Annotated in this window: 53 protein-coding genes (1 of these 53 only partly in view); 27 read left to right on the top strand and 26 right to left on the bottom strand. The window is 65.1% G+C overall.

Annotation, left to right across the window (positions count from 1 at the left end):
* Window positions 1–1,332, bottom strand: the 5' portion of a protein-coding gene (gene gpmI, locus E8M84_RS00265; protein ID WP_137109175.1) for a 2,3-bisphosphoglycerate-independent phosphoglycerate mutase. It extends 186 nt beyond the left edge of the window; the window shows 1,332 of its 1,518 coding nt (coding positions 1–1,332); the start codon lies at window positions 1,330–1,332; its stop codon lies off the left edge, out of view.
* Between the two features lie 151 nt (window positions 1,333–1,483).
* On the opposite strand from gpmI, the gene E8M84_RS00260 reads away from it, so the two are divergent.
* The gene (locus E8M84_RS00260; RefSeq protein WP_137109174.1) at window positions 1,484–1,996 is read left to right on the top strand and encodes an immunoglobulin domain-containing protein; all 513 of its coding nucleotides are present in this window, start codon (window positions 1,484–1,486) and stop codon (window positions 1,994–1,996) included.
* On the opposite strand, the gene E8M84_RS00255 is transcribed toward E8M84_RS00260, so the two are convergent.
* Entirely contained in the window at window positions 1,930–2,886 is a 957-nt protein-coding gene (locus E8M84_RS00255) for a DMT family transporter (protein ID WP_137110781.1), read from the bottom strand. The genes E8M84_RS00260 and E8M84_RS00255 overlap by 67 nt on opposite strands.
* A 358-nt stretch (window positions 2,887–3,244) precedes the next feature.
* Here E8M84_RS00255 and E8M84_RS00250 point away from each other — a divergent pair, with 358 nt between their 5' ends.
* Window positions 3,245–4,774 (top strand): ATP-binding cassette domain-containing protein, encoded by a 1,530-nt coding sequence (locus tag E8M84_RS00250; protein WP_137109173.1) that lies wholly within the window; start codon window positions 3,245–3,247, stop codon window positions 4,772–4,774.
* 14 nt (window positions 4,775–4,788) lie between these two features.
* On the opposite strand, the gene E8M84_RS00245 is transcribed toward E8M84_RS00250, so the two are convergent.
* Window positions 4,789–5,367, bottom strand: coding sequence for a heme-binding protein (locus tag E8M84_RS00245; protein WP_240790250.1), 579 nt, complete (start codon window positions 5,365–5,367; stop codon window positions 4,789–4,791).
* 219 nt (window positions 5,368–5,586) lie between these two features.
* On the opposite strand from E8M84_RS00245, the gene leuC reads away from it, so the two are divergent.
* A complete protein-coding gene (leuC, locus tag E8M84_RS00240) occupies window positions 5,587–7,002 on the top strand; it encodes a 3-isopropylmalate dehydratase large subunit (protein ID WP_137109172.1) in 1,416 nt (471 codons plus the stop codon).
* Window positions 7,003–7,035: 33 nt separating this feature from the next.
* Here the strand turns inward: leuC and E8M84_RS00235 are convergent, their stop codons facing one another.
* The gene (locus E8M84_RS00235) at window positions 7,036–8,322 is read right to left on the bottom strand and encodes a glycosyltransferase family 4 protein (RefSeq protein ID WP_137109171.1); all 1,287 of its coding nucleotides are present in this window, start codon (window positions 8,320–8,322) and stop codon (window positions 7,036–7,038) included.
* A gap of 135 nt (window positions 8,323–8,457) precedes the next feature.
* On the opposite strand from E8M84_RS00235, the gene leuD reads away from it, so the two are divergent.
* The 6 genes from leuD (at window position 8,458) to E8M84_RS00205 (ending at window position 12,914) form a co-directional block, all read left to right on the top strand.
* On the top strand, window positions 8,458–9,063 hold the full coding sequence (gene leuD / locus E8M84_RS00230) for a 3-isopropylmalate dehydratase small subunit (RefSeq protein ID WP_137109170.1): 606 nt from the start codon (window positions 8,458–8,460) through the stop codon (window positions 9,061–9,063).
* Window positions 9,064–9,326: 263 nt separating this feature from the next.
* Entirely contained in the window at window positions 9,327–9,788 is a 462-nt protein-coding gene (locus tag E8M84_RS00225) for a RidA family protein (protein ID WP_137109169.1), read from the top strand.
* Window positions 9,785–10,558 (top strand): glycerophosphodiester phosphodiesterase family protein, encoded by a 774-nt coding sequence (locus tag E8M84_RS00220; RefSeq protein ID WP_137109168.1) that lies wholly within the window; start codon window positions 9,785–9,787, stop codon window positions 10,556–10,558. The genes E8M84_RS00225 and E8M84_RS00220 overlap by 4 nt, the downstream gene beginning before the upstream one ends.
* Before the next feature lie 46 nt (window positions 10,559–10,604).
* Window positions 10,605–11,762, top strand: coding sequence for a GNAT family N-acetyltransferase (locus E8M84_RS00215; RefSeq protein ID WP_137109167.1), 1,158 nt, complete (start codon window positions 10,605–10,607; stop codon window positions 11,760–11,762).
* Between the two features lie 41 nt (window positions 11,763–11,803).
* Window positions 11,804–12,169: a 4a-hydroxytetrahydrobiopterin dehydratase gene (locus tag E8M84_RS00210; protein WP_137109166.1), complete on the top strand. Its 366-nt coding sequence runs from the start codon at window positions 11,804–11,806 to the stop codon at window positions 12,167–12,169.
* 64 nt (window positions 12,170–12,233) lie between these two features.
* Complete coding sequence (locus E8M84_RS00205; RefSeq protein ID WP_137109165.1) at window positions 12,234–12,914, top strand: class I SAM-dependent methyltransferase; 681 nt, start codon at window positions 12,234–12,236, stop codon at window positions 12,912–12,914.
* Between the two features lie 2 nt (window positions 12,915–12,916).
* Here E8M84_RS00205 and E8M84_RS00200 read toward each other — a convergent pair whose 3' ends face one another.
* Both E8M84_RS00200 and E8M84_RS00195 read right to left on the bottom strand, forming a co-directional pair.
* Window positions 12,917–13,546 carry an HAD family phosphatase gene (locus E8M84_RS00200; protein ID WP_240790320.1) on the bottom strand — a complete coding sequence of 210 codons (630 nt, stop codon included), beginning with the start codon at window positions 13,544–13,546 and terminating at the stop codon, window positions 12,917–12,919.
* 46 nt (window positions 13,547–13,592) lie between these two features.
* Window positions 13,593–15,554, bottom strand: a complete 1,962-nt coding sequence (locus E8M84_RS00195; RefSeq protein WP_137109163.1) for a bifunctional 2',3'-cyclic-nucleotide 2'-phosphodiesterase/3'-nucleotidase — start codon at window positions 15,552–15,554, stop codon at window positions 13,593–13,595.
* 224 nt (window positions 15,555–15,778) lie between these two features.
* Here E8M84_RS00195 and nudC point away from each other — a divergent pair, with 224 nt between their 5' ends.
* Window positions 15,779–16,729, top strand: coding sequence for an NAD(+) diphosphatase (gene nudC / locus E8M84_RS00190; protein WP_137109162.1), 951 nt, complete (start codon window positions 15,779–15,781; stop codon window positions 16,727–16,729).
* A gap of 55 nt (window positions 16,730–16,784) precedes the next feature.
* Window positions 16,785–17,261, top strand: coding sequence for an SRPBCC family protein (locus tag E8M84_RS00185; RefSeq protein ID WP_137109161.1), 477 nt, complete (start codon window positions 16,785–16,787; stop codon window positions 17,259–17,261).
* Here E8M84_RS00185 and E8M84_RS00180 read toward each other — a convergent pair.
* Window positions 17,258–18,091, bottom strand: coding sequence for a prephenate dehydratase (locus tag E8M84_RS00180; RefSeq protein WP_137109160.1), 834 nt, complete (start codon window positions 18,089–18,091; stop codon window positions 17,258–17,260). The two genes, E8M84_RS00185 and E8M84_RS00180, sit on opposite strands and share 4 nt — an antisense overlap.
* 123 nt (window positions 18,092–18,214) lie before the next feature.
* Here E8M84_RS00180 and E8M84_RS00175 point away from each other — a divergent pair, with 123 nt between their 5' ends.
* From E8M84_RS00175 to E8M84_RS00150, 6 genes are all read left to right on the top strand, one after another.
* Window positions 18,215–18,751, top strand: a complete 537-nt coding sequence (locus E8M84_RS00175; protein WP_137109159.1) for a cytochrome c family protein — start codon at window positions 18,215–18,217, stop codon at window positions 18,749–18,751.
* Between the two features lie 153 nt (window positions 18,752–18,904).
* The gene (locus tag E8M84_RS00170; protein ID WP_137109158.1) at window positions 18,905–20,818 is read left to right on the top strand and encodes an extracellular solute-binding protein; all 1,914 of its coding nucleotides are present in this window, start codon (window positions 18,905–18,907) and stop codon (window positions 20,816–20,818) included.
* 19 nt (window positions 20,819–20,837) lie between these two features.
* Window positions 20,838–22,001, top strand: a complete 1,164-nt coding sequence (locus tag E8M84_RS00165; protein WP_137109157.1) for a microcin C ABC transporter permease YejB — start codon at window positions 20,838–20,840, stop codon at window positions 21,999–22,001.
* Complete coding sequence (locus E8M84_RS00160; protein WP_137109156.1) at window positions 22,001–23,110, top strand: ABC transporter permease; 1,110 nt, start codon at window positions 22,001–22,003, stop codon at window positions 23,108–23,110. Before E8M84_RS00165 ends, E8M84_RS00160 begins: the two co-directional genes overlap by 1 nt.
* The gene (locus E8M84_RS00155) at window positions 23,107–24,690 is read left to right on the top strand and encodes an ABC transporter ATP-binding protein (protein WP_137109155.1); all 1,584 of its coding nucleotides are present in this window, start codon (window positions 23,107–23,109) and stop codon (window positions 24,688–24,690) included. The genes E8M84_RS00160 and E8M84_RS00155 overlap by 4 nt, the downstream gene beginning before the upstream one ends.
* A gap of 3 nt (window positions 24,691–24,693) precedes the next feature.
* On the top strand, window positions 24,694–25,917 hold the full coding sequence (locus tag E8M84_RS00150; protein WP_137109154.1) for a glycosyltransferase: 1,224 nt from the start codon (window positions 24,694–24,696) through the stop codon (window positions 25,915–25,917).
* Between the two features lie 6 nt (window positions 25,918–25,923).
* On the opposite strand, the gene hemN is transcribed toward E8M84_RS00150, so the two are convergent.
* Window positions 25,924–27,279 (bottom strand): oxygen-independent coproporphyrinogen III oxidase, encoded by a 1,356-nt coding sequence (gene hemN / locus E8M84_RS00145; protein WP_137109153.1) that lies wholly within the window; start codon window positions 27,277–27,279, stop codon window positions 25,924–25,926.
* Between the two features lie 63 nt (window positions 27,280–27,342).
* Here hemN and fnrL point away from each other — a divergent pair, with 63 nt between their 5' ends.
* The 4 genes from fnrL (at window position 27,343) to E8M84_RS00125 (ending at window position 31,192) form a co-directional block, all read left to right on the top strand.
* Window positions 27,343–28,080 carry a transcriptional regulator FnrL gene (gene fnrL, locus E8M84_RS00140; protein ID WP_137109152.1) on the top strand — a complete coding sequence of 246 codons (738 nt, stop codon included), beginning with the start codon at window positions 27,343–27,345 and terminating at the stop codon, window positions 28,078–28,080.
* Window positions 28,081–28,359: 279 nt separating this feature from the next.
* Complete coding sequence (locus E8M84_RS00135; protein WP_137109151.1) at window positions 28,360–29,139, top strand: hypothetical protein; 780 nt, start codon at window positions 28,360–28,362, stop codon at window positions 29,137–29,139.
* Complete coding sequence (locus E8M84_RS00130) at window positions 29,136–30,401, top strand: glycosyltransferase family 2 protein (RefSeq protein WP_205914552.1); 1,266 nt, start codon at window positions 29,136–29,138, stop codon at window positions 30,399–30,401. The genes E8M84_RS00135 and E8M84_RS00130 overlap by 4 nt, the downstream gene beginning before the upstream one ends.
* A gap of 11 nt (window positions 30,402–30,412) precedes the next feature.
* Window positions 30,413–31,192: a hypothetical protein gene (locus E8M84_RS00125; protein ID WP_137109150.1), complete on the top strand. Its 780-nt coding sequence runs from the start codon at window positions 30,413–30,415 to the stop codon at window positions 31,190–31,192.
* A gap of 9 nt (window positions 31,193–31,201) precedes the next feature.
* Here E8M84_RS00125 and E8M84_RS00120 read toward each other — a convergent pair whose 3' ends face one another.
* From E8M84_RS00120 to hspQ, 8 genes are all read right to left on the bottom strand, one after another.
* Window positions 31,202–32,824: an FMN-binding glutamate synthase family protein gene (locus E8M84_RS00120; protein ID WP_137109149.1), complete on the bottom strand. Its 1,623-nt coding sequence runs from the start codon at window positions 32,822–32,824 to the stop codon at window positions 31,202–31,204.
* A gap of 63 nt (window positions 32,825–32,887) precedes the next feature.
* Window positions 32,888–33,556, bottom strand: a complete 669-nt coding sequence (locus tag E8M84_RS00115; RefSeq protein ID WP_240790249.1) for an RluA family pseudouridine synthase — start codon at window positions 33,554–33,556, stop codon at window positions 32,888–32,890.
* The gene (locus E8M84_RS00110) at window positions 33,549–34,439 is read right to left on the bottom strand and encodes a homocysteine S-methyltransferase family protein (RefSeq protein WP_137109148.1); all 891 of its coding nucleotides are present in this window, start codon (window positions 34,437–34,439) and stop codon (window positions 33,549–33,551) included. Before E8M84_RS00110 ends, E8M84_RS00115 begins: the two co-directional genes overlap by 8 nt.
* A 104-nt stretch (window positions 34,440–34,543) precedes the next feature.
* Entirely contained in the window at window positions 34,544–35,002 is a 459-nt protein-coding gene (locus E8M84_RS00105; protein ID WP_240790319.1) for a GAF domain-containing protein, read from the bottom strand.
* 7 nt (window positions 35,003–35,009) lie between these two features.
* Window positions 35,010–36,590 carry a gamma-glutamyltransferase family protein gene (locus tag E8M84_RS00100; RefSeq protein ID WP_240790248.1) on the bottom strand — a complete coding sequence of 527 codons (1,581 nt, stop codon included), beginning with the start codon at window positions 36,588–36,590 and terminating at the stop codon, window positions 35,010–35,012.
* A 416-nt stretch (window positions 36,591–37,006) separates the two neighbouring features.
* Window positions 37,007–37,453, bottom strand: coding sequence for an ATP-binding protein (locus E8M84_RS00095; protein WP_240790247.1), 447 nt, complete (start codon window positions 37,451–37,453; stop codon window positions 37,007–37,009).
* Complete coding sequence (locus E8M84_RS00090) at window positions 37,446–37,787, bottom strand: STAS domain-containing protein (protein WP_137109146.1); 342 nt, start codon at window positions 37,785–37,787, stop codon at window positions 37,446–37,448. The genes E8M84_RS00095 and E8M84_RS00090 overlap by 8 nt, the downstream gene beginning before the upstream one ends.
* A gap of 75 nt (window positions 37,788–37,862) precedes the next feature.
* Window positions 37,863–38,189, bottom strand: a complete 327-nt coding sequence (hspQ, locus tag E8M84_RS00085; RefSeq protein WP_137109145.1) for a heat shock protein HspQ — start codon at window positions 38,187–38,189, stop codon at window positions 37,863–37,865.
* Window positions 38,190–38,404: 215 nt separating this feature from the next.
* Here hspQ and E8M84_RS00080 point away from each other — a divergent pair, with 215 nt between their 5' ends.
* The gene (locus E8M84_RS00080; protein WP_137109144.1) at window positions 38,405–38,986 is read left to right on the top strand and encodes a lytic transglycosylase; all 582 of its coding nucleotides are present in this window, start codon (window positions 38,405–38,407) and stop codon (window positions 38,984–38,986) included.
* A 15-nt stretch (window positions 38,987–39,001) separates the two neighbouring features.
* Here the strand turns inward: E8M84_RS00080 and E8M84_RS00075 are convergent, their stop codons facing one another.
* Window positions 39,002–39,610, bottom strand: coding sequence for an outer membrane lipoprotein carrier protein LolA (locus E8M84_RS00075; RefSeq protein ID WP_137109143.1), 609 nt, complete (start codon window positions 39,608–39,610; stop codon window positions 39,002–39,004).
* 243 nt (window positions 39,611–39,853) lie between these two features.
* Here E8M84_RS00075 and E8M84_RS00070 point away from each other — a divergent pair, with 243 nt between their 5' ends.
* Both E8M84_RS00070 and E8M84_RS00065 read left to right on the top strand, forming a co-directional pair.
* Window positions 39,854–41,158, top strand: a complete 1,305-nt coding sequence (locus E8M84_RS00070) for a D-amino acid dehydrogenase (RefSeq protein ID WP_137109142.1) — start codon at window positions 39,854–39,856, stop codon at window positions 41,156–41,158.
* A gap of 133 nt (window positions 41,159–41,291) precedes the next feature.
* Window positions 41,292–42,116 (top strand): acyltransferase family protein, encoded by an 825-nt coding sequence (locus E8M84_RS00065; RefSeq protein ID WP_137109141.1) that lies wholly within the window; start codon window positions 41,292–41,294, stop codon window positions 42,114–42,116.
* 8 nt (window positions 42,117–42,124) lie between these two features.
* Here E8M84_RS00065 and E8M84_RS00060 read toward each other — a convergent pair whose 3' ends face one another.
* From E8M84_RS00060 to E8M84_RS00020, 9 genes are all read right to left on the bottom strand, one after another.
* Window positions 42,125–43,891 carry an IlvD/Edd family dehydratase gene (locus E8M84_RS00060; protein WP_137109140.1) on the bottom strand — a complete coding sequence of 589 codons (1,767 nt, stop codon included), beginning with the start codon at window positions 43,889–43,891 and terminating at the stop codon, window positions 42,125–42,127.
* On the bottom strand, window positions 43,888–45,051 hold the full coding sequence (locus E8M84_RS00055) for a fumarylacetoacetate hydrolase family protein (RefSeq protein WP_137109139.1): 1,164 nt from the start codon (window positions 45,049–45,051) through the stop codon (window positions 43,888–43,890). The genes E8M84_RS00060 and E8M84_RS00055 overlap by 4 nt, the downstream gene beginning before the upstream one ends.
* 13 nt (window positions 45,052–45,064) lie before the next feature.
* The gene (locus tag E8M84_RS00050) at window positions 45,065–46,018 is read right to left on the bottom strand and encodes an ABC transporter permease (RefSeq protein ID WP_137109138.1); all 954 of its coding nucleotides are present in this window, start codon (window positions 46,016–46,018) and stop codon (window positions 45,065–45,067) included.
* The gene (locus tag E8M84_RS00045) at window positions 46,015–47,046 is read right to left on the bottom strand and encodes an ABC transporter permease (protein WP_137109137.1); all 1,032 of its coding nucleotides are present in this window, start codon (window positions 47,044–47,046) and stop codon (window positions 46,015–46,017) included. Before E8M84_RS00045 ends, E8M84_RS00050 begins: the two co-directional genes overlap by 4 nt.
* Complete coding sequence (locus E8M84_RS00040) at window positions 47,046–48,551, bottom strand: sugar ABC transporter ATP-binding protein (RefSeq protein WP_137109136.1); 1,506 nt, start codon at window positions 48,549–48,551, stop codon at window positions 47,046–47,048. Before E8M84_RS00040 ends, E8M84_RS00045 begins: the two co-directional genes overlap by 1 nt.
* Before the next feature lie 58 nt (window positions 48,552–48,609).
* A complete protein-coding gene (locus E8M84_RS00035) occupies window positions 48,610–49,746 on the bottom strand; it encodes a sugar ABC transporter substrate-binding protein (protein ID WP_137109135.1) in 1,137 nt (378 codons plus the stop codon).
* A 76-nt stretch (window positions 49,747–49,822) separates the two neighbouring features.
* Window positions 49,823–50,539, bottom strand: a complete 717-nt coding sequence (locus E8M84_RS00030) for a FadR/GntR family transcriptional regulator (protein WP_137109134.1) — start codon at window positions 50,537–50,539, stop codon at window positions 49,823–49,825.
* Window positions 50,540–50,713: 174 nt separating this feature from the next.
* Window positions 50,714–51,307 carry a DJ-1/PfpI family protein gene (locus tag E8M84_RS00025; protein WP_137109133.1) on the bottom strand — a complete coding sequence of 198 codons (594 nt, stop codon included), beginning with the start codon at window positions 51,305–51,307 and terminating at the stop codon, window positions 50,714–50,716.
* A 79-nt stretch (window positions 51,308–51,386) separates the two neighbouring features.
* Entirely contained in the window at window positions 51,387–52,073 is a 687-nt protein-coding gene (locus E8M84_RS00020) for a GntR family transcriptional regulator (RefSeq protein ID WP_137109132.1), read from the bottom strand.
* A 127-nt stretch (window positions 52,074–52,200) separates the two neighbouring features.
* Here E8M84_RS00020 and E8M84_RS00015 point away from each other — a divergent pair, with 127 nt between their 5' ends.
* From E8M84_RS00015 to E8M84_RS00005, 3 genes are read left to right on the top strand one after another with little or no spacing between them, the layout of a single operon-like run.
* Complete coding sequence (locus E8M84_RS00015) at window positions 52,201–53,415, top strand: iron-containing alcohol dehydrogenase (protein WP_137109131.1); 1,215 nt, start codon at window positions 52,201–52,203, stop codon at window positions 53,413–53,415.
* Complete coding sequence (locus E8M84_RS00010; RefSeq protein ID WP_137109130.1) at window positions 53,412–54,875, top strand: NAD-dependent succinate-semialdehyde dehydrogenase; 1,464 nt, start codon at window positions 53,412–53,414, stop codon at window positions 54,873–54,875. The genes E8M84_RS00015 and E8M84_RS00010 overlap by 4 nt, the downstream gene beginning before the upstream one ends.
* 28 nt (window positions 54,876–54,903) lie before the next feature.
* A complete protein-coding gene (locus E8M84_RS00005) occupies window positions 54,904–55,743 on the top strand; it encodes an alpha/beta hydrolase (RefSeq protein ID WP_137109129.1) in 840 nt (279 codons plus the stop codon).
* Window positions 55,744–55,866 lie beyond the last annotated feature (123 nt).

Raw genomic sequence — 55,866 nt, 5'->3', positions numbered from 1 at the left:
CATCACCTCGCAGTTGCCGTGGTCTGCCGTCACGATCATCGCCCCGCCTTTGGCCTGCAGCGCCGCCAGGGCCCGGCCAAGCCCACGGTCCACCGCCTCACACGCCTTGATCGCGGCGGGGAGCGACCCGGTATGGCCGACCATGTCGGGGTTGGCGTAGTTGACGACGATCAGGTCATAGCCTTTCTCGATGGCCGCAACGAAATGGTCCGACACCTGATCCGCGCTCATCTCGGGCTGCAGGTCATAGGTCGCGACCTTGGGCGAGGGCGGCATGGCGCGGTCTTCGCCCGGATAGGGCTGCTCGCGGCCGCCGTTCAGGAAGAAGGTCACGTGCGGGTATTTCTCGGTTTCCGCCAGGCGGAACTGGGTCAGCCCGTGGCTGGAGACCCATTCGCCGATGGTGTTGACCAGAACGCGCTTGGGGAAGGCCGTGGCCATGTAGGCATTGTGGAGGTCGGAATATTCGACCATTCCCAACTGCGCCGACCAGTTCGGGCGCGTGCCGGTGTCAAACGCGGTGAAGGCCGGGTCGCCGATGGCCGCGAGGATTTCCCGCGCGCGGTCGGCGCGGAAGTTCAGGCAGAAGATGCCATCACCGTCCCGCGCGCCGTGGTAGCCGTCGATCACCGTGGGGGCGAGGAATTCATCCGTCTCGCCCTTGCCGTAGCTGTTCGAGATGGCGGTCAGCGGGTCGGGCGCGGTTTCGCCGCGGGCCAGGACCATCGCTTCGTAGGCGCGGCTGACGCGCTCCCACCGGTTGTCGCGGTCCATCGCCCAGTAGCGGCCCGTCACCGTGGCGATGCTGGCGCCATAGGGCAGCCGCTTGACCAGCGCCTCCATGTAGCCCTGCGCCGAGGACGGGGCCACGTCGCGCCCATCCGTCACCGCATGCAGCGCGACAGGGACGCCCAGCGCCACAATCGCCCGGCAGGCCGCGAGCACATGGTTCACATGCCCATGCACCCCGCCGTCCGAGATGACGCCGATCAGATGCGCCACCCCGCCCTTGGCCTTCACCTTGGCGGCAAAGTCCACAATCGCCGGGTTCTTGGCAAAGCTGCCGTCCTCGACCGCAAGGTCGATCGCGCCCAGGTCCATCGCCACCACGCGGCCCGCGCCGATGTTGGTGTGCCCGACTTCCGAGTTCCCCATCTGCCCCGTGGGCAGGCCCACATCCGGCCCGAAGGTCGTCAGCGTGGCATGCGGACAGGTGGCCCAGAGATGGTTGAAGGTCGGCACTTGCGCCTGCGCGGGGGCGCTGGTTTCCGGGTTCGGACCGATGCCCCAGCCGTCAAGGATGCACAGGACGACGGGTTTCGGGGTGGTCATGGGCAGGCTCCTTCCAGGCGATGCCTTGGGTTTTACGCCCGTGGCTCGGGCGGGGCAACCGGTGTGAACACGTAGGGAAATCCGCTCTGTTCCCGGAGGACCAGGGCAATATGCTTTCGCTGCGGCAGTCTGGACAGGGGATGGTGGCGGGATGTTGAAACTTGCGGCAGCACTGGCGATGTGTGCAACCTCGGCCGCGGCAGAGGGCTGGCAGGTGATGTACCTGGCCGGCAGCGGCGGATCGCGGCCGATGCAGGTGGGGCCGAACGAAGGGGGCATCCCCTTTGCCTATGTCGACAATGCCAGGGGCGAGCGGCTGTTTCTCGAATGCCATGAGACTGGCAGCACGACGCGGGACTACACCTGGACGATAAGGATCTATCCCGGGACGGAGCCGAACTTCCTGCCCAAGGACCCCCAGGGCAACCAGTTCACCTTTACATTTGACGGCACCAACGCGGATTATGACATCGGGAACTTCACATTCGTGCAAGACGCGTTCTGGGCGGATATCAACGAATACCTGGCGGCTGACATCAGGACAAACAGCGTGATCCGGGTGGAAATGCCGGGCCGGTTTGTCGAGGACGGCAAGACCTATCGGACCGAATTCACGCTTGCCGGTTCAACGGCCGCACTCAACACGGCCTGTCCGCCGCTCTGAAGGCGCAGGGCGGCCTTCTCGCGGACCCGTTGCCGCCACAGCGTGAAGACCCCCGCCGCGACGACGATCCCCGCGCCAACGGCGACGTTGATCCGCAGTGTCTCGCCAAAGAGCAACAGGCCGATGGCGCTGGCCCAGACCAGTTGCAGATAGGCGAAAGGCTGAATCGCCGAGGCTTCGGCCACGGCGAATGCTTTGATGAGAAGCCAGTGACCCAGCACGGCCGTGCAGCACAGAACCGCCATGCAGCCCCAGTCGCCCGGCGTCATCCAGGTCCATTGCAGAAGCCCGAACGGCGTCACCGCGACGGCGGCCACCACGCCGGTCCAGAAGAAGCTGACCGAGGCGCTGTCCTTCCGTGCGACATAGCGGGTCAACAGGCCATAGACCGCGAACATCGTCGAAGCGAGCAGCGCCACCAGCGCCCAGGGCGAGAACACGCCGAACCCCGGCTGCAGGATGATGAGGACACCCAGTGCCCCGACCAGAATGGCCGTCCAGCGCCGCCAGCCGACCTTTTCGCCCAGGATTGGGCCTGACAGCGCCGCGACCAGCAGCGGATAGCAGGCAAAGACGGCATGGGCCTCGATCAGCCCAAGCTTGACGAATGCCAGGAGCATCACCGCGATTTCAGCAACCAGGATCAGCCCGCGCAAGGCCTGCACCCAAGGATAGTGCGACCGGACTGCGGCGCGGATCCCTCCCGGCGCGCGGGCGGCAAGGGCCATCACGAAGAGGGCGAAGAACCAGAACCGCACCATCACCACCATGGTGACCGGATAGTTCGACCCCAGATGCCGCGAGATCCCGTCCTGCGCCGCAAAGACCAGAGTCGTGGCGATCATCAGCCAGATGCCAAGCTTGGTGTTCTGCGTCGCCTTGTGCGTCATTGCCCCGCCTGAAAGGACGGGATCGGCCAGCTTGGGTTCGGTCGACGTGGCAGACATGACGCGGGCTGGCTATCACCCCCGGTTGCCGGACGAAAGGGGCGGTTTCGCCCTGTGCAACGACTTCGGACCCTGCCCTCTGGCGAACAAGACCAGGCCCCTGCTGTCTTGACGCTTCCCCGGGATTGGCCCAGTCTTCCGCCATCTGATGGAGGCTTCGGTGATCCTGCGCGCCAATCACCACCATACGACCGGCCCTGTCCCTGCCCCGCATGTGACTGTGCGGGGCTGATCGGGGGTTCATCGCTTCTCTGATCTGCCCGAACGGCAGCCTGTCTGCCATGACCGGACCGGAGAGATCATGAGCCTTCTCACCCTGAAAGACGCAGGCATCACGCTTGGCGCACCGCTGTTTTCCAACCTTGACCTGACTATGCACCCCGGGGACCGTCTGGCGCTGGTCGCGCCGAACGGGCGGGGGAAATCGACCCTGTTGCGGGCTATCGCGGGCCTGACCGAGCTGACCGAGGGCCAGATGACCCGCAAACGCGGGCTGGTGACGGGGTTTCTGGCGCAGGATGTGCCGGCCGGGCTGGCGGGTCAGACCGTCCGCGACGTGGTTCTTGCTGCGGTCGACGACGGCGAGGACTGGCGTGCCGAGATCGCGCTGGATGACCTGGACATCCCCGAAGCCCTGCGTGACCTGCCTATGTCAGCGCTGTCGGGTGGCTGGCAGCGCCTTGTCATGCTGGCACGGGTCTGGGTCAGGGCCCCCGACCTGATCCTGATGGACGAGCCGACGAACCATCTGGACCTGTCGCGGATCGGCCAGTTGCAGCGCTGGATCATGGGTCTGCCGCGCGGGACGGCGCTGGTCATCGCCTCGCATGACCGGGCCTTTCTGGACGACGTCGCCAACCGGACCCTGTTCCTGCGCGACCGGGCGTCCCGCGACTTCGCGTTGCCCTTCACCCGCGCCCAGGCCGCACTGGACGAGGTGGACGCGGCGACCGCGCGCCAGCATGACCAGGACCTGCATGTCGCGCGCCAGCTGCGGCGGCAGGCGGCGAAACTGAAGAACATCGGGATCAATTCCGGTTCCGACCTTCTGGTGGTCAAGACGAAGCAGCTGACCGACCGTGCTGCGCGGATCGAGGCCGCCGCGACCCCGGCCTACAAGCCACGCAGCGCGGGAGACATCCGGCTGGAAACCTCGGACGCGCATGCGCGGGCGTTGATCTCGGTCGCGCCCTGTGACGTGATAGCGCCGGATGGGCGGCGCCTGTTCCGCTGTCCGCAGCTCTGGATCGCACCGGGTGACAGGGTCGTGCTGCTGGGCCCGAACGGTGCGGGCAAATCCCGCTTTATGGCGATGGTCGATGCGGCGCTGCAAGGGCGGGAGGGTCCGATCCGTGCCGCCCCCACCGTCATCGCCGGGGTGGCCGATCAGGGGTTGACCGGGCTAGATCCGAAGGCGACCCCGCATGGGACAATCACCGCCCGGTTCGACCTTGGCGATCAGGCGGCGCGCACCGTGCTTGCAGGGGCGGGGGTCAGCCTGACCCTGCAGTCCACACCGATCGCGGCCCTGTCCGGGGGCCAGAAGGCGCGGCTTGCGCTGCTGGTCCTAAGGCTGCAACGGCCGAACTTCTTCCTGCTGGACGAGCCCACCAACCATCTCGACATCGAAGGACAGGAGGCGCTGGAGGATGAACTGACCGAAAAGGGCGCGGCCACGCTTCTTGTCAGCCATGATCGCAGCCTGATCCGCGCGGTCGGCACGCGGTTCTGGTGGATCGAGACCGGCGGCAGGGGCGGGGGGCAACTGATCGAGGTCGACAGCCCCGAACCCTGCATCGAGCGGATGCTGAACGCATCCGTCACGCCTTAGGCCGGACAGAGGGGTCAGCGGATGGTGAAGGCCACTTCGTTCCGCCGCTTCCAGGGCAGGGTCATCGGCGCGTCGTAGAAATAGTAGTGCGGCCCGGCGATGACCTCGTACCCTTCCGCCTTCGCCCATACCGCCAGCGCCTCGGCCCGCTCGGCCATGCCATCGGTCCCCGGTATCCCCGAGAACCGCTCGACCAGTTGCCGCGACGGCCCGGCCTTGACGAAGCGGATCGCGTCCGTGCGGGGCGTCGGCAGGGTCTCTGTCGTATAGCGCGCGGGCATCATGAAGTTGACCACCCAGCTCTCGCCGTCCGGCGTCTGGGCAACCGGGACCGTCATGGCGATCTTCTCTCCGGTCGCATTGCCGCCGAAGATGTATCCGGCCAGGACCCGGAACCCCTTCTGGATCGCCCCCGACCGGCTGCCCGAGACTTTCACCTCGGCCAGAAGATGCGGGCCATAGCTGCGAATCTCTCGCGCGCCGTCCTGCCAGTCCACCGTGTAGGGCGGCATCTCATAGCCCTTGTGTGTCGTCTCGGCCCCCGCAACGCCTGCCATCGCCACCCCCACAGCCAGAATGATCCGTTTCAGCATCTTGAAACCCCTTCCCTGCAAGGTGACCTAGCTTGCTTGGGCCGCATTTCGAGCGTATATCGCCCCCATGTCCGGGTTCATCTATTTCAACATCACCGACCACGCGCGGCTTCCGGCCCGCTTCTTCGGCATGACCCGCAACGTCCTTGCCCGCGCCTGACCAGCGCGCACGGCCCGTCGACCCTTTTCCTACGCCATCCCAACGAACAGGTGAGAGCCATGGCTCCTCGTACACTCTATGACAAGATCTGGGACGACCACGTCGTCCATCAGGCCGAGGACGGCACCTGCCTCCTCTATATCGACCGGCATCTGGTCCACGAAGTGACCAGCCCCCAGGCGTTCGAGGGCCTGCGCATGACCGGCCGCAAGGTCCGCGCGCCGGAAAAGACCATCGCCGTACCGGACCACAACGTGCCCACGACGCTCGACCGCGCCAATGCCGCGACGATGACGGAAGACAGCCGCATCCAGGTGGCCGCACTGGACAAGAACGCCAAGGATTTCGGGATCAATTACTACCCGGTGTCCGACATCCGCCAGGGCATCGTCCACATCGTCGGACCGGAACAGGGCTGGACCCTGCCGGGCATGACCGTGGTCTGCGGCGACAGCCACACGGCCACCCATGGGGCCTTCGGTAGCCTCGCGCACGGGATCGGCACGTCAGAGGTCGAACACGTCCTTGCCACCCAGACGCTGATCCAGCGCAAGGGCAAGAACATGAAGGTCGAGATCACCGGCAGCTTGCGCCCCGGCGTGACCGCCAAGGACATCACCCTGTCGGTCATCGGCGCGACCGGCACGGCGGGCGGCACCGGCTATGTCATCGAATACTGCGGCCAGGCGATCCGCGAGCTGTCGATGGAAGGCCGGATGACCGTCTGCAACATGGCCATCGAAGGCGGTGCCCGCGCGGGCCTGATCGCCCCGGATGAGAAGACCTTCGAATATGTGAAGGGCCGCCCCCACGCCCCGAAAGGCGCGAAGTGGGAGGCCGCTCTGGCCTACTGGAAGACGCTTTACACCGACGAAGGCGCGCATTTCGACAAGGTCGTGACGATCCGCGGCGAGGACATCGCCCCCGTCGTCACCTGGGGCACCAGCCCCGAGGACGTGCTGCCGATCACCGGCGTTGTCCCCGCTCCGGAAAGCTTTACCGGCGGCAAGGTCGATGCGGCGCAGCGGTCGTTGGACTATATGGGTCTGACCCCCGGCCAGAAGCTGACCGACATCGCCATCGACACGGTCTTCATCGGCTCCTGCACCAATGGCCGGATCGAGGATCTGCGGGCGGCGGCGGCGATCCTGAAGGGCAAGAAGATCAAGGTGAAGCGCGCGATGGTCGTGCCGGGCTCGGGCCTCGTCCGGGCGCAGGCGGAAGAAGAGGGTCTGGCGCAGATCTTCATCGACGCAGGGTTTGAGTGGCGGCTTGCGGGCTGCTCCATGTGCCTTGCGATGAACCCCGACCAGCTGGCCCCCGGCGAACGCTGCGCGGCGACCTCGAACCGCAACTTCGAAGGCCGTCAGGGCCGCGGTGGCCGCACGCATCTGATGTCGCCCGCGATGGCGGCGGCGGCGGCGATCACCGGCCACCTGACCGACGTGCGCGAGTTGATGGGCGAAATGGCCTGATGGATCGGGCGGGGCCTTCCCCCGCCCGCCAAATCAATAAGGGCTAAGCTCGGCCGGGGGTCTCCCGGCCAGCACCGCCTCATAGACCTCGACCGTGCGCCGGGCCTTTGCGTCCCAGGTATAATTCTGCAGCGCATGGTCCTGCCCGGCCTTCGCCAGCGCTGCATGCGCCTCTGGCTGGTCAAGCGCCCCAAGCATCGCCTGCCGGCACGAAACAACCAGGTCATCCAGTGGCGCCAGAGGGATTGCCACCCCGCGCCCGTCCGCCACCAGATCGCCCGGGGCGCCGTAATCCGTCACGATGCACAGGATGCCGGAGGCCATCGCCTCGATCACGACCCCCGCACCCAGTTCGCGGATCGAGGGGAAACAGAAGGCATCGCTCTCGCGCATCGCCTTGGCCACCGTCGCCTGGGTCTGGTTGCCCTCAAAGCTGACCCGGTCCTCGGCACCCGCTTCCTTCACCATCGCCTCGATCCGGCCCCGCTCTGGCCCGTCGCCGATGATCCGCAGCCGGTGCTGGCGCAACCGGTCATCGCCCACGAAGGCGCGCACCACCACCTCGGGCACCTTGTAGGGCACCAGCCGCCCGGCATAGAGGAAGGTCTTCTCCCCCGCCCCGGCAAACGGAGCCCTCTCGCGCTCGGCGGGAAACACCGCCGGGTCGAAGCCGATCTCCGGGAAGGGGACGATCCGTTCGGCCGGGGTCCAGGAGATGTCCTTGACCGTATGACGGAAAGCCGCCAGCACCGCCGCTGCCTTCGTATAGGTCTTCCGGGCGTAGGGCATGTACTTGTAGTAGTTCCGCAGCTTCCGCAGCGTCTCCTTCTCGCGCTTCTGCTCGCGCTGGAAGGCCTTTGGCCAGTCGAGATTGCCGTTCAGCGGCCCGATTACGAAGGGCACCCCGCCCCGCCCCGCAATATAGCTTGGCAGCGTCGGCGACATCGGTGTGATCCGGTGAATGATGTCGAACGCGCCCCCCTCTATCTGCGAGCGGTACTTCTTCCAGGCGTCCCGCTCGAACGCCAGATAGGGCAGGTAGGCCATCATCATGCCTGTCGACCAGGCCACCTGGTTGCCGCCCCGCAGAAACTGCGAAAGCCGCTCCATCGGCGCGGCGATGTATTCGGTGTCGAGAAAGTCGAACTTGTCCAACTCGCGCCCGTCCGCGACGACGTTGTCCTTGTTGCGGACCTGCGTCACGATCTTCACATCGCAATGCTGTGCCAGGGCCAGGGCATATTTGTAGCCGACGATCGGCAGCGAGGGCCAAAGCGGATTGCATTGTTCCGCAAGGATAAGAACGCGGGGTCTGGTCATCGAATCCTGCTTCCGCAAATGAATTTGTGCGACGCTATGCCAGCCGTGACGGGAATGTCTAGCAGGGCATGGTTGTCGTTTCCCGGCAATAGCGCTATGGCCCGTTTCCAACCTCAACCGTTGCGGAATCGCCCGATGGACAAGTTCACCACTCTTACCGGCGTCGCGGCCCCGATGCCGCTGGTCAACATCGACACCGACATGATCATCCCCAAGCAGTTCCTGAAGACCATTCAGCGCTCGGGCCTGGGGAAGAACCTCTTCGACGAGATGCGCTACACGCAGGACGGGCAGGAGATCCCGGATTTCGTGTTGAACCAGCCCGCGTACCGCAAGGCGGAAATCATCGTGGCCGGTGACAACTTCGGCTGCGGCTCCTCGCGCGAACACGCGCCCTGGGCGCTTCTGGACTTCGGCATCCGCTGCGTGATCTCGACCAGCTTTGCCGACATCTTCTTCAACAACTGCTTCAAGAACGGCATCCTGCCCGTTGTCCTGCCGCAGGACGCGGTCGACTACCTGATGGACGACGCCCGCAAGGGCGCGAATGCGCGGATCACGGTGGACCTTGAAAGCCAGACGGTCACCGCCTCGGACGGCAAGACCTTCGCTTTCGAGGTCGATGCCTTCAAGAAGCATTGCCTCTTGAACGGTCTCGACGACATCGGCCTGACGCTGGAGAAGGCCGCGGCGATCGACAGCTTCGAGGCGAAGAACGCCACCCTGCGCCCCTGGGCTTAAGGGACAGGTCTGGTTGGGGGCGGGTTTGCGCCCCCGACACCAGGATCGCCCCGCGCCAGTGCCACAGGCGCGACAGGATACCCCAGCGCACCCGGGTCGATCCGGTGGTTGCACCCTGCGGCGATGCGTTACCGAATGGTGAACGCCCACAAGCAACCCACTGAAATTGCATGATCGCCCATCGCTGTCCTGCGTGGACAGCCGCGCCCTTGCCCCCTTTTCCCTGCCGCGATACCTTGCCTCCGAACAGTCAGGAGGACCCCATGCACGCCATCGAATCCCGCCTTGCCGAGCTTGGCGTCACCCTCCCCGACGCCCCTGCCCCGGCGGCGAATTATGTGCCCTTCGTGCAGGTCGGGAACCTGGTCCATATCTCGGGCCAGATCAGCCAGAACGAGGCCGGTCTGATCAAGGGCCGGCTGGGTGAGGACCTGTCGTTCGAACAGGGCGCCGAGGCCGCGAAACGCTGCGCGATCTCCTTGCTCGCCCAGCTGAAGAAGGCCGTCGGCGGCGACTGGGACCGGCTGGACCGCGCGGTGAAGCTGGTGGGCTTCGTCAACTCCACCCCCGATTTCACCGACCAGCCCAAGGTCATCAACGGCGCGTCGGATTTCCTGGTCGCAGTGCTTGGCGACGCGGGTCGTCATGCTCGGTCCGCCGTCTCGGCCGCCTCGCTGCCGCTGGGGGTGGCCGTGGAAATCGAGGCGATCTTCGCCCTGAAATGACCCGCGTCCCGCTGCCTAACAGCTTCCTCCGCCTGCCCATCGCCCACCGCGCCCTGCATGACCGGGCGGCAGGGCGGATCGAGAATTCACCCGCCGCGATCCAGGCGACGGTCGAGGCGGGGTATGGGATCGAGATCGACCTGCAGCTGTCGTCGGACGGCGTGGCGATGGTCTTCCATGATGAGGAGTTGGACCGGCTGACCGCTGAGACCGGCCCGGTCAATGCCCGCACGGCGGCCGAGCTAGGCCGGATCGGGCTGAAGGGGTCGACGGACACGATCCCGACCCTGGCCGAGGTGCTGGGGCTGATCGACGGGAAGGTCCCCCTGCTGATCGAGATCAAGGACCAGACCATGGTCATGGGCCCGACCGATGGCAGGCTTGAGGCGGCGACGGCGGCGGCTCCGGCAGGCTATCGGGGCGATGTCGCGGTCATGTCCTTCAACCCCCATTCCATCGCCCACATGGAGCGTCTTGCCCCGCAGCTGCCGCGCGGGATCACCACCTCGGCCTACAATCCCGACGACTGGGCGCCGCTGCCGGTCGAGGTCTGCGACCGGCTGCGTCCCATCCCGGACTATGATGCGACAGGGTCAAGCTTCATCAGCCACGAAGGCCGCGACCTTGGCCGACCCCGGGTCGCCGAACTGAAGGCGCAAGGTGCCGCGATCCTGTGCTGGACCATCCGCTCTGCCGCCGACGAGGCACTGGCTCGGCAGGTTGCCGACAATGTGACCTTCGAGGGCTATCTGGCCGCGCTTCCGGCTTGACCTTCGCGCCCCGCCCGCCACCTTTCCCCCGACCAGAGGGGCGCGAATGGACGACCTGACCCTGCACGACAGCCTGTCCGACATTCCCGCCGCCGAGTGGGACGCCGTTGCCGCGCCCGAACAGGCCGAGGGGCGGCCGATTGACCCGTTCACGACCCATCGCTTTCTGGTGGCATTGGAGGCCTCGGGTTCCACAGGCACCGGCACCGGCTGGCAGGCGCGGCCGCTGGTGCTGCGCGAGGAGGGCAGGCTTGTCGCCGCGACGCCCTTGTATGTGAAGGGCCACAGCCAGGGCGAATACATCTTTGACCATGGCTGGGCGGATGCGCTGGAACGGGCCGGGGGGCGCTACTATCCGAAACTCCAGATCGCGGTCCCCTTCACGCCTGCCACCGGGCGGCGGTTCCTTGGGAACGCGGCCCATCGCGAGGTGCTGTGGCAAGGGGCCATCGCGGTGACGGCGCAGAACAAGCTGTCGTCCCTGCACGCGACCTTCTGCACGCCTGAGGAGGCCGAGGCCCTGGCCGGGGTGGAAGGCACCCTGCACCGGGTGACGCAGCAGTTCCACTGGGAAAACCGGGGCTACGGGACCTTTGACGACTTCCTCGCCGACCTTGCCAGCCGCAAGCGCAAGATGATCCGCAAGGAACGCGAGACCGCGCAGGGACGCGGCCTGACGATCCGCGCGCTGACCGGAGATCAGATCGAGCCGCAGCATTGGGATGCGTTCTGGGCCTTCTACCAGGACACCGGCAGCCGGAAATGGGGCACGCCCTACCTGACCCGCAAGGCCTTTGCCCGGTTCCACGATACGATGCGGAACGACATGCTGCTGGTCCTGGCTTTCAACGGTGACCGGGCGGTGGCGGGCGCGCTGAACTTCATCGGGCGCGACACGCTGTATGGCCGCTACTGGGGCTGTGTCGAGGACCATCCCTGCCTGCATTTCGAGCTGTGCTATTATCAAGCCATCGACTGGGCGATCACCCACGGCATGTCTCGCGTCGAGGCGGGGGCGCAGGGCGAACACAAGCTGGCGCGGGGTTATCTGCCGGTGGAAACCCATTCGATCCACTGGATCGCCGACCGCAGCTTCCGCACGGCGGTTGATCGCTACCTGCAGGCGGAACGCCGCGCAGTGGGGGAAGAGATCGAGGTGCTGACCGCCTATGGCCCCTTCCGCAAGTGCGAGGGTCGGGAGTAGGCTGGCGCAATGCCCTGCACCTTGATCCCAGCGAGGACATCATGCCCGACTTGATGACCGAAACCGACCGCAAGGCCCAGTTGCCGCCCCTGGCCGAGACCGGATGGGCCGCCGTGCCGGGCACGGATGCGATCCGAAAGGTGTGGAAGTTTGGCAGCTTTCAGGAGGCCTGGGGGTTCATGTCCCGCGCGGCGCTGGTGGCTGAAAAGCTGAATCATCACCCGGACTGGACCAACCGCTACAATGTCGTGGATGTGACCCTGACCACCCATTCCGCCAAGGGCCTGACCGAGCTGGACATCGACCTTGCCCAGGCGATGGACCGGATGGCGCCCGACGCGGTCATCGAACGCAATCACGGCGAGCCCGTGTCCTGCCTGTGCGAATTGCACGCCCGCAAGGCCTGATCCGGTTGTGAGGCCGGGGAAAGCTTTGTAGACCCTAAGCGCACCCGGACAGGAGACGATCATCTTGCTGCAACGCCATGCCGACTGGTTTTCGCTGCTGAACGTGGAGCCTGCCCTGCGGGACCGGTCGCGCGAGGTGCTGGAGCGGACGCTGGAAATCTCGCAAGGGATGATGCACCGGATCGACGTGGAGTCACTGGCGGCGGCGGTACTGCATTGCCGCCCCAGCCGGGTGTTCGAGATCGGCACCTATCGCGGGGCCTCGTCCGAGATGATCCTGCAACTGTTGCCCGACGCACAAGTGATCTCGATCGCCTTCGTCAATGACCAGGCCGGGCGGCAGTTCAACAATGACGAGTTGAGCATCGCCGAGGTCGGGGCGCTGGTCAGCCCCGGGAACCGGGACCGCTTTACCCAGCTGATCGGAGATTCGCACAAGATCGACCCCAAGGCCTTTGTCCGCGACCATGGCCGGATGGATCTGGTGTTCATCGACGGCGATCATTCGCGCGAAGGGGTGCGGCAGGATACCGAGCTTGCGCGGGCGATCCTGGCGCCGGGCGGGGCGATAGCCTGGCACGATGCGAACCCGAAGAAGCGCTACATCGGGTCGCGGCTGTTCCTGGAACAGGATTTGCCGGAACTGGCGCTGGCCACGACGGATGACTTCATTGGCGGGATCGCGCTGTGGACCGAGGCGCTGGAGCGGAAGCTGCAGGACGGCGTGTTGGCCAAGGCGGGCTGAGGTCAGATAAGCCCGGCCATCCGTGCGCCGGTCAAGAGGTCTGGCGCGAGATGGTGCGCCCAGCGACCCTCGCTTGGGACGATGTCCGGCACCTGAACGACGGTGCATCCGGCGCGATGTGCGGCCTCGGCCCCGGTTTCGCTGTCCTCGAACACCAGACACCGTGCGGGGGCCACGCCGAACAGGGTGGCGGCCAGCAGGTAGGGTTCCGGGTCCGGTTTGGGCGACCGGACATCGTCGAGGGTGACGACATGGGTGAAGGCATCGGCGATCCCGGCGATGCCCAGCTTGCGATGCGCGCCTGTGCGGCCGGTCGAGGTGACGATGGCCAGGGGGGCGGAGAGGGCAGGCAGCAGGTCGCGTGCGCCGGGTTTCAGGTCCAGACCGGCATTCACTCCGTCATCGAATCCCTTGCGCCAGTGCAGGTTCACCGCTGCTAGGTCGACACCGGGCAGGGCGGCGCGGATGATGCGGGCGGCGGTCGGCTCGTCCTTGCCGACAAGGCCGTGCATGAAGGCGTGGTCCACCGGATGGCCATGCGCCGCGAAGGCGGCCATGCCGGTCGCAAGGGCGATGCTTTCGGTGTCGATCAGTGTGCCGTCGAGATCGAAGAGGATGGCGTCATAGGTCATGGTCACGGGCTTTGGTCTCTGGGGCGGATGGCGGTGCCATAGCCGATCAGAGGTGCAGCCGGTAGTGGGCAAAGCCGTCGCCGTCCTTGCCAAGGTCGACGGGACGGAAGGGGGCGATGTCGCCCAGGTGAGGTGCGGCGCGGTCCCCGGTAGCAATGATCGCGCTGGTGCCGGGCATCGGCAGGAAATGCCAGTTCCGCCGCACAGCGCCGCTGACGGTCCCCAGACGCTGCAGATACGAGGCGATGACCGATTGCACCCGCGCCCCGTCGGTGAAGACGACCTTCAGCTCGGTTTCGGGGTCCTGCAGACGGGCCCGACCGGCGCGATGGCTGTTGGTCACCAGAAGGAACCCGTCCTCGTCGCGCACCGGGCGGTTGCCATGGCTCAGGCCGGTGATGCGCCGGGCCTCGGGGCTTTCCAGCCGCCCCTGCGGGTCAAAGCGCGCGGGCTGGCTGAGGTCGATGGCGTAGCTGAGCTGGGGGATCATCTCGAAGACAAAGCCGGGCACGGCAGGGTTGAGAAGGGGCGTCTGGGCCGATCCGGGTTCGATCCGGTTGAACACGGTCGCCGCGCGTTCCAGCCAGGTGGCAAGTTCGGCCCCCGTCAGCAGCAGAGTGACGATGGTGTTGGGGAAAGGATAGAGGTCGGAGAGATTGCGCATCCGCAAGGGTCCGGCCGGAATGTCGGTGTAGTTCATCGGGCCGCCACGCCCGCCGGTCCGGAAGGGGGTGCCCGAGGAAAGGAGCGGCAAATGCTCCCAACCCGTGCCGACCAGGGCCTGCCGGACGTGGTCCGCCTTGGCCTCTGCGATCAGGTTCAGCGCCGCTGACGGTGCCACGGTCGCGAAATGGCTGTGCAGCGGCACCGAAGTTTCGCCGAGATGCCGCCGCGACCAGGCCAGGGCGGCGCGGTGATCCGGTGCAAGCGCCTGATGCAGCGCCGGGGTGGCCATGGCAGCGGCGGTGCTGCGTTGGCCGACGCGGGTGGAGGCCCCCACGACCCGCCAGCGCCGCGAGCGGGAGGGGCAGCGTTCCAGTTCCAGGTCGATGATCCCGACATGGCTGGCCGAATGGCCGGGCATGACGGCAGGCTTGCCGGCCAGCCGCCCGGCGACGGGGTCAACTGCCGCGGCCGCGGGGATGTCCGGGCCCGGAAAGACCTGGTGGCTGTGACCGGCAACGACGGCGTCGATCTCGGGCAGTGCCGCCAGCGCCGTCGCGGCGTTTTCGGTCCCGTGTTCGGGGTCCAGCGGCCCGATCCCGGTATGGGCCAGAGCCACGATGATATCGGCACCCCGCGCTCGAAGGCGGGGCAGCCAGGCGCGGGCCGATGCCAGGATGTCGCGGGTCAGGATCCCGCCATCCGGGGTGTCGCGGTCCCATTCCTCGATCTGGGGCGGAGCAAAGCCGATCACGCCGACGCGGATCACATGGGTCTTGCCGGCATGGTCAACGATCTGGCGGCGCAGGATCGCGAAGGGCGGCACAAGCGTATCGTCCCGCGCGGGGCTTTTCCCCAGCCGCCTGGCGATGTTGGCCGATACCACGGGAAACCGGGCGCTGGTCAGAGCCTGCGCCAGGAACCGCAGGCCATAGTCGAATTCGTGATTGCCCAGCGTGACCGCGTCATAGCCAAGCGTGTTGAACGCCGTAATGACAGGATGCGCCCGCCGCCGCCGGGCAGTGGCGGCAAAGTCGGCAATCGGGCTGCCCTGGAGGAAATCGCCATTGTCGAACAAGAGGCAATTCTGCGCCTCGCCCCGCGCCTCGGCGATCTGCTGGGAAATTGCGCCCAGACCCATGCTGGAATTGGGCCGGTTCGCGCAATAATCGTAGGGCATCAGGCTGGCGTGCAGGTCGCTTGTCGCAATCACCCGCAAAGACGCGCGGGGTGCGGTCTTGCGGGCCGTTGCAGGAGCCGGATGGCCGCCTTGGGGGCCATCATCAGCCTCAGGCGAGACCGGGCCAAGTGCGGGGACGACTGACACGACGGGAACTTGCAACATGGAACTTCCAGTTACTGCCTGCAACCTGGTCACTCGGACGGTCAACACCACGATTAATGCACGCTTTACGCGTGCGATCTACCTTTTTGGTTGTGTCAATGTTATGGCAAATTGTCGTTATTCACGCGAAGGTTGAGCGCTTGCGAATTGCATTCAATCGTAGTTGAGGCGATGTGATCCGGACGGCGATTTCGCCGTCTGAAAAGCGGGGCAACCAGGTCAAAATGCGTATAGCCGAGACTGTGACTTTTGGTGGCTCCGGACTGGACCGGAACGCGGCGCTGCGGCGAGATGCCGAGGGACTGGGCGAGGCCTTGGCCAGGGGGATGGTGCTGCCGATCTGGCGGGGCAAGCCGCTGGTGGCTGGCGATCGTCTGGCCTGGGTTCCGCAGGACCATCCGGTGCTGGCCTTGGGCGGGCCTGCGATCTTTCTGGGCATGGATGAAGGGCTGCCGCGCTTTGCCGTCGATCTGTCGGGCTGGGCGCCAGAGGCCGGGGCGGATGCGCCGGAAAGCGGGTTCTTCGACCAGACGGTCCAGCGGCATCCGGCGCTGGCGTCCGACACCGGCTTCACCGAACTGCGCGGTGTGATGACCCTGCTTGACCCGCGCGCGGCCGAGCTGGTGGCGACCGCCAAGGCGCTGGTGCAGTGGCACAGAAGCCATGGCTTCTGCTCGACCTGCGGGGCGGGGTCCGAGATGACGGAGGGCGGCTGGCAGCGGACCTGCCCGGCCTGCGGTGCCGATCACTTCCCGCGGACGGATCCGGTTGTCATCATGCTGGTAACACGGGGAAATTCGGTGCTTCTGGGGCGGAGCCCCGGATGGCCCGAGGGGATGTATTCCCTGCTGGCAGGATTCGTCGAACCCGGGGAAACCATCGAGGCCGCCGTGCGCCGCGAGGTGCTGGAAGAGACCGGCGTCAGGTGTGGAGCGGTCAGCTATCTGGCAAGCCAGCCCTGGCCATTTCCCGCCTCGTTGATGATCGGCGCGCGGTGCGAGGCGACGACGACCGAGATCAAGATTGACCCCCTGGAACTGGAGTCCGCGCTCTGGGTCAGTCGGGAAGAGCTGGTGCAGGCCTTTGCCGGTCGGCATCCGGTCATCCGCCCCAGCCGGAAAGGCGCAATTGCGAACTTCATTCTGCGCAACTGGCTTGCGGATCGGCTTGAATGACCCGATCTTCCTGCTATGCGGTTGACCTGACCGGACATTCACCCGTGGAGCGCAGATGAAACTGACGGCCAAGACCGACCTGGAAGTGCCTGCGGCTGCCGTCTATGCCACACTGATCGACCACGCGGCATGGGAGCGTGAGGCGATCCGTAACGGGGTTGAAATCGAACGTCCGGCAGGGACGCCCGCAATGGGCGTTGGGGCGGAGTGGCGCGTCCGTGGTCATTTCCGCGGCAAGGCGCGGAAGATGCTCTTGCGCATCAATGACCTGACGCCGGGCCAGCGGATCGCGATGGGGATCGACAGCCCCTCGATCGACGGCGTGACCAGTCTTGAGGTCATGGTCCTGTCGCCACGTCGCAGCAGGCTTCGCGTGGATCTGGAAGTGAAGCCGAAGACGCTGGCGGCACGGCTTTTCATCAACACGATGCGGCTGGCCAAGGGGCGGGTGCAGGCCCGGTTCGAAAAGGGGTTGGCGCGGCTCGGTTCGCGGATCAAGGAGCGTTACGACCGCAGCCAGTCACAGGCCTAGCCCCTCTCGCGGTCAGCCGGATAGACGCCGAGAATGCGGTGCTCGGAGGTGAAGTAGCGCAGCTCCTCAAGTGCAAGTGCCACGTTCGGGTCCTCGGGGTGGCCCTCGATGTCGGCGTAGAATTCCGTCGCGGTGAAGGTGCCGCCGACCATGTAGCTTTCCAGCTTGGTCATGTTGACGCCGTTGGTCGCGAAGCCGCCCATCGCCTTGTAAAGTGCCGCCGGGATGTTGCGGACGCGGAAGGTGAAGGTGGTGATCATCTTGCCCGTTCCGCGCCGCGTCAGGTCGGGAGTGCGCGACATCACCAGAAAGCGGGTGGTGTTGTTGGCCTGATCCTCGATGTGCCGGGCCAGGACGTCCAGCCCGTAGATCGACGCTGCGAGTTCGCTGGCCAGCGCCGCCTTGGTCTTGTCCTTGGCTTCGGCCACTTCGCGGGCCGCGCGGGCGTTGTCCGAGCTGACCTTGCCCCGGATGCCGTGCTTTTTCAGGAAGCCCGCGCATTGCGGCAGGATGACGACGTGGCCGTGGGCTTCCTGCACGTCCTCCAGCCGGGCGCCCGGCACGCCGAGAAGGTTGACATGCACCCGGACAAAAGCCTCGTCCACGATGTGCAGCCCGGCGCGCGGCAGCAGGGAATGGACGTCCGCGACCCGGCCATAGGTGGAATTCTCGACGGCCAGCATGCCAAGATCGACCTCACCGCGGGCGACCTTGTCCACCACTTCCTCGAAGGTGGTGCTGGGGACGGCTTCCATGTCCGGCCTGGATTGCTGGCAGGCCTGGTGCGAATAGGCCCCCAGCTCTCCCTGAAACGCGATGCGACCGACCATCTGACCTCGTCTCCCGTCGAAAACCTGCCCCGCGGGGCGTTTCGTCGCGCGTCTACACCTTGAAACCGGATGGGGGAAGCGGATAGATACCGCGCAACCCGAGACCCCAGATAGGTGAAACCCATGTTCGACACGATGACGATGACCAAGGCGGTGGGCGCGGTCTGCGGCTCGCTGCTGGTTCTGATGCTGGTGAACTGGGCTTCCGACGGACTGTATCACGTCGGCGCTTCGGGTCATGGTGGCGACCATGCCGAGGGGGAACTGACCCAGGCCTACACCATTGACACCGGCGAAGAGGCCGCACCCGCCGAGGGCGAGGTTGAGACGGTGGATGTCGCGGCGCTGATGGCGTCGGCGGACGCGGCCGCCGGCGAGGCGGTGTTCAAGAAATGCGGCTCGTGCCACAAGCTGGACGGGTCGGACGGCGTCGGTCCCCATCTGAACGGCGTCGTCGGGCGCAACCATGCGGCAGCGGCCGGCTTTGCCTATTCCGAAGCGATGGCCGCCAAGGCAGCCGAACCCTGGACGCCCGAGGCGCTGTTCGCCTTCCTGGAAAACCCGAAAAAGGCGCTGCCGGGCACCAAGATGGCCTTCGCAGGTCTGCCGAAGCCCGAAGACCGGGCGAACGTCATCGCCTACCTTGCGGCAAATCCCTGAAAGATTGCCTGATCGCAAAGCAAAGCCGCCCCCCGGGGCGGCTTTCTTTATTCCGCTCACGAAATCGCGCGGCACAATCGCGGCTTGTTGGCTCGACAAAGCCTGAATTAGCATAAATGAATGATCCAGGTGGAACGAAGGGGAGGCTGACGGATGCGGACAGACAAGCGGAGTGCAGCACGGGCAAAAGCAGCGAAATCCGGGCTTGGCCCCCTTGTCGCGACGGGATCGCTGATCCTGGCACTGGCCGCAGTCGCGATCCCCGCCCGGGCGGAGACGATCTTCAAGTCGCACGGGATTTCGACCTTCGGCGACCTGGCGCTTCCGGCCGACTTTCCGCACTTGCCCTATGTGAACCCCGATGCCCCCAAGGGTGGCGAGATCAGCCAGTGGTCGCCCGGCAGCTTCGACAGCTTCAACCCCTACACCATCCAGGGCAACGCCGCGGCCCTGTCCTCGATCTTCTACGAATCGATCCTGTCCGGCACGCTGGACGACGTCAGCGCCGCCTACTGCCTGCTGTGCGAAACGATCGAATACCCCGAGGATCGGTCCTGGGTGATCTTCAACCTGCGCAAGGACGTCACCTTTTCGGACGGCACCCCGTTCACTGCGGAAGACGTGCTTTTCAGCCACAACCTTTTCGCCGAGAAGGGCATCCCGGAATACCGATCGGTGGCCAACGAGAAGTTCCAGTCGGTCGAGGTGCTGGATCCCTACCGCATCAAGTTCACGTTTTCGCCCGGCACGCCTTTCCGCGACATGCCAGCCCAGGCCGGCAGCGGCCCGATCTTCTCGAAGAAGCACTACGAGGACAACAAGCTCGACCTTGAAAAGTCGAGCTTCACGCCTTTCCTCGGCACTGGGGCCTACGTCCTTGAAAGCTACAAGCCCGGCCAGCAGGTCATCTACAAGCGCAACCCGGATTACTGGGGCAATGCGCACCCGCTGAACGTCGGCCAGAACAACTTTGACCGCATCCGGATCGAATACTTCGGCGATGACAACGCCGCGATGGAGGCGTTCAAGGCGGGCGTCTACACCTTCCGCAACGAAGGCGATTCCAAGCGCTGGGCCACGGGCTATGATTTCCCGACAATCGCTTCGGGTGACGTGATCAAAGGGGTGTTCCCGTCGGGCAATATCGCGGGCGGGCAGTCGATCATCTTCAACCTCCGCCGGGAACAATTCCAGGACCCCAAGGTGCGCGAGGCTTTGGGCCTGGTCTTCAACTTCGAATGGTCGAACAAGTCGCTGTTCTACGGGCTGCTGGCGCGGATCAACTCGATCTGGGAGAACTCGGAAATGGCCGCCACGGGCGTCCCCACCCCGGGCGAGATCGCCATCCTGCAGCCCTTGGTTGATGAGGGTCTCCTGCCCGCCAGCATCCTGACGGACGAGGCGAAGATGGGCTCGGTTTCCTCCGAGGACCGGGCGCTGGACCGCAAGAACCTGCGCGCGGCATCTGCTCTTCTGGACGAGGCGGGCTGGACCGTGGGCGACGACGGGCTGCGCCGGAAGGACGGCAAGACGTTGCGGATGGCAATGGTCCATTCCCGCACCGACCTTTTGCCGGTGATGAACGCCTATGTCGAAAACCTGCGCGCGCTGGGCGTGGACGCGAGCTTTGAAATAATCGACGACCCGCAGCTGCAGGAACGCGCCAGCCCGCCAAACTTCGACTTCGACGCGCTGCCGACCACGGTGGTGAACGGAGGGCTTGAACCGGGTGGCGTGCTGAAACAGGCCTGGGCAAGCGTGGCAAAGGACAATTCCAGCCGCAACCGGATGGGCTATGCCGATCCGGCAGTGGACAAGATCCTGGAGCTGGTCGAGGCCGCCGACAGCCGCGAGGCGCTGCACACCACAGTCAAGGCGCTGGACCGCGTGCTGCGGTCGCAATGGGTGATCGTCCCCCGCTACTACAAGCGCGACAACTGGGTTGCCTACTACAACATGTACGAACACCCCGAGACGCTGCCCCCCTATGCTCTGGGCGAATTGTCGATCTGGTGGTACAACGCCGAAAAAGCCGACGCGCTGAAGGCCAAGGGCGTGTTGAAGTAACGAAAGACGGGCAGGGACTTTGGGCGCCTATATCCTCCGCCGGTTGCTGCTGGTGATCCCCACGCTGTTCGGCGTGATGGTCATCAACTTTGCGCTGACCCAGTTCGTCCCCGGCGGCCCGGTCGAGCAGGTCATCGCCCGGCTGGAAGGCGGCGGCGATTCCATCCAGAACCTCGGCGGCAGCGAAAATGCCGGGGTGCAGGAGGAAGGTGAGTTCAGCGCGGGCGGCGACAACGGCTATGTCGGCGCGCGCGGCCTGCCGCCCGAGTTCATCGCCAAGCTTGAGGTGCAGTTCGGTTTTGCCCGCATCGTCTGCGACGAAGGCTTCACCGGTACGCCCAGCGTGACCGCGCCGGAATGCCAGAAGGAGAAGATTCCGGCCGTCGAACGCTTCTTCATCATGATGGGCAACTACCTGACCTTCGACTTCGGCGAGAGCTACTTCCGCTCGATCTCCGTCGTCGATCTTGTGATCGAGAAGATGCCGGTGTCGATCACGCTGGGCCTCTGGTCGACGCTGATCGCCTACCTCGTCTCGATCCCCTTGGGCATCCGCAAGGCGGTGCGCGACGGGTCGCACTTCGACACCTGGACCAGCGGAGTCATCATCGCGGCCTATGCGATCCCCGGCTTCCTGTTCGCGATCCTGCTGATGGTCGTCTTCGCAGGCGGGTCCTACTTCCAGTGGTTCCCCCTGCGCGGGCTGACGTCCGACAACTGGGAGGAGCTTAGCCTCTGGGGCAAGACGGTCGATTACCTCTGGCACATCACCCTGCCGGTGACGGCGCAGCTGATTTCGTCCTTCGCGGTGCTGACGCTGCTGACGAAGAACAGCTTCCTCGACGAGATCAAGAAGCAATACGTCCTGACTGCCCGCGCCAAGGGCCTGTCCGAGGGCCGGGTCCTTTACGGCCACGTCTTCCGCAACGCCATGCTGATCGTGATCGCGGGCTTTCCGGGCCTGTTTCTGGCGGTGTTCTTTGGCTCCAGCCTGCTGATCGAGGTCATCTTCTCGCTGGACGGTCTGGGCCAGCTTGGCTTCCGCTCTGCCGTCGAACGTGACTACCCGGTGATCTTCGGCACGCTTTTCGCCTTTGGGCTGATCGGCCTTGTCGTCGGCATCCTGTCCGACCTGATGTATGTCTTCGTCGATCCCCGCATCGATTTTGAAAGGCGCGGGTGATGGCGCTTTCGGCCCTTAACCAGCGGCGCTGGCGGAACTTCAAGGCGAACCGGCGGGCCTATTGGTCCTTGTGGATCTTCCTGGTCCTTTACGGCATCTCGCTGTTGGCCGAGCTTATCGCCAACGACCGCCCGGTCCTCGTGCAATACCAGGGCAGCTACTACACCCCCGTCTTCAAGTTCTACCCCGAGGTGGCCTTCGGCGGCGACCTGCGGACCGAGGCCGACTACACCACGCCCGAAGTCCAGTGCCTGATCGTCTCGGGCGGGTCGCTGGATTGCTGGGACGACCCCGAGGGCATCAAGGCCGAGGCGGAGACAAAGGGCACCGCTGCGGGTGAGCCGGTGCAGGCAGGCTGGATTGTCTGGCCGCTGATTCCTTACAGCTTCAATACCATCGTCGACACCGGCGGCGTGGCCCCTGGGTCGCCCTCGGCGCAGAACTGGCTTGGCACCGACGACACCAGCCGCGACGTGCTGGCGCGGATCATCTACGGCTTCCGCCTGTCAGTCACCTTTGCGCTGATCGTGACCTTCGCCACCTCTGTCATCGGCATCGCGGCGGGGGCGGTGCAGGGCTATTTCGGCGGGTTGACCGACCTTCTCTTCCAGCGATTCATCGAGCTCTGGTCCTCGGTCCCCACACTTTACGTCATCATCATCGTGACCGCCGTCTGGGCGAAAAGTTTCTGGCTATTGGTCTTCCTCATGGTCCTCTTTGGCTGGACCAGCCTTGTCGGCGTCGTCAGGGCGGAATTCCTGCGCGCGCGGAACTTCGAGTACGTCCGCGCCGCCCGGGCGCTTGGGGTGGCCGACTGGCAGATCATGTTCCGCCATCTCCTCCCGAACGCCATGGTCGCCACGCTGACCCTCCTCCCCTTCGCGGTGACCGGGGCTATCGGCACGCTGGCGAGCCTTGATTACCTTGGCTTCGGCTTGCCGTCCGACCTGCCGTCCCTAGGCCAGCTGACGCGCCAGGCGCAGCAGAACCTGCAGGCGCCGCATCTCGCCTTCGTCGCCTTCTTCACCTTCGCGATCATGCTGTCGCTGCTGGTCTTCATCTTCGAAGGCGTCCGCGATGCCTTTGACCCGAGGAAGACGTTCCGATGAGCGTGCTTGAGGTCAAAGGCCTGACAGTCTCGTTCCGGCAGGACGGGCGGGTGATCCAGGCGGTGAAGGGGGTGTCGTTTTCCGTATCGAAGGGCGAGACGGTCGCCTTGGTCGGCGAAAGCGGGTCGGGGAAATCCGTGACCGCGCTGTCGACTGTGGGGCTCTTGTCGGACAATGCCGAGGTTTCCGGCTCGGTCACCTATCTGGGCAAGGAAATGGTCGGCGCGTCCGAGCGCGAGTTGCGCCGAGTCCGGGGCAACGACATCAGCTTCATCTTCCAGGAGCCGATGACCTCGCTGAACCCGCTGCACACCATCGAAAAGCAGCTTGCCGAAAGCCTGACGCTGCATCAGGGGCTGACCGGCGACAAGGCGCGCGCCCGGATCATCGAGCTGCTGGGCAAGGTCGGAATCCGGGATGCCGAAAGTCGCCTTGGGGCCTATCCGCATCAGTTGTCGGGTGGGCAGCGCCAGCGGGTGATGATCGCGATGGCGCTGGCGAACGGGCCGGAACTTCTGGTCGCGGATGAGCCCACCACCGCGCTGGACGTCACCATCCAGGCGCAGATCCTTGACTTGCTGGCCGATCTGAAGCGGGCCGAGGGTCTGAGCCTTCTGTTCATCACCCACGACCTTGGCATCGTCCGCCGCATCGCGGACCGGGTCTGCGTCATGCAGGGCGGCGAGATCGTTGAACAGGGGGTGACGGCCGAGATTTTCGCCAATCCGCAGCACCCCTACACGCAAAAGCTGCTGGCGGCCGAGCAGAAGGGTGGCCCGACGCCGGTGCCTGACACTGCAACGGAAGTGGTGCGGACGGATGCCCTGCGCATCTGGTTCCCGATCCAGAAGGGCCTGTTGCGCAAGACCGTCGGCCATGTGAAGGCGGTGAACGATGCGACGCTTTCGGTCCGGGCGGGTGAGACGCTGGGGATCGTCGGGGAAAGCGGCTCGGGCAAGACGACGCTGGCGCTGGCGATCCTGCGACTGATTGGGTCGACCGGCAAGGTGACCTTTCTGGGCCACGACATGCAGTCGCTGGGGCGGTCCGAATTGCGTGGCATGCGTCGAGAGATGCAGGTCGTGTTCCAGGACCCTTACGGCAGCTTGTCCCCGCGGATGACGGTCGAGGAGATCATTTCCGAAGGTCTGGGGGTCCATGGCGTCGAGGCCGGCCGGAACCGGCAGGAGATGGTGGCCGAGATCATGCGCGAGGTCGGTCTGGATCCGGCCACGATGCATCGCTACCCGCACGAATTCAGTGGCGGCCAGCGCCAGCGCATCGCCATTGCTCGGGCCATGATCCTGCGGCCGAAGCTTGTGGTGCTGGACGAACCGACCAGCGCCTTGGACATGACCGTCCAGGTCCAGATCGTGGAACTTCTGCGTGAGCTTCAGCGGAAATGGGGGCTGGCCTTCATCTTCATCAGTCATGACCTGCGGGTGATCCGGGCGATGGCGCACAAGGTCATGGTCATGCAGGCGGGCGATGTGGTCGAAGCTGGCGAATGCGAGGCCGTGTTTACCGATCCGCAAACCCCCTATACCAAAGCTCTGATGGCCGCCGCCTTCGGAGCCTGACGCTTGAAGCTTCTGTTCGTCCACCAGAACTTTCCGGGCCAGTTCCTGCATCTCGCCCCCGAGATGCAGCGTCTTGGCCATGATGTGCGGGCGATCACCGACGCGACCAATGACAAGACGTCGGACATCCCGATCCTGCGCTATACCTTCAAGCCGCCCGAAGTGGACTCGAAGGCAACGCGCCTAGGCCGCAATTTCACTGTGATGAGCGACCGGGCCGTCGTCGTTGCGCGCTTTGCGCAGAAGCTGCGGGCCGAAGGCTATGTGCCCGATGTCATCTACGGCCATTCCGGCTGGGGCGAGACGCTGTTCCTGAAAGAGGTCTGGCCCGAGGCGAAGCTGCTGGTCTTTGCCGAGCTTTACTATCGCGGGCATGGGGCCGACACCGGCTTTGACCCCGAGTTTCAGGCGCAGGGTTTCGATCAGGTGATGATTGCACAGTCGCGCGCGGCCTATATGGCGCAGGCCCTGGTCCATTCCGATGGCGGGGTCACGCCGACGCGCTGGCAGGCCAGCACGCACCCCCCCGCCCTGCGCAACCTGCTTGAGGTGATCTTCGACGGGGTGGACTGCGACCGGCTGGCCCCGAACCCGCAGGCGACCTTCACGCTGCCGAATGGACGGACCCTGCGCCGGGGCGATGAGGTGCTGACTTTCATCAACCGGAACCTCGAACCCTATCGCGGCTACCACATCTTCATGCGGGCGCTGCCCGATGTGCTGGCGGCCCGACCCGACGCGCAGGTCGTGATCGTGGGCGGCAACGAGGTCAGCTATGGCCATGCCCCCAAGGACGGGCGCTCGTGGAAGGACGTCATCCTGGATGAGGTGAAGGATCGTCTGGACCTGTCGCGCGTCCATTTCACCGGGCGTGTGCCCTATGACCGGCTGGTGAATCTGATCCACGTCAGCCGGGTCCACGCCTATCTGACCTATCCCTTCGTCCTGTCCTGGTCGATGGTGGAGACCCTGGCGGCCGGGACGCTGGTCGTGGGTTCGGACACCGGACCCGTGGCCGAAGTCATCACCGACGGGGTGAACGGCCGCCTGGTCGACTTCTTCGACGTCCCGGCCTGGTCCGCGGCGCTGACCGATGCGCTGGCCCGGCCCGAGGCCTATCTCCAGATGCGCGAGGCTGCCCGGCAACTGGTGAGAGAGCGTTATGACCTGCGGTCGGTCTGCCTGCCGAGACAGATCGCGCATCTGACCCGGCTGGCGCGCAGCTGAGCGGCGTCAGATGGCCGAGGAATGTTTCGCCCGGCTGTTGTCATAGGCGTCGAAGGCGCGGGCGATCATTCGCGTGAGGGGGCGGCCGCGATCGGGGATGCGCAGACCCTCCTCTGTCACCCGCACCATGTCGCCGAACTCTGCCACAGCGGCCTGGAACAGGGTCTCGATCCGGTCGGCACTGACCTCGAACGCTTGCAGAAGCTCGGCCCGCGACACCTGGAAGTCGCACATCAGCGCCTCGATGATTCGCGCGCGCAACAGATCCTCGCCCCGGAAGGCGTGCCCCCTGTGGGTCGAGAACTGCCCCGCCCGGATCGCCTTGGTGTGTTCGGCAGTGCCCGAGGCATTCTGCGCAAATCCTTGCGGAAAGCGGCTGATCGACGAAGCGCCAAGCCCGATCAGGACCGGGGCGGGATCGTCGGTGTAGCCCTGGAAGTTCCGCCGCAACGTGCCAGCCCGCAGGGCGCGCGCCATCCCGTCTTCGGGCCGGGCGAAGTGATCCATCCCGACCTCGACATAGCCATCCCACAGGAACAACTGCCGCGCGGTTTCGAACAGCGAGAGGCGCTCCTCCGGGGTGGGCATCGCATCCGAGGGAATCATCTGCTGCCGACGACTCATCCACGGGACATGGGCATAGCCGTACAGCGCGACCCGATCCGGAGACAGGGTCAACAGCTTCTGGACGGAGTCGGCGATACGCGGTCCGGTCTGGAACGGCAGGCCGTACAGGATGTCGGCGTTCAGGCTGGCCACTCCGCGATCGCGGATCCGGGCAGCGACATCCCGGGTCAGGTCATAGGCCTGCTCGCGCCCAATGGCCTTCTGGATCATCGGATCGAAGTCCTGCACGCCAATCGAGGCTCGGTTCATCCCGGCCGCTGCCAGAGCGTCAAGCCGCGCGTCGTCGATCTCGTTCGGGTCGATCTCGACCGAGAACTCGCCATCCGCCTCCATCGGTGCGACGGTCAGGATCGTATTGGCCAGATCGCGAATCAGGTCCGCCGAAAGCAGGGTCGGCGTGCCACCACCCCAATGCAACCGGCTGAGCGAGACCCCTCGGGGCAGGTGGGCGCGCAGAAGCGCCAGCTCGGCCTTCAGCGTCTGCACATAGGCCCGCACCGGCTCGTCCGAAGTGGTGCCCTGCGTGCGACAGGCGCAGAACCAGCAGAGCCGCCGACAGAACGGCACATGCAGGTAAAGCGAGATCTGGCTGTATTCGGGCACCGCCTCGATCCAGGCGGCAAAGTTGCGCGGCCCCACGTCGGGCCCGAAATGCGGCGCCGTCGGATAAGAGGTGTACCGGGGCACGCGTGCGTCGAATAGACCGAGGCGGGCGAGTTGCGGGTCATGTTCCATCAGTCTAGGATATGGTTGTGGGGCAGGCGGCTCCTTGACGCAGATCAACGCGAGGCAGCCAGGATGATCGAGCACTCGGTTCACGTTCAGTGCGGAGAATGCCCGATCCGTCACCGTGCGGTCTGCGCACGCTGTGACACCGACGAACTGTCCCGGCTGGAGCAGATCAAGTACTACCGCAGCTTCCAGGCCGGGCAGACCATCATCTGGTCGGGCGACCGGATGGAGTTCGTGGGCTCGGTGGTCAGCGGCATCGCGTCGCTGACGCAGACGATGGAGGACGGGCGCCGCCAGATGGTGGGGCTTCTGCTGCCTTCGGATTTTGTCGGACGGCCGGGCCGGCCCACGGCGGCCTTCGACGTGACGGCGACGACCGACCTTGTCATGTGCTGCTTCCGCAAGAAGCCGTTCGAAGAGCTGATGTCGACAACGCCGCATGTCGCGCAACGTCTGCTGGAAATGACGCTGGACGAACTGGACGCAGCGCGCGAGTGGATGCTGCTTCTGGGGCGCAAGACAGCGCGCGAGAAGATCGCCTCGCTGATCTCGATCATCGCGCGGCGCGATGCCGCCCTGCATCACCGGCGTGCCTCGGGCGCCCTGTCCGTCGATCTGCCGCTGACCCGTGAGGAAATGGCGGATTACCTTGGGCTGACGCTGGAAACGGTCAGCCGCCAGATCAGCGCGCTGAAGCGGGACGGTGTCATCAGCCTGGAAGGCAATCGCCACGTCACGGTCCCCGACATCGACCGGCTTCTGGAAGAGGCCGGCGACGACAACGACGGCGGGATGCTGGTCTGACCCTTTCAACCGCGTGATTGACCCGGCCTGATCCCGGCAATCGGGTAGCCACGCGAGCAATTGCCAGCCATTAGCCTGACCTTCACGAGTTGGATCCAGACTTAATCTGATTGCCAAAAGCGTTAACGAATTCCATTCGTTGCATAGGCTGGGGGATTTGATGCAAGAAAGCCATAGGACCGTCAAAGCGGCACTTGCCCAGCGCGATGAGCCTTTCTCCCAGAACGCGAATAGGGTATCCGTGGCAGCGAAAAGATGCGCTTCCGGCGGGAGAAAAAGATGAGCAGAACAATCAAGCAGGCCCTGATTCTTGGCGCACTTCTGCCCTTCGGGCTTGCAGCGAACGCGCAGGACGCGGGGTTCGTCCAGCTGACCTATGGTTCGATCGACGCGACGAACGGTTTTTCTGACCGCGATTACATCGGCCTCAATTCCCGGTTTGTCCTGAATTCGGGCACCGCGATCCTTATGGACATCACCAAGCAGGACCGCGAAGAGAAGGTGACTTCGATCAGCCTCGGGGCGGAATTCTCGGCCGGATCGGGCAGCCTGCGCTTTGTCGTAGACCATTCCAATTCGGATCTCGGCACCGCCCCCGACTGGAAATATGCGCTCGGGTATCGCTACAATGCGGGCGCCAGCACGATCTACGATTTCGAGCTGAGCCGGTCGAACTATGAAGGCGACATCGAATCCACCAGCCTGCGTGGCGAAGTGGTGAAGTACTTCCCCGAAATGGCGAATGGTTCGTATTTCGTGACCCAGCTCAGCGCGGCGATCGTCGACAACAGCGGCTCGGCCGACATGGGCTATGACGTCGCTGCGGTTGCGACGCTGGTGACCCCCAGTGGCCTGAACATTGGCGCAGAGCTCGGCTTCGGCCAGATCGCTTATGACCTGGCGCCGCTGGCCCCGGTCAACAACGACTACACTGCGTTCAAGCCCTTCGTGTCCTACCGGTTCTCCGAAAAGGCCGAAGTCATTCTACGCGGTGAGTTCGTGGACACCGACCTCTACGATCTGGAAGGCGCCTCCATCGGTCTCAAACTCGGCCTATGACCGGGGCGGCAATCGCCCTCCTGGTTGCCTGGAACGTCACGACGACCCTTCTGGCCCTGATGGTCCTAGTCCGTCAGGTGACGGTGACTTTGCTGTTCCACTTCGGTCGGCGCGGGACTTCAGGGCTTCTGGTATCGGACAAGAGCCTTCCCAAGGTCACGGTGATCGTCCCGGCCCACAATGAAGAGCGGGTGCTGTACGGCTGCCTCGAATGCCTGACCCGGATGGATTATCCGTCCGACCGGTACGAGATCATCGTGATCAACGACCGATCCCGGGACGGTACCGGGGCCATCGCCGATGATTTCGCCGCGCGCCATCCTTTTGTGCGGGTCATTCACCGGCCAAAGGATGCGGCACCCGGCAAGCCGGCTGCCCTTCTGGACGCGATCAACGGCTCGACCTCGGAAATCCTGGTCTTCTTCGATGCCGACTACCTGCCACCGCCCCAGATCATCCGCCGTCTTGTCGCGCCCTTCGCCGACCCGCTGGTCGGCGCCACTATGGGCCGCGTCGTGCCCTACAACGCCAATGCCAACATGCTGACCAAGCTTCTGGATCTGGAGCGACGGGGCGGCTACGTCGTCGACCAGGAAGTGCGGCACCGCATGTCGCTTCTGCCGCAGTTCGGCGGCACGACTGGCGCGGTTCGCCGCTCGGCGCTGGAGGCGGTCGGGGGCTGGAACACCATCTCGCTGGCCGAGGATACCGACCTGACCTACCGGCTGTTCATCGCGGGCATGCGGGTGGCCTATGTCGCGGGCGCCGAATGCTATGAGGAGAGCCCCGAGACCTGGCAGGTGCGCTATCGCCAGGTCAAGCGCTGGGCCATCGGGCATAACGATTGCCTCGGGCGCTATTTCTTCGCAACGCTGCGCGCGACCCGCCAGCCGCTGATGGCGCGGCTCGATGCGGCCCTGGTCCTGCTGGTCTATACCGTTCCCAGTCTCGTGCTCTTGAACCTTGTCATCGCGCTGGCAATGCCCACGCAACTGGGCGAGACTTGGGCAAGCCTGTCGATCATGACAGTGTCGCTGACACTGTTTACCGGCATCGGCAACTTTGCCCCCTTCTACCAGATCGCGGCAGGATGCGTGTCAGACGGGCAGCGGCGGGCCTTTTCGGCGGTTCCTTTCCTGTTCGTGTCGTCCTTCACCAGCCTTCTGGCCTGCAATGTCGGGGTTCTGCAGCTTTTGAAGGACAAGCTTTTCGGCATCACGACGCAGTGGGACAAGACCCAGCGCTTCCGCGGCTCGGCATAGGGGCTGCGTCGGTGCTCAACACCCTGATTGCCGTCGTGGTCTACGAATGTCTGGTGGCGCTGGTCTTCATCCTGTGCTGGCGGCTGGTGCGCCAAGTCGATACCCGCCTGCCGATCTCGACATCGGAAGGGCCCGAACAACGGCTGCGTTCCGGTCCGCTGACCTCGGGCAGAGGCCCGCAAGACACGGCCGGAGCGCACTGGCAGGTCTTCACCTTCCTTGTCTCGGCAGCTGTGCTGGTCGGCGTTGCACTGTCGTTCTCCGGGACGCTCGCGGACCTTCGCGCCAGCCTTGTTGCTTCGGATACCGTTTTTCGAACCATGGACCTGGATCCCCAGGTCATGCGGCTGGTCCTGCCAGTCGGGCAACTGGCACTTCTCTTGATCCTGTTCCTGCTATTCCGGAACTCGGTGCTGTTCCCGGCGATCGTGGTCCACCTGTTCCTGATCGTCTTCTGCCTTCTGGTGAGCCTCGTGGATCCTGGTCGGATCGACCCGGCCCGGTTGACCCTGGTTCCGATCTTCACCACCAACCTGGTGCTGCTGATCCTGACCCATGGTCTCTTGACGCTCCTGTTCTGCCGCTCTCCGCTAGAACTTGTCGGCTCAGTTGTGCTGGCGGCCATAGCGGGTACCATCCTGGCCCTTGGGACCATGGTCATCTCGCTGATTTCCAGCCTGCTGGGCGGGCCACTGTTCTTCTTCCAGCTTTACCTGGTCTCGGCCTTCGGCATCTTCGGGCTGTATTTCTGCGTCTCGTCGATCCTGCTGGCGCTTTGGGCGCGCGACTAGCAGAGGTCTTCAGCCCGCCCGCGCGAAGCTTCCGGCCGTCGAAAGCGCCCAAGCCTCGGCAAATCGGGGCGAGGAGGCCGGATCGGCGGTCAGCTGGCCCGGGGCAAGCTGCTCATACTGCTCGGCCAGCGAGATCACCTTGTCCGAGGAGGCGCGGCGCAGGAAGTGATGCGGCCGCAGATCGGACGGATGCGCAAGTCCTGCGGCAGCCACCAGTTCGGCCAGCGTGTGCAGCGTGTTGCGGTGAAAGCTCGTGACCCTTTCGGCCTTGTCCGGCACCACGATGGCGCGCTGGCGCAACGGGTCCTGCGTGGCAACCCCGGTCGGACATTCGCCCGTATGGCAAGACTGCGCCTGGATGCAGCCGACCGCGAACATGAAGCCGCGTGCCGCGTTGCACCAGTCCGCCCCCAGCGCCATGACTCGCGCCATGTCGAAGGCCGAGGTGATCTTTCCGCTTGCCCCGATCTTCACCCGGTCCCGCACGCCGATCCCCACCAGAGCATTGTGCACCAGGCTGAGGCCATCGCGCAGCGGCATGCCCACATGGTCCATGAACTCCAGCGGCGCCGCGCCGGTGCCGCCCTCTTTTCCATCCACGACGATGAAATCGGGGCTGATCCCGGTCGCCAGCATCGCCTTGCAGATCGCCATGAACTCCCACGGGTGGCCAATGCACAGCTTGAACCCCGCGGGTTTTCCCCCCGAAAGGTCCCGCATCTCGGCGATGAACTCCAGAAGGCCGACCGGAGTCGAAAAGACCGAATGGCTGGCCGGGGAAATGCAGTCCTGCCCCATAGGCACGCCCCGGATGCGGCTGATCTCTTCGGTTACCTTGGCAGCAGGCAGCACGCCGCCGTGGCCCGGCTTGGCCCCCTGGCTCAGCTTCAGCTCGACCATCTTGATCTGCGGGTCCGCCGCGACATCGGCGAACTTTGCCGGGTCGAACCGGCCGTCGGTCCCTCGCGCGGAGAAATAGCCCGAGCCAAGTTCCCAGACGAGATCCCCGCCGTGTTCGCGGTGATAGGGCGACACCCCGCCTTCGCCGGTGTCATGGAAGAACCCGCCCGCCTTCGCCCCCTTGTTCAAGGCGCGGATGGCGTTTGCCGACAGCGAGCCGTAGCTCATCGCCGAGATGTTCAGGAGGCTTGCCGAATAGGGCTGCTTGCACCCGGCGCCGACGGTGGCGTGCATCGCCTCATGCGTCAGGGCCTGGGCCGGGGCGATGGAGTGGTGCAGCCATTCGTACTGTTCCTGATAGACGTCGTATTGGGTGCCGAAGGGCCGCTTGTCCAGATCGCGCTTGGCGCGCTGATAGACGATGGCCCGCTTGTCACGCGGAAACGGCGTGCCGTCCTTGTCGCCTTCGAAGAAATACTGGCGCATTTCGGGACGGATCGATTCCAGGAAGAACCGCAGATGCGCTGCCACCGGATAGTTGCGCAGGACGGCATGGCGGGTCTGGCGCAGGTCATGCAGGCCCACGAGGACCGAGAGGAGGCACAGCGCGCCTGCGGGCAGCAGCCACCAGGTCTGACCCGGAAAAGCCAGCATCAGCAGGGCTGCCACAACGATCAGGATCGCAGGCCAGGTGATCAGCGCATAGCGCAGGTTGAAGATCGTGGACAGCATTCCAGCCCCCGGTTCGGTTCGGGCCAGAGTTAACCATGGAACTTGAAACTTGCTTAACGGAATTCAGAACGGGACGGGGGCGGTGAAAGTCATTCGGTCTTTCGTGACGGGATGGTGCAGCGACAGGGATTCCGCATGCAACATCAGGCGCTTGTGATGGGTCAAGGTTTCGGGCGCATAGATCTGGTCGCCAAGGATCGGATGCCCGAGTGACAGCATGTGGACGCGCAGCTGGTGGCTCCGCCCGGTATGGGGGGTCAGGCGGACGCGGGTTTCGCCGGGGCTGCGGCTGATCACCTGCCAATCGGTCACAGCGGGGCGGCCATGGTCGTGGTCCACTTTCTGCCTCGGGCGGTAGTCCCAATCGCTGCCCAAGGGCAAGTCGACAGTGCCGCTGTCACCCGCAAGGTCGCCCTGCAGGCGCGCGACATAGGTCTTCTGGGCCCGGCGCAGTTCGAATTCCTGCCCGAGGAACCCCTGCGCCTGCTTGGTGCGGGCGAAGATGATGACACCGCTGGTGTCGCAATCCAGCCGATGCACCGTCAGCGCATCCCAGCGCTTGGCCTGAAGCCGGGCAATCAGACAGTCCTGCCGGTTTTCTAGCTTGCCCGGAACGGTCAGCAGGCCCGCAGGCTTGTTCAGCACCAGGATCGCGGCATCTTCGTGCAGGATGTCCAGCGGCACATCCGGCGGGTCATAGGCAAAATCCGGGATCAGCGAGGGCTTATGCAACCGTGTGGCCTTCGGTGATTAGGCGAGCGTGGAGGTGGCGGATATGGGCCGGACCGACCTCGCAACAGCCGCCGATCAGCGTGGCGCCCTGCGCGACCCAGCCCATGGCAAACTCGGTATAGCGCTCGGGCGACAGGTCGTGACGCGCGCAATATTCTGGCGCGCTGGTGCCATGGGTGTGCGGCGTGATCTCGGAAAACCCGTTGGCATAGGCCCCGAACGGCAGCCCCAGCGGCTGCAGCGCCGTCATCGCGGCGGACATCGCCTCGGGCATCGAGCAGTTGGCAAGGACCGCATCCGCTGGCGTCTCGGCCAGCACATCCGCCAAAGCCGCGACAGGTTCGCCCGAGCGCAGCCGCGTCCCGTCTCGGTCCTGCACCGAGACCGAAATCCAGACCGGCCGGTCGGTGGTGCGCGCGCCCTTCAGCGCGCCACGGGCCAGGTCCAGCGAAGAAATCGTCTCGATCAGGATCAGATCGACATGGGCGGCAAGGATGCGCGCCTTCTCGGCATAAAGCGCGGTCGAAACCTCGACCGGCGGGGTCAGGTCGGGGCGATAGCTTTCGCCGAGCGGGCCCATTGACCCGGCAATCTTCCCGCGTCCCGCAGTGGCCCGCGCCTCATGCGCCTCGGCCAGCGCGCGGAGGTGGAGGGCGTGGTAGAGACTGTCGAGCCCGTGCGGGATCAGACGGTCATGCAGGATGTTGTAGGTGTTGGTCGTTGCCAGGCTGGCCCCGGCGGCGAAGTAGTCTTCATGGATCGCGCGGACCAGACCGGGGTGGTCGATCATCACCCGTGTCGCCCAAAGCGGCCCAGGGTCGCTGCCCGCACGGGCGATCAGTTCCTGGCCCATGCCGCCGTCGAGAAGGGTGATTTCAGTCATCTTGGGTCCTGTCGTTGCGTCTTTGCCCAGCGGCTGGGGGTTTCACACCCCCAGACCCCCGTGGGATATTTGGAGAAGAGAAAACACAATTTTAGTCGAAGTGTTCAGACCGCGTCGTGGAAAACCTCAGCCAGCAGCGGGACGAGCCAATCTTCGTCTTCCTTCGTGAACGCCGCAGGGCTGTCGCTGTCAAGGTCGAGCACGCCAAGGAGTTTGCCCTGGCCGTTCCAGACTGGCAGGACAAGCTCTGACCGGGTGCTGGACGAACAGGCGATGTGGCCGGGGAAGGCCTCGACATCCGGCACGTTCTGGATCTGGCCGCTTCGGGCTGCAGCGCCACAGACCCCACGGCTGAAGGGGATCACGAGACAGCCGTGGCCGCCCTGATAGGGTCCGATCTTCAGCAGTTCGGGGCCGGTGACGCGGTAGAAGCCGGTCCAGTCGCAGCAGGGATGGGCGTGGTGGATCTCGCAGGCGACGGTGGCCATCAGCGCGACCGTGTCCGTTTCGCCTTGGGTCAGGGCGCGGATCGCGACGGTGATCGCGGGGCGGTCGACGGTCAGGGTGGGGTCAGTAGCCAAGGGCACAGCCGTCCTTCCTGGGATCCGATGCGCCGATCAGCACATCCCCGTCAAGGCGGATCGCCTGTGCGCCGCCAAGGGGCGTGTCGGGGACCACGACCTTGTGGCCCATCGCGGCCAGTTCCGCGCGGACGGTGTCGGAATAGCCGCGCTCGACCTCCATCCCCTCCGCGCCCGAGAAGCAGCGCGGGGCGTCGATCGCCGCTTGCAGGTCCATGCCGTAATCGACCAGATTGGTGACGAACCGTGCGTGGCCGCAGGGCTGGTAGGCGCCGCCCATGACGCCAAACGGCATCACTACGCGCCCGGTCTGACGCAGCATGCCCGGGATGATCGTGTGCATCGGGCGCTTGCCGCCACCGGCTTCGTTCGGGTGGCCTTCGGTCAGGGTGAAACCGGCCCCGCGGTTCTGGAAGTTGATCCCGAACTTCGTCGAGGCGAGACCCGACCCAAAGCCCCAGAAGATCGAATAGATCAGCGACACCGCCATCCGGTCGCGGTCGACGACGGTGATGTAGATCGTATCGCGGTGCACAGCCTCGGTCAGGGGGGCGGCCCCGGGCATCGCCTTTTTCGGGTCGATCAGCGCGGCAAGCTTCGCGGCGGTTTCGGGCGCCAGCATGTGGGCCAGGCGCGTCGTGTGGTCGGGGTCGGCGATGAACCGGTTGCGGGCATCGTAAGCCAGTTTCGTCGCCTCCGCCTCGATATGGGCCCGGGTCGTGCCGAACGGGTCCATCGAACCAAGGTCGAAGTGCTTGAGGATGTTGAGGAGAAGGATCGCCGTCGCGCCCTGGCCGTTCGGCGGATGCTCGACCAGTTCGATCCCCTGGTAGGGACCGGAAACCGGAGTGGTATAATCGCAGGCCGTCGCCGCAAGGTCATCAAGCGTATGGGTCCCGCCAAGGGACTGCAGCGAAGAAATCATGTCCTCGGCCACTTCGCCTTCGTAAAACCCGGCTCGGCCGTCGCGCGCGATGCGGCGCAGAACCTCGGCCTGCCCCGGGGCGCGGAACAGCTGACCCACAGTCGGGGCCTTGCCGCCGATGGTGTAGAAGTCACGCGCCGCCCCTTTCAGGCAGGGCAGGTCATCGGCCCAGTCAAAGGCCACGCGGGGGGCGACGGGAATGCCCTCCTCGGCATAGTGGATCGCCGGGGCCAGAACCTCGGCAAGGGATTTCAGGCCATAGTCGGCATTGAGGCGGCAGAAGGCGTCGATGGCGCCCGGCAGGGTGACGGCTTCGATCCCCTGGATCGGAACAGCGTCAAGGCCCCTTGCCCGCAGGTCGGCTGCCCGAAGCCCCGCCGGCGCGCGCCCAGAGCCGTTCAGCGCGATGATCTCTTCCGACCCGGGGGGCTTGAGGAGGACAAAGCAGTCGCCGCCTATTCCGGTCATCTGCGGCTCGGCGATACCAAGGACGAGGGCCCCGGCAATGGCCGCGTCCACCGCGTTGCCGCCGGATTTCAGCGTCTCGATGGCGACCTGTGCCGCGATAGGATGCGACGTCGCGCAGATGCCGTTTGCGGCATAGACCGCCGAGCGCCCTGGAAGATGCAGATCGCGTGCGCCCACCACAGGCGATTTCCGAAGGCTTCCGACACCTGAACTTGCCATATCGCTGTACTTCTCCTCCCCCTTTTCCCGGCAACCGTCCTGCCGGGCTTCGACCGACATGCGGCCAGACCCGAAGCTAGGCCGGGGAAGGGGGGAAGCCAAGGGGGAAGAACCCCTGGCGCCCGGTGAGAGTCGGACATCGGGTTGGGCGCCAGGGTGCGGCTTCTGCCACGGTGACAGCCTGTCCGTGATCCCGGGCCGCGAGTGTACACCTTCGTGGCAAGAGGACGACGATTGCCTTGCATTGGACCGATCAATCCCGGGGTGCGATGTTACTGTCAGCGCACCCCGCTTGACACCGGCCGGCGCAGGGTCTTGCGACCCTGCAGGGTCAGCGGCACGCCCACCGCATCGGCAACGATCGCATCTTCGCCCTAGCTACCGGTGGCAAGAACAAAGGCCAGCCGGTTCTGGCCATCCACCCGCGCATAGGCCAGATCGGCGCAGAGCGACCGGATCAAGTGCCAGCCGAACCCACCCTCCGGCAGGTCGTCGAGCGCAACGTAGGGACCGCAGGGCAACCGGCCCTCGGGCAGTTGGCCGCCCGGCATTTCGCGACCTTCATCCACGACAAGGCACCGCAAACCCCGAGGGTCACCATCGAGACGGATCTCCACCTTCCCCCCGGCTTCGGCATAGGCGTGTTCGGCCACGTTGTTCAGCACTTCCGCCAGTACAAGTTCGGCCATGCCGCGATCTTCGCCCCGAAGGCACGACAGCGGCGGACAGGTCAGCATCCCCTGCAGCGCCTGCCGGATGGAGACCGGATCGGCCTGGAACACCAGCGTCAGGCTGGATCGCCGAGGATCGTGGTCAGACACTGGCTGCGGAGGCAACGGCAACCTCTAGCGAGGGGTGGATGGTGAAGACAGTGTCCATGCGGGTCAGGCGGAACACTTTTTCCACGGTAGGTGTCAGGCTGGACAGTTCCAAAGCACGGTCCGGCCCCAGCAGTTTCTTCACCGCAACGATGGCCCCGAGACCCGAGGAGTCCAGAAACTGCACCCGCGCGAGGTCCAGCACAACCCGGGCCGGAGCATCCTTTGTGACGTCACGCATCCGTTCCTTGAACTGGATGGCCGTTGCAGCATCGATCCGGTCTTCCATCACCAGAACCGAAATCACCTTGGGTCTTGTCTGAGTCTTCAGTTGCATGGCCTTTTCCCTTGCTTGCCTTTTCAGCAAGATACGGGGCAAAGCATGAACAACTGGTAAGTGGCCGAGGGTCCGTCAGTTCAGCTGGAACGTCACCGGGTAGCGCCCATCCTCGAAATCGCCGAACAGGTCGCCCAGATCGGGGTGATCGACGGGCTCACCCGTTTCATCCGGGACCAGGTTCTGCTCGGACACATAGGCCACATAGTAGCTTTGGCCATTTTCGGCGAGCAGGTGGTAGAACGGCTGATCCTTCGAGGGGCGACTGTCTTCCGGGATGTTGTCGTACCATTCCTCGGTGTTCGAGAACATCGCGTCGACATCGAAGACGACACCACGAAACGGATGCTTCCTGTGACGAAGCACCTGCCCAATATGGTACTTGGCGTGCGTGGTCTGCATCGACGTCAGTCCCCCAGATTTTCTTTACGCCCTTGCATTCAGGCTGTCCACTTTACCGCGCTGCCTGCAGGGAAACAGTCTGTGGGCCAAGGCCCTACAGTCCTGCAAGCTCGCGACTTCTCGCGGGTTTCTGATCGGCAAGTCGGGCCTTCCCCATTTCATCCCGGCAGCGAATAGTCTAAACTTGTCGCAAAAGAAAAGTGCACGAGGGGCAGATGAGCAGGTTTCTCCGTGCGTCGCTGGTGGTTCTATGTCTGGCGTCCTGCGGGGGCGGGGGCAACTACTCGGCGCCGAGGCAGTTGGACGACGCATGCGCGATCCTGCGCGAGCGGCCGCAGTATCTGCGGGCGATGGAGCAGACCGAGCGGCGTTGGGGCATCCCGGTGCATGTCCAGATGGCGACGATCTACCAGGAATCGAAGTTCATCGGCAACGCGCGGACCCCGCACACCTTTGCCTTGGGCGTGATCCCGATGGGGCGGCAAAGCACGGCCTACGGCTACAGCCAGGCGCTGAACGCCACCTGGGAAGAGTACCAGAACAGCGCGGGCAGTCGTCGGGCCCAGCGCGACGACATCGGCGACGCGACCGATTTCATGGGCTGGTACATGGATGAATCCTCGCGGAGGCTCGGCATCTCCAAAGAGGACGCGGGCGCGCAGTATCTGGCCTATCACGAAGGCCGCACTGGCTATGTCAACCAGTCCTACCTGAACAAGCCCTGGCTGGTCGAAGTGGCCCAGAAGGTCGGATCGCGGGCCGAGATGTACCGCGAGCAGCTGGCCTACTGCCGCTGATCCGGGGACGCGGGGTCAGTTGCTCCGCGCCGCAGTCTCGGCGGTGATGTCGAACAGGCGCGCGCCAAGGTTGCCGCCCTTCTTCATCTCGCCCAGGATCACCGTTGTCTGGGCGCCCAGATCGTCAGTGATGACCCACTGCCGCAGCTCGACCGGGTTGGCGGTGAAGACCAGCTCGATGGAGCCGTATTCGGGGTTCTCGGGGTCCTGCGCCCGCACGCGGGTCGATGTCCCGTCCTCGGTATGGCCGACAACCATCTTCGCCCGCCCCAGGTCGATGTTCTGGGCCAAGATCAAGTTCAAGGGCGTCCGCTTCAGCGGGTATTGCTCGGGCGGCTGGTTCGATTTCGCGTCGAAGATCGCGACCTGCTGCCCCCCCGCGATGACCAGGCTGCGGTCAGGCGGCGCATATTCGAACCGCACGCGACCGGGGCGCTTGATGAAGATCTTGCCGGTCGAGATCGAGCCGTCGGAGTTCACCTGGGTGAAGTCAGATTCCACCGTCGTCAGCCCGTTCAGATAGTCCGAGATGGCAGACAGCGGAATCTTCTCGGCCAGGGCCGGAAGCGGGACCAGAAAGGCGAGCGGGGCCAGAAGGGCAAGGCGACGGTTCATGCGCCTCATATAGTCAAAGCGTGCGCCCGTTGCACCCCCATCGGCGGGGGCTCGCCGGGAATTGCCTTGGCCGTGATCCGTGGTGACGGGCGATCCCTGCGCCGGATTCGAATGCCCGAGAACAATCTTCGACTCTTGCAACACAATGCAGAGTATTATTGCGCTGTAGGCTTAAGACGTGGCCGATATCACCAAGAAATCCCGCCTTGCCCGCGATATCTTCCTCTCAGGATTTTCGCAATGGAGACGGGCATGAAGGTCGTGGTTCTTGGCGCAGGCGTGATCGGTGTCACTTCGGCCTGGTATCTGGCGCAAGCCGGTCACGAGGTCACCGTGATCGACCGCCAGCCCGCCCCGGCGCTGGAGACATCTTTCGCCAACGCGGGCGAGATCAGCCCCGGCTATGCCTCGCCCTGGGCGGCCCCGGGCATCCCGATGAAGGCGCTGAAGTGGCTGTTCATGGAACATGCCCCCCTGATCGTGCAGCCCAAGCCCGACTGGGCCAAGATCAGCTGGATGGCGCGGATGCTGATGAACTGTACCGCTGACGCCTATGTCGTGAACAAGTCGCGCATGGTCCGGCTGGCCGAATACAGCCGCGACTGCCTGATCCAGCTGCGGGCCGACACCGGGATCACCTATGACGAGCGGAGCCAGGGCACGCTCCAGCTGTTCCGCACCGAAAAGCAGGTCGCCGCGGCGGAAAAGGACATCGCGGTTCTCAATGCCGATGGCGTGCCATTCGAGGTGCTGGACGCCGATGCCTGTGTCGCCGCCGAACCCGGGCTGGCTGCCTCGCGCGGCAAGATCGCTGGCGGTCTGCGCCTTCCGGGCGACGAAACCGGCGATTGCTTCAAGTTCACCCAGAACCTGTCGCGGCTGGCCGAAGCGCAGGGTGTCACCTTCCGCTATGGCGTCAGCATCGACCGGTTGGAGGCGGAGGGCGGCCGTATCAGCGCGGTCCACACCTCGGAAGGCCGCGTGACGGCGGACGCTTTCGTGCTGGCGCTGGGGTCCTATTCCCCGATGCTGGTCCGCGAATTCGGGATCAAGCTCCCGGTCTATCCGGTCAAGGGCTACTCGATCACCGTTCCGATCGTGGAGGAGGCCCGCGCCCCGGTGTCGACGGTGATGGACGAGACCTACAAGATCGCCATCACCCGACTGGGCGATCGCATCCGCGTCGGCGGCATGGCCGAGATCGCGGGCTTTGACCACAGCCTCAAGGCCAAGCGGCAGGCAACCCTGACCCATTCGGTCGAGGACCTGTTCGGTGGCGCCGGCGACCAGAGCCGCGCCAGCTTCTGGACCGGCCTGCGCCCGATGACGCCCGACGGAACCCCGATCCTGGGCCGTTCTCCGATCGCAAACCTGTTCCTGAACACCGGCCACGGCACCCTGGGCTGGACGATGGCGGCAGGCTCTGGTCGCGTGCTGGCCGACATCGTCTCGGGTCGCCAGACCGAGATTGCCACCGCCGACCTCGGATACGCCCGCTACTTGCGCGGCCGTCGCCCGGCTCAACCCAAGGCCGACAAGGCTCTTCTGCCCGCCTGATCGCAGACGCGGTTTTGACGCCGTCGGGCAACATTATCGCGTGGATTGGGCGAAATCATCGATCAAGCAACTGGATTGCCGGGACATTTGCCCGCACACTGTCGAAAGGGCCGACGGGTCGGGGAAGACGGTCGTGAGTGGGGAACGCAACGGACTGATCGACTATGGCCGGTTTCTGGCCGCGCTCGGTATTGTCTGGTTTCACACCCAGGCGCCGGGCTCCCGCATTGCATATATCGCGCTGCCGTTCTTCCTGGTCCTTTTGTCGATGCCGTCCAGTTCCAGTCTGGCGACACGCGCAAAGCGGCTGTTGCTGCCCTTCGTGACCTGGTCGTTGGTCTTCGCCATGCTGAGCACCGCCTTGTCGCTGAAGAACCAGGCCCCCCCGTTCGACTGGTGGCGCTGGCACATGATCCTGTCGGGCACTTGGATCCACCTATGGTTCCTGCCCTTCGCCTTCCTCGCCGCGGTGGTGTCCCCCTGGCTCCGGCATCCATTGGCCTCGCTTGGGGCGGCGGTCCTGACCGCCACGCTGATGGTGCTGCACGGCAGCCCCGCCACTGTCCCCTTCGGCCAATGGGCTTTTGGCGCGATCCCCGTCTTTGTCGGCATCGCTTATTTCTCCTGGGGCTGGCGGCTGGCAGTCACCACGTTGTTCCTCAGCACGCTGATCCTGTTCGTCGGGCAACCGTCGCCGGACAACATCACAATCCTTGCAGGCACTGGTCTAGCGCTCTTGTTCCTGTCGAACCACCTGCCCACGACCGCGGCCTCGGATTGGTGTGCGCGGCTGTCGCTGTGGATCTATCTCTCGCATCCCCTGATGATCGTCATCGGCCAGTCTCTGCGGATCACCTACATCGAGCTTGGTCTCTTCTCGCTGGTGGGCAGCGTGATGCTGGCGCAGATCATCGAGACGGTTGTGCAGGCCTCGCGCAAGGGTCGACTGGAGTTCTAGGCTCTGACCTAGTGATTGTGGCGCGGCACCCCGCTGCCGATGCCGCGAATACCCTCGGCCGAGGCGAGCCCGGCGCCTTCCGACAGGGGCCTGACTTCCCTGCGGTAGATCCGCTGCCACGGCGTCTGGCTTTCGGGCACCGCAGGTACGCCCCCTGCCTTCCGCGCAACGATTTCGGCGTCGCTGACCAGCGCGTCGCAGCGCCCGGCTGCAAGGTCGATCCGGATGATGTCGCCGGTTCGCAGCCAGCTCAGCCCACCTCCAGCCGCGCTTTCGGGCGAGGCATGGACGATCGAAGGGCTGGCCGAGGTGCCTGACTGTCGCCCGTCGCCGATGGTCGGCAGGCTGGTTATCCCGGCCCGGATCAACGCATCGGGTGGCTGCATGTTCACCACTTCTGCCGAGCCGGGCCAGCCCAACGGACCTGCCCCGCGGATGACCAGGATCGAGTGGTCGTCGATGTTCAGCGAGGGATCGTTGATCCGCGCGTGGTAATCCTCGGCCCCGTCAAACACGACTACGCGGCCTTCGAACTGTCCTTCCCGCCCCGGAGTGGAAAGATAGCGGCTGCGGAACTCGTCCGAAATGACGCTGGTCTTCATGATCGCGAAGTCGAACAGATTGCCGGTCAGCACCTGGAACCCGGCGCGTTCCTTCAACGGCTCTTCAAAGGGCCGAATGACCTCGCGATCCGAAGCCACGCGGTCCCTCAGGTTCTCGCCAACGGTTGTGCCGGTCACCGTCATGCATGTCCCGTCGAGCTGCCCCGCGGACAGAAGCTCGTGCATGATGGCAGGCACCCCGCCCGCGCGGTGGAAGCGCTCGCCCAGGAATCGCCCGGCGGGTTGGACGTCGGCCAGCAGCGGAATGTCGTGGCCATGCACCTGCCAGTCCTGCGGGTCGAGCTTGACGCCAGCGTGATTGGCCATCGCAGAAAGGTGCGGCTGGGCGTTGGTCGACCCGCCAAGGGCAGAGTTGACCCGGATCGCATTCAGGAAGGCGGCCCGCGTGAGAATCATGCTGGGCCGCAGGTCCTCATGCACCAGTTCCACCGCCCGCCGCCCGGTGCGATAGGCCATCTGCCCGCGTTCCCGATAGGCCGCCGGGATCGCCGCGCAGCCGGTCAGCGACATGCCCAGCGCCTCGGCCATCGCGTTCATCGTGGACGCCGTGCCCATCGTGTTGCAGTGACCGACGGAAGGAGCGCTGTCCAACGCCGCCTGGAGGAACTCCTCCCGCGTGATTTCCCCCGCCGCATATTGCTGCCGACAGCGCCAGACCACGGTGCCCGATCCGGTGAGTTCCCCGCGCGAATGGCTGTCCAGCATCGGCCCGCCCGACAGGACGATGGCCGGAATGTCCACCGTCGAAGCCGCCATCAGCGCGGCGGGGGTGGTCTTGTCACAACCTGTCGTCAGGACCACGCCATCCAGCGGATAGCCGAACAGGATCTCCACCAGCCCCAGATAGGCCAGGTTGCGATCCAGCGCGGCGGTGGGGCGGCGGCAGTTTTCGAAGATCGGATGCATCGGGAATTCGATCGGGATGCCACCCGCATCGCGGATGCCCTCCTTGACTCGCACAGCCAGCTCTAGGTGGTGCCGGTTGCAGGGCGACAGGTCGCTGCCCGACTGAGCGATGCCGATGATCGGGCGCCCGGCCTGCAGCTCTTCGGGTGTCAGGCCGTAGTTCATGAACCGCTCAAGATACAGCGCGGCCAGGTCGATGTGGTCGGGGTTGTCGAACCAGTCCTGGCTGCGCAGGCGCCGCGTCATGCAAGAACCCCGCGCTTGGCAAGGTTCTCCATCAGGGCGCGCGTCCCGAAGGTCCAGGGATCGATCTCGTCGCAGGCGCGGACGGTGTTGACCAGCTTGCCCAGCGGGGCAGAGGCGATGGTCACCCGGTCGCCGCGATGGTGGGTAAAGCCCTGACCCGGAGCGTCCCGGTCCTTCGTCGGTGCGAACATCGTGCCCAGGTACAGCACGAACCCGTCAGGGTATTGGTGACTGCGGTTCAGCGTCTGCGCTGCGATATCCTCGGGCGGGCGCGAGATCTGGCCCATGTCGGAATGATCCTGCAACAGAAACCCGTCCTCTCCCCTGATCTCCAGCCCCACCCGCAGCGCCTTGACCGTTTCCAGGTCGAAACCGCCATCAAGCAGCCGGATGAACGGCCCGATGGCGGCCGAGGCATTGTTGTCCTTGGCCTTGCCGAGCAGCAGGGCCGAACGTCCCTCGACATCCCGCAGGTTGACGTCATTCCCAAGCGTCGCCCCGCAGATACGGCCCGTAGAGTTCACCGCCAGCACCACCTCGGGCTCTGGGTTGTTCCAGGCCGACTTCGCGTGAACGCCGATTTCCGCGCCACAGCCCACGGCGGCCATCGGCGGCGCCTTGGTAAAGACCTCGGCGTCCGGGCCGATCCCGACCTCCAGATACTGCGACCACATGCCTGCCGCCTGCAGCTTGGCCTTAACCGCCGCCGCCGTGTCTGAGCCAGGTTTCACCCCACGAAGCGAGCCGCCCAAGATGCCAGCCAGTTCATTCCGGATCGCCTCCGCCCGCGCTGGATCGCCCTTGGCGCGTTCCTCGATGACCCGTTCGATCATCGACCCAGCAAAGGTCACCCCCGCAGCCTTGATCGTCTGCAGATCGCAGGGTGCCAGCAGCCTGCCATGCCGCCCCGTCCCGTCGCCCAGGTTCAGGAACGCATCCAGTGGGCCAAGATAGGGATGCTCGCCCACCAGCCGCCCGGCCAGATCGTCAAGCTCCAGCAGGCCTGACATTGTCGGCGAAAGGGAGGTCAGGTCGTAGATCTCGCCCTCGCGGCACATCACTGGGCAGGGGCCGCCAACCACGTTTGACCAGACTCGTCCGACCAGCAGCGCATCGGGGTCGTCGGGCAGGATATCGGCAGCAGAAAGGTGTAGGGGCATTATTGGTCCTTGTTCAGCCAGTTTCGCGGTCGCCGCGCCCATAGATCAGAAGCATGACCACGATCACGACGCCATAGATGATCTGTCGCAGCGCCTCGGGCATCTGCATGATCGACAGGACCGAGTTCAGCAGCACGATCAGGATCACGCCGATCAGCGTGCCGACATAGCGCCCCGATCCACCCAGCACATTGGTCCCGCCCAGGACCACTGCGGCAATGGCAGGTAGCAGATAGGCGTTGCCCATCCCCTGATAGGCTTTCGCCGAATAGCCCGCCAGCATCACCCCCGCCAGTGCAGCGCACAGGGACGAGGCGACGAAGGCCCCAACGATCACCGGCCGGGTCCGGATGCCCGACAGGTAAGCCACGCGTTCCCGCGTGCCGATGGCATAGAGCGATCGGCCAAAGGCGGTGCGGGCCAGCAGGAAGGCGATCAGGACCGACACGGCCGCCCAGACATACAGGGCCACCGGAATGCCAAGAAACCGGTCCTTCGCCAGCGCCAGCATCAGCGGCGTCGCCTGATCCTGCGGCGCGAACCCTCCGGTCTGGGCGACAGTCACGCCGCGCAGCACCGTGTCCATCCCCAACGTGAAGATCATCGACGGTACCCGCAGCACCGCCGTCCCCGCCCCGTTGATCAGCCCCACTATCAGCCCGAAGGCCAGCGCCGCCGGGATCGCCCAAGGCCCGCCGATCGCCGTCCCGATCATCGCCGCCCCGGTCAGCGTCGCCGGGATCGACAGGTCGATATGTCCGGTCAAGATCACCAGCATCAGCCCCGCCGCGCAGATGCCCAGGAAGGACCCGATCTGCAATTGCTGCAACAGGTAGGTCGGCTGCAGCAGCGGTGCTGTGCCTTGGGTCGACAGGGTATACCCGGTGCCGATCAACAGGATCACCAGCGTGAACCCGGCAGCGATGACCAGCGGTTTGTCTTCGCTCTTGATCCTTGGGGCGGTCATCGGAACAGCTCCAGCCGGTTCTTGACCGAGAATGTCCGCCACGCCCCCGCACTGACCGCCAGCAACAGCACCAGCCCCTCGATCAGCGGCTGCAACAATGGCTCGATGTCCAGAATGCGGAAATAGAACGAGATCAGCCGCAGGATCAGCGCCCCGATCACCGACGCAATCGCCCCGCCGATCCCCCCCGCCAGCGCCGTGCCGCCCAGCACCACAGCGGCGATGGAGTTCAACGTATAGGCCCCCGCCTGCACCGTGTCGGCGTTCCCGGTCGAGGTCTGCAAGGCGAGGTACAGCCCCGCACAGGCCGAAAAGAACCCGGCCAGCGTGAAAGCCGCCAGTTTCGCCCGGTTGATCGGCAGGCCTGAGACATAAGCCGCCCCTTCCGCCGACCCGATGGCATAGATCGTGCGCCCGGTGACCGTGCGCTTGAACGGCAACCAAACCAGAGCCGCCACGCCGACCAGCAGGATCAGCGGCACCGGGATGTCGGCGAAGGGCCGGATCCACCAGGCCTCACCCCCGTCCGCGATCCCGTAGGTATCGGCGAAATCCCAGACGGTGTTGGTCAGCGCCCAGCCCAGATCGCCGTCCACATCGCCGCCCGGCTGCGGGCGCAGCAGCAGCGCCAGGCCAATCGCAATCGCCCCGGTCGCCAGTGTCGCAATGATCGGCTGCAACCTGCCATAGACAACGATCAGCCCGTTCATCAGGCCAAAGGCGGTGCCCGTGGCCAGCACTGCGACGATGCCGAAGGAAATCTCCAACGCCGACCCTGTTAGCAGGTAGGACGCCACACAGGCCGACAGCGTCATCACCGCGCCGACCGACAGGTCCAGGCCCCGCATCAGCACGGGCACGGTCTGTGCCATGGCGACAAAGGCGATTGCCACGGATTCGTTGGCATTCTGCACGAAGACCGCAGAAGAAAACCCGCGCGGATGCAACAGATTGTAGGTCAAAAACAGCGCCGCGAACAGCAGCAGCGCCCCGGCAAACCCCCGGTTCTGGGCAATCAGCCGACCCATCACGCCGCCGTCCCGATGTTCAGCGACGCGCCCACAATGGCCTCTTCGGTGATCGTCGAGCCCTCCAGTTCCCGCACCACCCGGCCGTCATACAGAACGATGACCCGGTCCGCGCAGCCGATCAGCTCGGCATAGTCCGAAGAGTAGAACAGGATCGATTTCCCCCCATCCGCCAGGTCCCGCATCATGCGGAAGATTTCCTGCTTTGTGCCCACGTCGATCCCCCGCGTGGGGTCGTTCATCAGGATGATGTCCGGCTCGGTCATCAGCCACTTGGCGATGACCACCTTCTGCTGGTTCCCGCCGGACAACGTTCGCACCGCGTCCGTCACGCTGCCCACCTTGATCTGCAACCGCGCGATCCCGTCCTGAACCGCCGCATCCAGCCGGGCAGGATTAATCACCCCCGACCGTGTGATCCGGTCAAAGGCCGCCGTCACCAGGTTGTCGGCAATCGACATGGGCAGCATCAAGCCTTCGGTTTTCCGATCCTCGGGGATCAACGCCACCCGGGGCTGCCCGGTCTTCGCGTCGACCGGTGAGGATGGCAGACCCCGCCCCCCCAACTCCACCTTGCCGCGCACGCCCTTCAGCACCCCGAACAGCGCCAGCAGCAGCTCTTTCTGCCCCTGACCGTCCAGCCCCCCGACCCCCAGGATCTCGCCCTTGCCAAGGCTCAGCGACACGCCCTTCAAGGCACTTTCCCACTCCAGCCCCTCGGCCTTCAGCACCGGCGGACGCACCACTGGCGCAGGCTTCGGCGGATACTTCGCCGTCACGTCCCGCCCGATCATCAGCCGCACGATCTCGGCATCCGTCCGCTCGCCTTTGGCAAAGGTCTCGATGTGGCGACCATTGCGGAACACCGACAGCCGGTCGCACAGGGCCTCGACCTCGTGCATCCGGTGGCTGATGAACAGGGTCGTGACCCCTTCCCCCGTCAGCTTGCCCAACAGGTCATAAACCGTCTGCACATCCTGCGCCGTCAGGGCGGAGGTCGCCTCGTCCAGGATCAGCACCTGCGGACCCCGCCCCAGCGCCTTGGCGATCTCCACCATCTGGCGGCGCGACAGCGACAGGTCACGGACCAGCGTTCGAGGGTCCACATCCTCGCACCGCACGCGCGCCAGCAACTCGGCGGCGCGCGACAGCTGTGCCTTGCGGTCGATCAGCCCGAACCGCCGGGGCGGCGCCGCGATCGAGATGTTGTCGGCGACCGAAAGGTCCGGGATCAGCGACAGCTCCTGAAACATGCAGACCACGCCTTGCGCCGTCGCGGCCGAGGGGGTCGAGAACCGCACCGGCTGGCCCTTAAGTCGCATTTCGCCGGCATCGGGCTGCACGACGCCCGAGATGATCTTGATCAGCGTCGACTTGCCTGCGCCGTTCTCTCCCAGAATGGCATGGACCGACCCGCGCTGGGCCGCGAAATCCACGCCCTCCAGCGCGCGAATCCCGGCATAGGATTTCGAGATGCCGCGCAGGTCGATGATCGGGGTCGTCATGCTGTGCCTTCAAGATAGGTGGCGGCCCCCGCAGGGAGCACGGGGGCCGCCGGCAACTTCAGTTCACGTCCGATTCGTCCTTGGCCATGATGGCCGGACCCGAGATGTTCACGCCACAGGGCGGAAACTCGTTGACCGTGAAGAAGTTGTCCGGAAGGTCGGACCAGAAGTTCTTCCCGTCCTCCAAAGTGGTGTAGTCGGCGACCGGCAGCGGGACCGAGATCAGCTGCGGCATCGGGTTGCCTTCCAGCGCCGAGATGGCGGCCTTCATCGCAACCGCCACCAGACCTGGAGACTGCCCGATGGAGATTCCCTTCAGCCCCGCATCCTTGTATTCGGCAATCGCCTTGCGGAATCCGTTCTCGGATTCACCGGCAACCGGAACCCACGGGTGCCCTGCGTCCTTCATCGCCTGGATCACGCCGTTCGATCCGCCCTGTCCGACAATCGCCGCGAACTGGCCATGCACGGCGATGGCGTCGGCCACCACCTTCTGCGTGGTGCCGTCATCCCAGTTGCCGACGACCGATACCACTTCCCACTTGCCGCCACTGGCCGCGATCACTTCGTTGATCCCGATGGACCGGTCCCGGTCGACCGAGTTGCCGGGCAAGCCTCGCACCTCAAGGATCTTGCCTTCGGTCACGCCGGCCGCCGCCAGTTCCTTCATGGCGAACTCGGCCCACATCCGGCCCATGGCCAGCTGGTCCTCGTTCACCTGCATGACGGCGTCGGTGTCCAGCACGTTGTCGAAGGGCACCAGCACGACATTATTCTTGTCGGCCAGCCGGATCACCCGGTCGAACCCGTCGGGCGCGACCGCGATGGTGACGATGGCGTCATAGCCCTGGTTGATGAAGTCCTCGATGGCCCCCAGCTGGGCAGGGGCATCGGTGCCGGTCGACACAACCTTGAACTCGGCGATCTTGTCCTTGATTGCCGGGTCCTCGGCATAGGCCTTGGCGGTCTTGATCATCTGGATGCGCCAGGTGTTGCCGACGAAGCCGTTCACGATGGCGATCTTGTAGGGGCCCTCTTTCGCGGGCCACTGCATGTACTTGGTGTCTGCCGACCAGGGCGCAAAGCACTCGGGCTCGGCCCCGGGTCCGGCGACGATCTCGGGTCCTGCCCAGACCGCCGTCGAGGTCAGCATCGATGTCGCCAATACGGCGGCAAGGGAAATTTTCAGTTTCATGACGTCCTCCCAGATGTCGTTGTTCGTTCCTCTGCGGGGCTTTGCCCTTCTGGTCTTGTCGTGCTCTGAACCGGCCTTATTCCTCCTCGAAGGTCGACAGCCCGGCCCTCAGATGCGTGCGCATCAGGTACTGGAAGGCGAGAGCATCCCGCCGTTCCAGCGCGTCCAGAATTGCCTGATGCTCACGGTAGGTTTCGCCCTCGATGATCCGGCGCGTCTTGCCGCGCTGCATGATGCGCAGGATCACCGGGGTCATGATCCGGTAGATGTCCAGGATCGACTTGTTGCCGATCAGCGTGACCAGCCGGGTGTGGAGCCGCAGGTCCTGCTCCGACGCTTCGATCACGCTTTTCGCACGCACCATTTCGCGGTTGATCTCGCGCAGTTCGATCAGGTTTTCGGGCGTGACCGCCGCGAAGATCTGGGTAACCGACCCCGTTTCGATCAGCTCGCGAAAGCCCTGGATGTCATCGAAGGTCTGGCGCGAGATTTCGGTGACGTTGAACGCGAACAGGTCGAAGGCCCGGTTCATGCGCTGGTCGACAATCGTGGCACCGACCTTCGGGCGCACTTCGACCACGCCGAAGGCTTTCAGCATCCGCATCGCCTCGCGCACCGTATTCCGGCTGGAGTTGAAGCGTTCACACAACTCGCGCTCGGTCGGCAGCTTGTCCCCGACCTTCAGTCCGCCCTCGACGATCATCGCACGGATCTGGGCCAGAACCGCATCCACTGCCGAGCTGCTTTCGCTCTCGGTCTCGTCCTCGTCACTGACGTTTCGGGTGATGGGCATCGGTCGCGACTCATTTGTTGGACCAAGAATCAACTTGTCTGACAAATAAAGTCAATAGAAAAGCCGCTTCGGAGGCCGAGCCCGGACTTTGGAAGGACAAATGACGCTAAAGGGCAAAACGGCCCGGCCATCCGATCCGGATGCCGGGCCGCCAAATCTCAGTTCACCGAAGGCTCAGCTGTGGACGATCTTCGTGCCCAGAACGTTGAGGCACTCACGCATGAAGGCCGCCAGACCGGTCCAGCCCTTGGCCGAAACCATCGTGCCGTCGACATAGGCCTCGGTCGGCTTCACGTCGATATAGGTGCCGCCCGCGAGGATGACTTCGGGTTCGCAGGCACCCAGGGCGGCGACCTTCTTGCCGCGCACCACGCCATCCACGGCGACCAGGATCTGCACCCCGTGACAGATGGTGAAGATCGGCTTCTTCGTCTCATGAAAATGCCGGACCATTGCCTGGATGCGCTTGTCGGTACGGATGTACTCGGGCCCGCGCCCGCCCGCACAATAGACGGCGTCATACTGGTCCAGCTGCTTCTCGGCCTCCGAGAAGGTCTTGTTGATGTCGGCGAAGTGGCCGAAGCGTTCGATATAGGTCTGGTGGCCTTCGAAGTCGTGCAGGCTGGTCTGGATCTTGTCGCCGGCCTTCTTGTCGGGGCAAACGACATGGACGGTATGACCGACCGCCTCCATCCCTTGCTGGAAGACGAAAATTTCGTACTCCTCGGTGAACTCGCCCGTAAGCATCAGAATCTTCTTGCCGGCCATTGTCTTCTCCTCCGTGGTGACGTGCGTCGATCAGCTGTATAGGCGACGCAGATGGTTGGGGCCGCAGCCCGATCTTGGCCTATTCGAAGGCCGGTAGCAGGCGGTCATGTGACCGCTGGATATGGTCGCGCATGGCCTGAGCCGCCGCTTCGGGGTCGCGGTTGCGGAAGGCGACAAGCAGGCGTTCGTGCTCGTCCAGCGCTTCGGCCGTGACGCGGGCGTGGAACATCAGGCGAAAGATGTGCAGGTGCACATGCTGCCCGGACAAAGCCTGCCGCATGACGTTGTTCCCGCCGATCCGCAGGATGGCGTCATGGAAATGCGCGTCGGCCCGGGCAAAGCGGGAATAACGGCTGTTGCGGTCGACCGGAGGGGCACCGTTCTGCATGTCGGCGGCGGCGGCCTCGATCTCGGCCAGGGACTCGGGCGTCATGTTCCGGGCTGCAAGTCGGGCGGCTTCGGGTTCCAGCAGCAGGCGGAATTCGTAAAGATCGTCGAACTGCTTGCGCGTCAGCTGGGGCGCGGCGGAATAGCCAATCAGATGCGCCTTGCGCACCAGGCCCTCACGCTCCAGACGGCTCAGGGCCTCACGCACGGGAGTCTGCGAAATGTCCAGTTCGCGCGCCAGGACGTCGATGGCGATCCGTGCGCCCGGGGCGATCGCCAGCGACATCAGCCGTTCGTAGATGTTGTCATAGACCCCATCCACCATGCTGACCGGGCGCAAGCTGACCTGCCGTCTGTCCTCTTCCGCCGCGAGTGCCATCCGCCCACCATCTTTGCTTGACTCTGCGCAATCGGTCGCAAATATCCTATCGCATGTCAAATCGTTTATCGTATACGATCTGATATTGGCGCACTCCGCGCACATCGACCAGGGGGAAAAGGGACCAATGCAGCACTTCGCCATCATCCGGTCCCCGCGCGAAATCCTGTTCGGGTCGGGGCAACGGCATGCCCTTCCGGCGGTGGCAAAGCGCCTGGGCACACGGGCCCTTGTGGTGACCGATGCGCGGCTGGCCGGTGATCCGACGTTTCAGGCCATGATCGCCGCCCTTTGCGATGCCGGGCTGACGGTCCGGATCGACGCCAGCACCCTTCCCGACGTACCTGTCTCTTCGGCCATCGCCGCAGCCGACACGCAACTCGACTTTGCGGCTGACCTGGTGATCGGCATCGGCGGCGGGTCCTGCCTCGACATGGCCAAGTGCATGGCACTGCTCCTCACCCACGGCGGCCGCCCGCAGGACTATTATGGCGAGCTTCGCGTCCCCGGCCCCATCCTGCCTCTGATTGCCGTTCCGACCACGGCGGGCACTGGGTCAGAGGCGACTCCCGTCGCGGTGCTTTCTGATTCCGAGCGGACACTGAAGGTCGGCATCTCCTCCCCGCACTTGATCCCCGTCGCGGCGATCTGCGACCCCGACCTCACGCTGACCTGCCCACCCGCCCTGACCGCGATTGCCGGTGCCGACGCCCTGACGCATGCCATCGAAGCCTTCACCGCCATTCGCCGCGCGCCCACCCCTGACCTCGCGCAAGAGCGGGTCTTCGTTGGCAAGAACCTGACATCCGACCACTTCGCCCTGCGCGCGATCGCCCTTCTGGCCGAGGGGCTAGAGGCCGCCTGCACCAATGGCGCGGACGCCGATGCCCGCGGCAAGGTCATGCTGGGCGCAACACTGGCCGGGTTGGCCTTCGGCGTCGCTGGCACGGCGGCGGCCCACGCCATCCAGTACCCCATCGGCGCACTGACCCACACGCCGCACGGCACCGGAGTCGCCTGCCTGATGCCCTATGTCATGGCCTGGAACGCCCCGGCCATCGGACCCGAACTGACAGAGATCGCCCGCGCCATGGGCCTGTCGCGCGCCGACCAGGTGATCCCAGCCATCTCGGCGCTGTTCCTCCGCATCGGCATCCCGCCCACCCTGCGCGACTTGGGGCTAAAGGAAGACCGTCTCGATTGGGTCGCCGCGCAGTCGCTTGGCATCGCCCGCCTGATCCAGAACAACCCCCGCCCGCTGTCCCCTGCCGACATGCGCCTCCTTCTGCGCGCGGCCTATGACGGCACCCCCGCCCTGATCTCACACGAGGCGACCGCATGACCCTTGACGCCGCACCCATCGACTACGCCGATCCTGATCTGCATGCCAAGGGCCTGTGGATCGGTGGCCGCTGGCTTTCCGGCCGTGGTATCCCCGTCACCGACCCCTCGACCGGCCAGACCTTGGCCGAAGTCGCTGATGCCGGCCTCGCCGAGGCGCAGGCTGCGATCGACGCAGCCGAAGCCGCCGCTGCAGGCTGGCGCGCAACGCCACACCGCCAGCGTTCCGAAATCCTGCGCCGGATGTTCATCCGGATGACCGAAGAGGCTGAAGCCCTCGCCCGGCTCATCTCGCTAGAGAACGGCAAGGCCCTCAGCGATGCGCGCGGCGAAGTGGCCTATGCCGCCGAGTTCTTCCGCTGGTATGCCGAAGAAGCGACCCGCATCCCGGGCGAGTTCCGCCGCACGCCTTCCGGCTCGCACAACATCCTTGTCGATCACGAACCCATCGGCATCTCGCTCCTCATCACCCCATGGAATTTCCCCGCCGCGATGGCGACCCGCAAGATCGGCCCCGCCCTGGCCGCAGGCTGCACGGTCATTCTGAAACCCGCCTCGGAAACCCCGCTGACCGCCTACGCCATGGCCCGCCTTGCGGAGGAGGCTGGCGTGCCCCCCGGTGTCATCAACGTGCTGACCACGACCCAACCCGGCCCGGTCACAGCTGCCATCCTCGCCGACCCGCGCGTCCGCAAGCTCTCCTTCACCGGCTCCACCGGCGTCGGCCGCACCCTTCTGGCTGAGGCCGCAAAGACCGTGGTCAGCTGCTCAATGGAACTGGGCGGTAACGCACCTTTCCTCGTCTTCGACGACGCCGACCTGAGCGTCGCCCTCGACGGCGCCATGGTCGCCAAGATGCGCAACGCGGGCGAGGCCTGCACCGCCGCCAACCGCTTCTACGTCCAGGACGGCATCCACGACGCCTTCGTGGCAGGGCTCGCCAGCCGCATGGCCGCGCTCAAGGTCGGTCCCGGCACCGATCCTGCCACACAATGCGGCCCGATGATCACCCGCAAGGCCGTCCAGAAGATCGACCGTCTGGTCCGCGACGCGGTTGACCGGGGCGCACGCATCGTCACCGGCGGAAGCCCTCCCGCAGCGGACGGCTTCTACTACCCGCCCACCGTCTTGACCCACGTTCCCCCCGACGCCCCGATCGCGCAGGAGGAAATCTTCGGCCCCGTCGCTCCGGTCTACCGGTTCCAGACCGAAGAGCAGGCCCTCCGCCTGGCCAATGCTACCGAATACGGCCTTGCCGCCTATGTCTACACGACCGACCTCACCCGCGCCTTCCGGGTGTCACGCGGGATCGAGGCGGGCATGATCGGCCTCAACCGTGGCCTGATGTCCGATCCTGCCGCGCCCTTCGGCGGCGTCAAGCAAAGCGGGCTTGGCCGCGAAGGTGGGGTCACCGGCATCCTTGAATTCATGGAGCCCAAGTACCTTGCAATTGACTTCTGACCCACCGCTCCTGCGCCGGGGAGGCGTGATGGCCGCCAGAGACCCCTACCGCATCCGCAGCTTCGTCCCCGACTTCGACGCGATCTCGGCCGAGATCGCCGCCCGCAGTCGCGCCCTGGCCGCACGGTCGATGATGTGGCTGGGAAGCCCCTACGGCACAGGTCCGCGCGAACGGATGGACATTCTGTTGCCGCCAAACCTGCGGCATGGGGCACCGATTCACATGTTCGTCCACGGCGGCTATTGGCGCTCCGGCGACAAGGCGGACTACACCTGCGTCGCCGCTCCGGTGCTGGCGGCTGGGGGGATCGCCGCGGTTGTGGAATACGATCTGATGCCCGGCACAAGGTTGCCGGTGCTGGTCGATCAGATCCGCCGCGCCGCTGCCTGGGTAGCCTCACAGGCGCGCAATCTTGGTGCCGACCCTGCGCGGCTGACAGTCAGCGGCCATTCCGCAGGCGCGCATCTCGCCTCATACCTTGCCGCAACGGGACCAAGTGACCAGCACCCCCCCTCGACGCCGGTCGCAGGGTTTCTGCTCCTCAGCGGGATCTATGACCTGTCCGACATTCCCGCCAGCTTCCTGAAGGACGAAGCCCGGATGACCCAGGCCGAAGCTGCCGCCTGGTCGCCCCTGACCGCGCATCAGCACTGCGGCCCACGGCGCATCGTCGCCCTTGGGGCGGACGAGACGCCCCCGTTCCACAGTCAGGCCGCGCGCCTGCACCGCCGGTTTGCTGCGGCCGGGATCGCCAGCGATCTCATGCTGCTTCCCGGCCTCAACCACATGAACGTGGTCCTGGACCTCGCCGATCCCGGCCAGCCCCTTGGCCAGGCGCTGGCCGATCTGGTGCAATCCGCCCGATAGACGTTACAAATTCAGCCCGACCCACGCCCCATTCCGTTCGGACGACCTGACGCAGGCATCGACGAATGCGACGCCTTCGAGGCCTTCCCTCAGGCCGGGGAATGTGGTGCCGTCGGGGACGGG

The organism is Rhodobacter sp. SY28-1 (assembly GCF_005222785.1).
GTDB lineage: Bacteria > Pseudomonadota > Alphaproteobacteria > Rhodobacterales > Rhodobacteraceae > Tabrizicola.
The sequence above is the reverse complement of the archived record's forward strand: the minus strand, read 5'-3'. Positions and strand labels throughout refer to the sequence as shown.

What these genes read in the sequence shown, in the direction of transcription:
- E8M84_RS00260 (WP_137109174.1), top strand. Translation starts at nt 1,484, where the DNA reads ATGTTGAAACTTGCGGCAGCACTGGCGATGTGTGCAACCTCGGCCGCG.
- E8M84_RS00255 (WP_137110781.1), bottom strand. Translation starts at nt 2,886, where the DNA reads ATGACGCACAAGGCGACGCAGAACACCAAGCTTGGCATCTGGCTGATG.
- E8M84_RS00250 (WP_137109173.1), top strand. Translation starts at nt 3,245, where the DNA reads ATGAGCCTTCTCACCCTGAAAGACGCAGGCATCACGCTTGGCGCACCG.
- E8M84_RS00245 (WP_240790250.1), bottom strand. Translation starts at nt 5,367, where the DNA reads ATGCTGAAACGGATCATTCTGGCTGTGGGGGTGGCGATGGCAGGCGTT.
- leuC (WP_137109172.1), top strand. Translation starts at nt 5,587, where the DNA reads ATGGCTCCTCGTACACTCTATGACAAGATCTGGGACGACCACGTCGTC.
- E8M84_RS00235 (WP_137109171.1), bottom strand. Translation starts at nt 8,322, where the DNA reads ATGACCAGACCCCGCGTTCTTATCCTTGCGGAACAATGCAATCCGCTT.
- leuD (WP_137109170.1), top strand. Translation starts at nt 8,458, where the DNA reads ATGGACAAGTTCACCACTCTTACCGGCGTCGCGGCCCCGATGCCGCTG.
- E8M84_RS00225 (WP_137109169.1), top strand. Translation starts at nt 9,327, where the DNA reads ATGCACGCCATCGAATCCCGCCTTGCCGAGCTTGGCGTCACCCTCCCC.
- E8M84_RS00220 (WP_137109168.1), top strand. Translation starts at nt 9,785, where the DNA reads ATGACCCGCGTCCCGCTGCCTAACAGCTTCCTCCGCCTGCCCATCGCC.
- E8M84_RS00215 (WP_137109167.1), top strand. Translation starts at nt 10,605, where the DNA reads ATGGACGACCTGACCCTGCACGACAGCCTGTCCGACATTCCCGCCGCC.
- E8M84_RS00210 (WP_137109166.1), top strand. Translation starts at nt 11,804, where the DNA reads ATGCCCGACTTGATGACCGAAACCGACCGCAAGGCCCAGTTGCCGCCC.
- E8M84_RS00200 (WP_240790320.1), bottom strand. Translation starts at nt 13,546, where the DNA reads ATGACCTATGACGCCATCCTCTTCGATCTCGACGGCACACTGATCGAC.
- E8M84_RS00195 (WP_137109163.1), bottom strand. Translation starts at nt 15,554, where the DNA reads ATGTTGCAAGTTCCCGTCGTGTCAGTCGTCCCCGCACTTGGCCCGGTC.
- nudC (WP_137109162.1), top strand. Translation starts at nt 15,779, where the DNA reads ATGCGTATAGCCGAGACTGTGACTTTTGGTGGCTCCGGACTGGACCGG.
- E8M84_RS00185 (WP_137109161.1), top strand. Translation starts at nt 16,785, where the DNA reads ATGAAACTGACGGCCAAGACCGACCTGGAAGTGCCTGCGGCTGCCGTC.
- E8M84_RS00180 (WP_137109160.1), bottom strand. Translation starts at nt 18,091, where the DNA reads ATGGTCGGTCGCATCGCGTTTCAGGGAGAGCTGGGGGCCTATTCGCAC.
- E8M84_RS00175 (WP_137109159.1), top strand. Translation starts at nt 18,215, where the DNA reads ATGTTCGACACGATGACGATGACCAAGGCGGTGGGCGCGGTCTGCGGC.
- E8M84_RS00170 (WP_137109158.1), top strand. Translation starts at nt 18,905, where the DNA reads ATGCGGACAGACAAGCGGAGTGCAGCACGGGCAAAAGCAGCGAAATCC.
- E8M84_RS00160 (WP_137109156.1), top strand. Translation starts at nt 22,001, where the DNA reads ATGGCGCTTTCGGCCCTTAACCAGCGGCGCTGGCGGAACTTCAAGGCG.
- E8M84_RS00155 (WP_137109155.1), top strand. Translation starts at nt 23,107, where the DNA reads ATGAGCGTGCTTGAGGTCAAAGGCCTGACAGTCTCGTTCCGGCAGGAC.
- hemN (WP_137109153.1), bottom strand. Translation starts at nt 27,279, where the DNA reads ATGGAACATGACCCGCAACTCGCCCGCCTCGGTCTATTCGACGCACGC.
- fnrL (WP_137109152.1), top strand. Translation starts at nt 27,343, where the DNA reads ATGATCGAGCACTCGGTTCACGTTCAGTGCGGAGAATGCCCGATCCGT.
- E8M84_RS00135 (WP_137109151.1), top strand. Translation starts at nt 28,360, where the DNA reads ATGAGCAGAACAATCAAGCAGGCCCTGATTCTTGGCGCACTTCTGCCC.
- E8M84_RS00130 (WP_205914552.1), top strand. Translation starts at nt 29,136, where the DNA reads ATGACCGGGGCGGCAATCGCCCTCCTGGTTGCCTGGAACGTCACGACG.
- E8M84_RS00120 (WP_137109149.1), bottom strand. Translation starts at nt 32,824, where the DNA reads ATGCTGTCCACGATCTTCAACCTGCGCTATGCGCTGATCACCTGGCCT.
- E8M84_RS00110 (WP_137109148.1), bottom strand. Translation starts at nt 34,439, where the DNA reads ATGACTGAAATCACCCTTCTCGACGGCGGCATGGGCCAGGAACTGATC.
- E8M84_RS00090 (WP_137109146.1), bottom strand. Translation starts at nt 37,787, where the DNA reads ATGCAACTGAAGACTCAGACAAGACCCAAGGTGATTTCGGTTCTGGTG.
- hspQ (WP_137109145.1), bottom strand. Translation starts at nt 38,189, where the DNA reads ATGCAGACCACGCACGCCAAGTACCATATTGGGCAGGTGCTTCGTCAC.
- E8M84_RS00080 (WP_137109144.1), top strand. Translation starts at nt 38,405, where the DNA reads ATGAGCAGGTTTCTCCGTGCGTCGCTGGTGGTTCTATGTCTGGCGTCC.
- E8M84_RS00075 (WP_137109143.1), bottom strand. Translation starts at nt 39,610, where the DNA reads ATGAGGCGCATGAACCGTCGCCTTGCCCTTCTGGCCCCGCTCGCCTTT.
- E8M84_RS00070 (WP_137109142.1), top strand. Translation starts at nt 39,854, where the DNA reads ATGAAGGTCGTGGTTCTTGGCGCAGGCGTGATCGGTGTCACTTCGGCC.
- E8M84_RS00060 (WP_137109140.1), bottom strand. Translation starts at nt 43,891, where the DNA reads ATGACGCGGCGCCTGCGCAGCCAGGACTGGTTCGACAACCCCGACCAC.
- E8M84_RS00055 (WP_137109139.1), bottom strand. Translation starts at nt 45,051, where the DNA reads ATGCCCCTACACCTTTCTGCTGCCGATATCCTGCCCGACGACCCCGAT.
- E8M84_RS00050 (WP_137109138.1), bottom strand. Translation starts at nt 46,018, where the DNA reads ATGACCGCCCCAAGGATCAAGAGCGAAGACAAACCGCTGGTCATCGCT.
- E8M84_RS00045 (WP_137109137.1), bottom strand. Translation starts at nt 47,046, where the DNA reads ATGGGTCGGCTGATTGCCCAGAACCGGGGGTTTGCCGGGGCGCTGCTG.
- E8M84_RS00040 (WP_137109136.1), bottom strand. Translation starts at nt 48,551, where the DNA reads ATGACGACCCCGATCATCGACCTGCGCGGCATCTCGAAATCCTATGCC.
- E8M84_RS00035 (WP_137109135.1), bottom strand. Translation starts at nt 49,746, where the DNA reads ATGAAACTGAAAATTTCCCTTGCCGCCGTATTGGCGACATCGATGCTG.
- E8M84_RS00030 (WP_137109134.1), bottom strand. Translation starts at nt 50,539, where the DNA reads ATGCCCATCACCCGAAACGTCAGTGACGAGGACGAGACCGAGAGCGAA.
- E8M84_RS00025 (WP_137109133.1), bottom strand. Translation starts at nt 51,307, where the DNA reads ATGGCCGGCAAGAAGATTCTGATGCTTACGGGCGAGTTCACCGAGGAG.
- E8M84_RS00020 (WP_137109132.1), bottom strand. Translation starts at nt 52,073, where the DNA reads ATGGCACTCGCGGCGGAAGAGGACAGACGGCAGGTCAGCTTGCGCCCG.
- E8M84_RS00015 (WP_137109131.1), top strand. Translation starts at nt 52,201, where the DNA reads ATGCAGCACTTCGCCATCATCCGGTCCCCGCGCGAAATCCTGTTCGGG.
- E8M84_RS00010 (WP_137109130.1), top strand. Translation starts at nt 53,412, where the DNA reads ATGACCCTTGACGCCGCACCCATCGACTACGCCGATCCTGATCTGCAT.
- E8M84_RS00005 (WP_137109129.1), top strand. Translation starts at nt 54,904, where the DNA reads ATGGCCGCCAGAGACCCCTACCGCATCCGCAGCTTCGTCCCCGACTTC.